The organism is Bradyrhizobium sp. BLXBL-03, assembly GCF_051853015.1.
GTDB classification, from domain to species: Bacteria; Pseudomonadota; Alphaproteobacteria; order Rhizobiales; family Xanthobacteraceae; genus Bradyrhizobium; species Bradyrhizobium manausense.
The window spans coordinates 1-57,671 of the sequence record NZ_CP182470.1 but is presented as its reverse complement, the minus strand read 5'-3'; the positions used below and the strand labels follow the sequence as shown (position 1 = coordinate 57,671).

Annotated in this window: 47 protein-coding genes and 1 pseudogene (1 of these 48 running past the window's edge); 8 read left to right on the top strand and 40 right to left on the bottom strand. The window is 65.1% G+C overall.

The window, feature by feature from the left end; translation table 11 throughout:
- The 3 genes and pseudogenes from ACNJX9_RS00240 to ACNJX9_RS00230 form a co-directional block, all read right to left on the bottom strand.
- Positions 1–115: pseudogene (locus ACNJX9_RS00240) on the bottom strand (glutathione S-transferase family protein) (its annotated part extends 12 nt beyond the left edge of the window); the annotation flags it as partial.
- Entirely contained in the window at positions 112–576 is a 465-nt protein-coding gene (locus tag ACNJX9_RS00235) for a GNAT family N-acetyltransferase (protein WP_439407479.1), read from the bottom strand. The pseudogene ACNJX9_RS00240 and the gene ACNJX9_RS00235, both read right to left, overlap by 4 nt.
- Positions 577–583: 7 nt before the next feature.
- Complete coding sequence (locus ACNJX9_RS00230) at positions 584–1,510, bottom strand: hydrogen peroxide-inducible genes activator (protein WP_057746977.1); 927 nt, start codon at positions 1,508–1,510, stop codon at positions 584–586.
- A 113-nt stretch (positions 1,511–1,623) separates the two neighbouring features.
- Between ACNJX9_RS00230 and katG the strand changes: the two genes are divergently transcribed.
- Positions 1,624–3,789, top strand: coding sequence for a catalase/peroxidase HPI (gene katG / locus ACNJX9_RS00225; protein WP_439407478.1), 2,166 nt, complete (start codon positions 1,624–1,626; stop codon positions 3,787–3,789).
- A 114-nt stretch (positions 3,790–3,903) separates the two neighbouring features.
- Here katG and pnp read toward each other — a convergent pair whose 3' ends face one another.
- From pnp to rimP, 8 genes are all read right to left on the bottom strand, one after another.
- Positions 3,904–6,066, bottom strand: coding sequence for a polyribonucleotide nucleotidyltransferase (gene pnp, locus ACNJX9_RS00220; RefSeq protein WP_439407477.1), 2,163 nt, complete (start codon positions 6,064–6,066; stop codon positions 3,904–3,906).
- Positions 6,067–6,441: 375 nt separating this feature from the next.
- Positions 6,442–6,711 (bottom strand): 30S ribosomal protein S15, encoded by a 270-nt coding sequence (gene rpsO, locus ACNJX9_RS00215; protein WP_008540131.1) that lies wholly within the window; start codon positions 6,709–6,711, stop codon positions 6,442–6,444.
- Between the two features lie 2 nt (positions 6,712–6,713).
- Complete coding sequence (gene truB, locus ACNJX9_RS00210; RefSeq protein ID WP_439407476.1) at positions 6,714–7,832, bottom strand: tRNA pseudouridine(55) synthase TruB; 1,119 nt, start codon at positions 7,830–7,832, stop codon at positions 6,714–6,716.
- Entirely contained in the window at positions 7,829–8,272 is a 444-nt protein-coding gene (rbfA, locus tag ACNJX9_RS00205) for a 30S ribosome-binding factor RbfA (RefSeq protein WP_057746969.1), read from the bottom strand. Before rbfA ends, truB begins: the two co-directional genes overlap by 4 nt.
- A gap of 155 nt (positions 8,273–8,427) precedes the next feature.
- Positions 8,428–11,115, bottom strand: a complete 2,688-nt coding sequence (gene infB, locus ACNJX9_RS00200; protein ID WP_057746966.1) for a translation initiation factor IF-2 — start codon at positions 11,113–11,115, stop codon at positions 8,428–8,430.
- 70 nt (positions 11,116–11,185) lie between these two features.
- A complete protein-coding gene (locus tag ACNJX9_RS00195) occupies positions 11,186–11,869 on the bottom strand; it encodes an RNA-binding protein (RefSeq protein WP_439407475.1) in 684 nt (227 codons plus the stop codon).
- A gap of 23 nt (positions 11,870–11,892) precedes the next feature.
- Positions 11,893–13,503, bottom strand: coding sequence for a transcription termination factor NusA (gene nusA, locus ACNJX9_RS00190; protein ID WP_439407474.1), 1,611 nt, complete (start codon positions 13,501–13,503; stop codon positions 11,893–11,895).
- Between the two features lie 2 nt (positions 13,504–13,505).
- Positions 13,506–14,261, bottom strand: coding sequence for a ribosome maturation factor RimP (gene rimP / locus ACNJX9_RS00185; RefSeq protein WP_439407473.1), 756 nt, complete (start codon positions 14,259–14,261; stop codon positions 13,506–13,508).
- 392 nt (positions 14,262–14,653) lie between these two features.
- Between rimP and ACNJX9_RS00180 the strand changes: the two genes are divergently transcribed.
- Positions 14,654–15,736 carry a DUF2336 domain-containing protein gene (locus ACNJX9_RS00180; protein WP_439407472.1) on the top strand — a complete coding sequence of 361 codons (1,083 nt, stop codon included), beginning with the start codon at positions 14,654–14,656 and terminating at the stop codon, positions 15,734–15,736.
- A gap of 98 nt (positions 15,737–15,834) precedes the next feature.
- Here the strand turns inward: ACNJX9_RS00180 and trmB are convergent, their stop codons facing one another.
- The 15 genes from trmB to murJ form a co-directional block, all read right to left on the bottom strand.
- Positions 15,835–16,545 (bottom strand): tRNA (guanosine(46)-N7)-methyltransferase TrmB, encoded by a 711-nt coding sequence (trmB, locus tag ACNJX9_RS00175; RefSeq protein ID WP_439407471.1) that lies wholly within the window; start codon positions 16,543–16,545, stop codon positions 15,835–15,837.
- Positions 16,542–17,699, bottom strand: a complete 1,158-nt coding sequence (locus ACNJX9_RS00170) for a M20 family metallopeptidase (protein ID WP_439407470.1) — start codon at positions 17,697–17,699, stop codon at positions 16,542–16,544. The genes trmB and ACNJX9_RS00170 overlap by 4 nt, the downstream gene beginning before the upstream one ends.
- An 86-nt stretch (positions 17,700–17,785) precedes the next feature.
- A complete protein-coding gene (locus tag ACNJX9_RS00165) occupies positions 17,786–18,199 on the bottom strand; it encodes a helix-turn-helix domain-containing protein (RefSeq protein ID WP_057746952.1) in 414 nt (137 codons plus the stop codon).
- Positions 18,200–18,427: 228 nt separating this feature from the next.
- A complete protein-coding gene (lnt, locus tag ACNJX9_RS00160; protein ID WP_439407469.1) occupies positions 18,428–20,041 on the bottom strand; it encodes an apolipoprotein N-acyltransferase in 1,614 nt (537 codons plus the stop codon).
- Positions 20,038–21,156 carry a hemolysin family protein gene (locus ACNJX9_RS00155; protein WP_057746948.1) on the bottom strand — a complete coding sequence of 373 codons (1,119 nt, stop codon included), beginning with the start codon at positions 21,154–21,156 and terminating at the stop codon, positions 20,038–20,040. The genes lnt and ACNJX9_RS00155 overlap by 4 nt, the downstream gene beginning before the upstream one ends.
- 1 nt (position 21,157) lies before the next feature.
- Complete coding sequence (gene ybeY / locus ACNJX9_RS00150; protein WP_439407468.1) at positions 21,158–21,667, bottom strand: rRNA maturation RNase YbeY; 510 nt, start codon at positions 21,665–21,667, stop codon at positions 21,158–21,160.
- A gap of 60 nt (positions 21,668–21,727) precedes the next feature.
- The gene (locus ACNJX9_RS00145) at positions 21,728–22,726 is read right to left on the bottom strand and encodes a PhoH family protein (protein ID WP_057746945.1); all 999 of its coding nucleotides are present in this window, start codon (positions 22,724–22,726) and stop codon (positions 21,728–21,730) included.
- Positions 22,727–22,790: 64 nt separating this feature from the next.
- Positions 22,791–24,188 (bottom strand): tRNA (N6-isopentenyl adenosine(37)-C2)-methylthiotransferase MiaB, encoded by a 1,398-nt coding sequence (miaB, locus tag ACNJX9_RS00140; protein ID WP_439407467.1) that lies wholly within the window; start codon positions 24,186–24,188, stop codon positions 22,791–22,793.
- Between the two features lie 190 nt (positions 24,189–24,378).
- A complete protein-coding gene (locus tag ACNJX9_RS00135) occupies positions 24,379–25,059 on the bottom strand; it encodes an HAD family hydrolase (RefSeq protein WP_439410228.1) in 681 nt (226 codons plus the stop codon).
- Between the two features lie 5 nt (positions 25,060–25,064).
- Positions 25,065–25,520: a Fur family transcriptional regulator gene (locus ACNJX9_RS00130; RefSeq protein WP_057746941.1), complete on the bottom strand. Its 456-nt coding sequence runs from the start codon at positions 25,518–25,520 to the stop codon at positions 25,065–25,067.
- A 38-nt stretch (positions 25,521–25,558) separates the two neighbouring features.
- The gene (gene rimI, locus ACNJX9_RS00125; protein WP_439407466.1) at positions 25,559–26,044 is read right to left on the bottom strand and encodes a ribosomal protein S18-alanine N-acetyltransferase; all 486 of its coding nucleotides are present in this window, start codon (positions 26,042–26,044) and stop codon (positions 25,559–25,561) included.
- The gene (tsaB, locus tag ACNJX9_RS00120; RefSeq protein WP_439407465.1) at positions 26,041–26,733 is read right to left on the bottom strand and encodes a tRNA (adenosine(37)-N6)-threonylcarbamoyltransferase complex dimerization subunit type 1 TsaB; all 693 of its coding nucleotides are present in this window, start codon (positions 26,731–26,733) and stop codon (positions 26,041–26,043) included. The genes rimI and tsaB overlap by 4 nt, the downstream gene beginning before the upstream one ends.
- 190 nt (positions 26,734–26,923) lie before the next feature.
- Complete coding sequence (locus tag ACNJX9_RS00115) at positions 26,924–27,493, bottom strand: NifU family protein (RefSeq protein ID WP_057746935.1); 570 nt, start codon at positions 27,491–27,493, stop codon at positions 26,924–26,926.
- 198 nt (positions 27,494–27,691) lie between these two features.
- The gene (gene trpS / locus ACNJX9_RS00110; RefSeq protein WP_057746933.1) at positions 27,692–28,744 is read right to left on the bottom strand and encodes a tryptophan--tRNA ligase; all 1,053 of its coding nucleotides are present in this window, start codon (positions 28,742–28,744) and stop codon (positions 27,692–27,694) included.
- 67 nt (positions 28,745–28,811) lie between these two features.
- A complete protein-coding gene (murJ, locus tag ACNJX9_RS00105; RefSeq protein ID WP_439407464.1) occupies positions 28,812–30,344 on the bottom strand; it encodes a murein biosynthesis integral membrane protein MurJ in 1,533 nt (510 codons plus the stop codon).
- Between the two features lie 126 nt (positions 30,345–30,470).
- Here murJ and ACNJX9_RS00100 point away from each other — a divergent pair, with 126 nt between their 5' ends.
- Positions 30,471–31,472: an adenosine kinase gene (locus ACNJX9_RS00100; protein WP_057746929.1), complete on the top strand. Its 1,002-nt coding sequence runs from the start codon at positions 30,471–30,473 to the stop codon at positions 31,470–31,472.
- A gap of 236 nt (positions 31,473–31,708) precedes the next feature.
- Here the strand turns inward: ACNJX9_RS00100 and ACNJX9_RS00095 are convergent, their stop codons facing one another.
- Complete coding sequence (locus tag ACNJX9_RS00095) at positions 31,709–32,902, bottom strand: serine hydrolase domain-containing protein (protein ID WP_057746927.1); 1,194 nt, start codon at positions 32,900–32,902, stop codon at positions 31,709–31,711.
- A 337-nt stretch (positions 32,903–33,239) separates the two neighbouring features.
- On the opposite strand from ACNJX9_RS00095, the gene ACNJX9_RS00090 reads away from it, so the two are divergent.
- A complete protein-coding gene (locus tag ACNJX9_RS00090; RefSeq protein ID WP_057746926.1) occupies positions 33,240–33,560 on the top strand; it encodes a hypothetical protein in 321 nt (106 codons plus the stop codon).
- A gap of 159 nt (positions 33,561–33,719) precedes the next feature.
- Complete coding sequence (locus ACNJX9_RS00085) at positions 33,720–35,213, top strand: NAD-dependent succinate-semialdehyde dehydrogenase (protein ID WP_439407463.1); 1,494 nt, start codon at positions 33,720–33,722, stop codon at positions 35,211–35,213.
- A gap of 190 nt (positions 35,214–35,403) precedes the next feature.
- On the opposite strand, the gene ACNJX9_RS00080 is transcribed toward ACNJX9_RS00085, so the two are convergent.
- The gene (locus tag ACNJX9_RS00080; protein WP_057746922.1) at positions 35,404–36,318 is read right to left on the bottom strand and encodes a phosphoribosylaminoimidazolesuccinocarboxamide synthase; all 915 of its coding nucleotides are present in this window, start codon (positions 36,316–36,318) and stop codon (positions 35,404–35,406) included.
- Positions 36,319–36,381: 63 nt separating this feature from the next.
- Entirely contained in the window at positions 36,382–37,299 is a 918-nt protein-coding gene (locus ACNJX9_RS00075) for a pirin family protein (RefSeq protein WP_057746920.1), read from the bottom strand.
- A 358-nt stretch (positions 37,300–37,657) separates the two neighbouring features.
- On the opposite strand from ACNJX9_RS00075, the gene ACNJX9_RS00070 reads away from it, so the two are divergent.
- Both ACNJX9_RS00070 and ACNJX9_RS00065 read left to right on the top strand, forming a co-directional pair.
- Positions 37,658–38,716, top strand: a complete 1,059-nt coding sequence (locus ACNJX9_RS00070) for a helix-turn-helix domain-containing protein (RefSeq protein WP_439407462.1) — start codon at positions 37,658–37,660, stop codon at positions 38,714–38,716.
- A 144-nt stretch (positions 38,717–38,860) separates the two neighbouring features.
- Positions 38,861–40,288 (top strand): serine hydrolase domain-containing protein, encoded by a 1,428-nt coding sequence (locus ACNJX9_RS00065; RefSeq protein ID WP_439407461.1) that lies wholly within the window; start codon positions 38,861–38,863, stop codon positions 40,286–40,288.
- A gap of 4 nt (positions 40,289–40,292) precedes the next feature.
- Here the strand turns inward: ACNJX9_RS00065 and ACNJX9_RS00060 are convergent, their stop codons facing one another.
- Positions 40,293–41,663 carry an MmgE/PrpD family protein gene (locus ACNJX9_RS00060; protein WP_439407460.1) on the bottom strand — a complete coding sequence of 457 codons (1,371 nt, stop codon included), beginning with the start codon at positions 41,661–41,663 and terminating at the stop codon, positions 40,293–40,295.
- 123 nt (positions 41,664–41,786) lie between these two features.
- Here ACNJX9_RS00060 and ACNJX9_RS00055 point away from each other — a divergent pair, with 123 nt between their 5' ends.
- The gene (locus tag ACNJX9_RS00055) at positions 41,787–42,902 is read left to right on the top strand and encodes an FUSC family protein (protein WP_439407459.1); all 1,116 of its coding nucleotides are present in this window, start codon (positions 41,787–41,789) and stop codon (positions 42,900–42,902) included.
- Between the two features lie 24 nt (positions 42,903–42,926).
- On the opposite strand, the gene ACNJX9_RS00050 is transcribed toward ACNJX9_RS00055, so the two are convergent.
- The 10 genes from ACNJX9_RS00050 to dnaA form a co-directional block, all read right to left on the bottom strand.
- Positions 42,927–43,415: a DUF2867 domain-containing protein gene (locus ACNJX9_RS00050; protein WP_057746912.1), complete on the bottom strand. Its 489-nt coding sequence runs from the start codon at positions 43,413–43,415 to the stop codon at positions 42,927–42,929.
- Positions 43,412–44,803, bottom strand: a complete 1,392-nt coding sequence (locus tag ACNJX9_RS00045; protein WP_439407458.1) for an MATE family efflux transporter — start codon at positions 44,801–44,803, stop codon at positions 43,412–43,414. The genes ACNJX9_RS00050 and ACNJX9_RS00045 overlap by 4 nt, the downstream gene beginning before the upstream one ends.
- 342 nt (positions 44,804–45,145) lie before the next feature.
- A complete protein-coding gene (murA, locus tag ACNJX9_RS00040) occupies positions 45,146–46,441 on the bottom strand; it encodes a UDP-N-acetylglucosamine 1-carboxyvinyltransferase (RefSeq protein WP_057754129.1) in 1,296 nt (431 codons plus the stop codon).
- Positions 46,442–46,578: 137 nt separating this feature from the next.
- Complete coding sequence (locus ACNJX9_RS00035) at positions 46,579–47,163, bottom strand: phospholipid scramblase-related protein (RefSeq protein WP_439410227.1); 585 nt, start codon at positions 47,161–47,163, stop codon at positions 46,579–46,581.
- 277 nt (positions 47,164–47,440) lie between these two features.
- Positions 47,441–49,876, bottom strand: a complete 2,436-nt coding sequence (gyrB, locus tag ACNJX9_RS00030) for a DNA topoisomerase (ATP-hydrolyzing) subunit B (RefSeq protein WP_057754041.1) — start codon at positions 49,874–49,876, stop codon at positions 47,441–47,443.
- A 280-nt stretch (positions 49,877–50,156) separates the two neighbouring features.
- On the bottom strand, positions 50,157–50,840 hold the full coding sequence (locus ACNJX9_RS00025) for a hypothetical protein (protein WP_057754039.1): 684 nt from the start codon (positions 50,838–50,840) through the stop codon (positions 50,157–50,159).
- 133 nt (positions 50,841–50,973) lie between these two features.
- Positions 50,974–53,139: a hypothetical protein gene (locus ACNJX9_RS00020; RefSeq protein WP_439407457.1), complete on the bottom strand. Its 2,166-nt coding sequence runs from the start codon at positions 53,137–53,139 to the stop codon at positions 50,974–50,976.
- Between the two features lie 313 nt (positions 53,140–53,452).
- Positions 53,453–54,589, bottom strand: a complete 1,137-nt coding sequence (gene recF / locus ACNJX9_RS00015) for a DNA replication/repair protein RecF (RefSeq protein ID WP_439407456.1) — start codon at positions 54,587–54,589, stop codon at positions 53,453–53,455.
- Positions 54,590–54,787: 198 nt separating this feature from the next.
- Positions 54,788–55,906: a DNA polymerase III subunit beta gene (gene dnaN / locus ACNJX9_RS00010; protein WP_439407455.1), complete on the bottom strand. Its 1,119-nt coding sequence runs from the start codon at positions 55,904–55,906 to the stop codon at positions 54,788–54,790.
- Between the two features lie 249 nt (positions 55,907–56,155).
- The gene (gene dnaA, locus ACNJX9_RS00005; protein WP_057754144.1) at positions 56,156–57,568 is read right to left on the bottom strand and encodes a chromosomal replication initiator protein DnaA; all 1,413 of its coding nucleotides are present in this window, start codon (positions 57,566–57,568) and stop codon (positions 56,156–56,158) included.
- Positions 57,569–57,671 lie beyond the last annotated feature (103 nt).

The following is a 57,671-nucleotide window of genomic DNA, read 5'->3' as shown; positions in this document are numbered from 1 at the left end:
CTGCGCGCCGGTCGAAATGTCGGTCAGCACCCGTTCATAGGGCAGCCCGCTCTCTTCCATCAGCCAGAGCGTCGAGAACGATCGCGAGCGGGGGTGACCAGTAGAGCTTGATCATGGCGAGCTCCCTTTGCGCTCCCAACGATAGTATTTCATCACGAACCCGTTCGACGGTTCGACCTCTTCCTTCTCGAACACAAAGCCTTCGCGCTCATACCAGCGCCAGGCCTTCTCGTTCTCGCGAACGCAGCGCAGGTCAATCTCGTCGGGCATTTGCGTGCGCGTGAAGGCGAGCAGCTTCCGGCCGAGCGATTGACCCTGATAGGCGGGCCCGACGAACAGCATGTCGAGATAGTGCTTTGGCAGATGCAGCGCCAGCATCGCGGCGATGGTGCCCTGATCATCAGCGACGAACAGGCTCCAGCCGTCCTCGATCTCGCGCCGGACGCGGGCGCGCAGGTTCGCCAGCAGGAAATCGCTGGCTTCGGCGAGTCCGGTCGAGACCCAGCTCTCCATCCAGACGCGAGCGATTTCGTCATATTCGTCGACCCGGGCGGGGCGGATGATCAGATCGGGCATAACCAACTCAGGCCTTCTGCCCACGCATGGTCTGCCGCGCGCGCACCTTGCCGGCCGACAGACACACCACCTCGGAAATCTGCAGCAGCTGGCGCGCCAGCGGGCTGGTCTTGCGCCAGACCATGCCGATGGTGCGCGACGGCTCGGGGTCGCGGAAGCGCGACAGCGAGACGGACGCCGATCGCGTCTCCACCGACACCGCCATCTCCGGAATCAAGGTAACGCCGATGCCGGCGCTGACCATCTGCACCAGCGTCGACAGCGAATTCGCATCCAGCATCTCGCGCGGCGGCGCCGACTGCATGTTGCAGAACGACAGCGCCTGGTCGCGGAAACAATGGCCTTCCTCGAGCAGCAGCAGCCGCATCTCGCGCATCATCTCGCGCGACGGCACCGGGGTGCCCGCATCCGTGCCCGGCCGCACCAGCAGGAATTTCTCCTCGAACAGGGCGACCTCGGTGAGCGAGGGCTCGGAGACCGGCAGGGCGACGATCGCGGTGTCGAGCCGCCCTTCGACCAGCTCCTGGATCAGCCGCGGTGTCATCGTCTCGCGCACGCGGATATCGAGCTCCGGATGCATGCGCGTCAGATTCTTGGTGATCTTGGGCAAAAGATAGGGCGCGATCGTCGGGATCATGCCGATGCGCAGGCGCCCGGCAAAACGGTTCTGCGAGGCACGGGCGAAATCGCCGAGCTCATCGACCGAGCGCAGGATGTCGCGGACGCGCTGGGCGAGCTCCTCGCCGAACCGGGTCAGCGCAACCTGGCGCGCGCTGCGCTCCAGCAGCAGCCCGCCGAGCGCCTCCTCCAGCTCCTTGATCTGCATCGACAGGGCCGGCTGCGAGATGGAACAGGCTTCCGCGGCGCGGCCGAAATGACCATGGCGGGCGAGCGCGTCGAAATAGCGCAGCTGGCGCAGCGTCAGATTGATCATCAGAAAAACCTATCGCAGCGATCATTAAAGTCAACTTCCCCTGATCGAAGGCGACGCTTAGAGTGCTTCGACCTGGTCAATGGCGCAGTCGGACGCCACCAGAGGAGGTATTCATGGACGACACTTCGAAGTGCCCGTTTTCGGGCGGCAAACGCGTGCCAGCGAACCGCGACTGGTGGCCCACCAATCTCAGCATTGACATGCTGCACAGGAATTCCAGCCTGTCCGATCCGATGGGCGAGGCGTTCGACTATGCCAAGGAATTCAAGACGCTCGACCTGAATGCGGTCATCAAGGACCTGACCGCCCTGATGACGGATTCGCAGGAATGGTGGCCCGCCGATTTCGGCCACTATGGCGGCCTCATGATCCGCATGGCCTGGCACAGCGCCGGCACCTACCGCATCACCGACGGCCGCGGCGGCGCCGGTGCCGGTCAGCAGCGTTTTGCTCCGCTCAACTCCTGGCCTGACAACGCCAACCTCGACAAGGCGCGCCGGCTGCTCTGGCCGATCAAGCAGAAATACGGTCGCAAGATTTCCTGGGCCGATCTGATGGTGCTCGCCGGCAACGTCGCGCTGGAGTCGATGGGCTTCAAGACGTTCGGCTTCGCCGGTGGTCGCGCCGATGTCTGGGAGCCGGAAGAGCTCTATTGGGGTCCGGAAGGCACCTGGCTGGGCGATGAGCGCTACAGCGGCGAACGCCAGCTCGCCGAGCCGCTCGGCGCGGTGCAGATGGGCCTGATCTACGTCAATCCGGAAGGCCCGAACGGCAAGCCGGATCCGGTCGCCGCGGCCAAGGACATCCGCGAGACCTTCTTCCGCATGGCGATGAACGACGAAGAAACCGTTGCGCTGATCGCCGGCGGCCACACCTTCGGCAAGACCCATGGCGCCGGCGATCCGTCGCTGGTTGGTGCCGAGCCGGAAGCGGGCGCGCTGGAAGATCAGGGCCTTGGCTGGAAGAGCAAGCACGCCACGGGCCTCGCCGGTGATACCATCACCAGCGGCCTCGAAGTGACCTGGACCACGACGCCGACGAAGTGGAGCAACAACTTCTTCGAGAACCTGTTCAAGTACGAATGGGAGCTGACGAAGAGCCCGGGCGGTGCGAACCAGTGGACGGCCAAGGGTGCCGACGCCATCATTCCCGATCCTTTCGACAAGTCGAAGAAGCATCGCCCGACGATGCTGACGACCGATCTCTCGCTGCGCTTCGATCCGGCCTATGAGAAGATCTCGCGTCGCTTCCTGGAAAACCCCGATCAGTTCGCGGACGCGTTTGCCCGCGCCTGGTTCAAGCTGACCCATCGCGACATGGGTCCGATCCAGCGCTATCTCGGCCCGTTGGTGCCGAAGGAGACGCTGATCTGGCAAGATCCGATTCCGGCCGTGAATCACGAGCTGGTCTCTGATCAGGACATCGCCGCGCTGAAGGCCAAGATCCTGGCTTCGGGCCTCTCGGTGTCCGAGCTGGTCTCGACCGCCTGGGCATCGGCCTCGACGTTCCGCGGTTCGGACAAGCGCGGCGGCGCCAACGGTGCGCGCATCCGTCTTGCCCCGCAGAAGGACTGGGAGGTCAACCAGCCGGCCCAGCTCTCCAAGGTGCTCGGCAAGCTCGAAGCGATCCAGAAGGACTTCAACGCGTCCTCAGGCGCCAAGAAGGTCTCGCTCGCCGATCTCATCGTCCTCGGCGGCACCGCCGCGGTCGAGAAGGCGGCGAAGGATGCCGGCGTCGACGTCAAGGTTGGCTTCACGCCGGGTCGCATGGATGCTTCGCAAGAGCAGACCGACGCGGCCTCCTTCGCGCCGCTGGAGCCGCGGGCCGATGGCTTCCGCAACTATGTCGGCAAGAAGCATCAGTTCATGCGGGAGGAAGAAGCGCTCGTCGATCGCGCGCAGCTTCTCAAGCTCACGGGGCCTGAGCTGACCGTGCTGGTCGGCGGCCTGCGCGTGCTCGGCGCCAACGCGAACGGGTCGAAGCACGGCGTCTTCACCGCCAAGGTGGGCACGCTGTCCAACGACTATTTCGTCAACCTGCTCGACATGAGCACGGCGTGGGCGCCGGTGGCCGACGGCTCCTATGAGGGCCGCGACCGCAAGACCAATGCGGTGAAGTGGACCGGCACGCGCGCCGATCTGATCTTCGGCTCGCACTCGCAGCTCCGCGCCTTCGCCGAAGTCTATGCGACCTCGGATTCGAAGGAGAAGTTCGTGGCCGACTTCGCCAAGGCCTGGACCAAGGTGATGAACCTCGACCGGTTCGACCTCGCGGCGTGAGTACTTCACCTCTCCCCGTTGGGGAGAGGTGAAGAACCAGGCGGATAGATCCGAGCATCAACAAAAAGGGCGGCCTTGCGGCCGCCCTTCGTGTTTCTGACGTGGCTTGAGCGATTACTCGCCGGCTGCTTCGCGCGGAGCCTTCTCGCCCTCGCCGCCCTTGTCCTTGCCTTCGAGGTCTTCGCCGGTGGCCTGGTCGACCACCTTCATCGACAGGCGGGTCTTGCCGCGATCGTCGAAGCCGAGCAGCTTGACCTTGACCTTGTCGCCTTCCTTGACGACGTCGGAGGTCTTCTGCACGCGGTTGGCGGCGAGCTGGCTGATGTGAACGAGGCCGTCCTTCGAACCGAAGAAGTTCACGAAGGCGCCGAACTCCATCACCTTGACGACGGTGCCGTCATAGATCTGGCCGACTTCCGGATCGGACGCGATCGACTTGATCCACTTGATCGCGGCCTTCATCGCCTCGCCGTCGCTGGATGCGACCTTCACGGTGCCGTCGTCCTCGATGTTGACCTTGGCGCCGGTCTTCTCGACGATCTCGCGGATCACCTTGCCGCCGGTGCCGATCACTTCGCGGATCTTGTCGGTGGCGATCTTGAAGGTCTCGATGCGCGGCGCGTATTCGCCGAGTTCGGCGCGGGCGTTGGTGAGCGCCTTCGCCATCTCGCCGAGGATGTGGATACGACCTTCCTTGGCCTGGCCGAGAGCGACCTTCATGATCTCCTCGGTGATGCCCTCGATCTTGATGTCCATCTGGAGCGAGGTGATGCCGGCTTCGGTACCGGCGACCTTGAAGTCCATGTCGCCGAGATGGTCTTCGTCGCCGAGGATGTCGGAGAGAACCGCGAAGCGCTTGTCTTCGAGGATCAGGCCCATCGCGATGCCCGCGGTCGGCCGCTTCAACGGCACGCCGGCGTCCATCAGCGCGAGCGAGGCGCCGCAGACCGAAGCCATCGACGAGGAGCCGTTGGATTCGGTGATCTCCGAGACGACGCGCACGGTGTAGGGGAACTCGTGATGCGGCGGCAGCACCGGGTGGATCGCGCGCCAGGCCAGCTTGCCGTGGCCGATCTCGCGGCGCTTGGTGCCGCCGAGGCGGCCGGTCTCGCCGACCGAGAAGGGCGGGAAGTTGTAGTGCAGCAGGAACGTCTCCTTGTACGTTCCCGACAGCGCGTCGATATACTGCTCGTCCTCGCCGGTGCCGAGCGTGGTCACGACCATCGCCTGGGTCTCGCCGCGGGTGAACAGCGCCGAGCCGTGGGCGCGGGGCAGCACGCCGACTTCGGCGACGATGTTGCGCACGGTCTTGACGTCACGGCCGTCGATGCGCTTGCCGGTGTCGAGGATGTTCCAGCGAACGATCTTCGCCTCGAGTTCCTTGAACACGGCGGCGACGCGCAGCTTGTCGTATTTCGGCTCCTGCCCTTCGGGGAAGTAGTGGGCGATCACCTTCTCCTTGACCTTGCCGACCGCGGCGTAGCGATCCTGCTTGACCGGAATGGCGTAGGCAGCGCGCAGCTCCTGCTCGACGAGGCCGAGCATTTCCTTCTCGAGCGCGGCGTTGTCGATCACGGTGACTTCGCGCGGCTCCTTGGCGGCCTTCTCGGCGAGCTCGATGATCGCGTTGATCACAGGCTGGAAGTGGCGGTGACCGAACATCACGGCGCCGAGCATGATGTCTTCGTTCAGCTCCTTGGCTTCCGATTCCACCATCAGCACGGCATCCGCGGTGCCGGCGACGACCAGGTCGAGCTGGGTGTCGACCATCTCGTCGAGCGTCGGGTTGAGGATGAACTCGTCATTGGCGAAGCCGACGCGGGCGGCGCCGATCGGGCCCTTGAACGGCGCGCCTGACAGCGTCAGCGCGGCCGAGGAGGCCACGAGAGCAACGATGTCAGGATCGTTCTCCATGTCGTGCGACAGCACGGTGGCGATCACCTGGGTCTCGTTGCGCCAGCCGTCGACGAACAGCGGACGGATCGGACGGTCGATCAGGCGGGAGACCAGCGTCTCCTTCTCGGTCGGACGGCCCTCGCGCTTGAAATAGCCGCCGGGAATGCGGCCAGCTGCGTAGGTCTTTTCCTGGTAGTCGACGGTCAGCGGCAGGAAATCGACGCCTTCACGCGGCGCTTTCGCCGCGACGACGGTGGCGAGCACCACGGTCTCGCCATAGGTGGCGATGACGGCGCCGTCGGCCTGGCGTGCGATCTTGCCGGTTTCGAGCTTGAGAGGGCGTCCGCCCCAGTCGATCTCGACTGAATGCTTATTGAACATAGAGGTCTTCTTTCATGGGTTCTCGAAAGAAGGGACGGCTCGAAAAACAAAAACCATGTCAAGATTGCAGGACGCTGATCGGAGCGGGCGATCAGCGTCCTGCGATCCTGCCATGGTTTTTGGATGTCGGATGGCGTCCATCCTTTCGGGTCATACGGGCACCTTGCCCGTTGCGCCCAGCCGCCGGATTGCTGCTGGACTGTCAGTCGGCACGTTCGCGAACACCGAACCTTTGGTCTTCGCTGTTCATGCCCCCGGATGCGAAACATCGCTCACACCGGACTTACGCGTGAGCCTCGATCAAAAACCCTGCAATAAGCGCTTTCGCTCGAAATCACGCGCAAAAACGCGCGCCAGTGGCGCGCGCAAGAACTCTTAGCGACGAATGTTGTGCTTCTCGAGCAGCGCCTTGTACCGCGCCTCGTCCTTCTTCTTCAGATAGTCGAGGAGAGAGCGGCGGGTCGAGACCAGCTTCAAGAGACCACGACGCGAATGGTTGTCCTTCACGTGGGTCTTGAAATGGTTGGTCAGGTTGTTGATGCGTTCCGACAGGATCGCGACCTGAACCTCGGGCGAACCGGTATCACCGGCCTTGGTGGCATTCGTCTTGATGACTTCCGCTTTGCGTTCTGCGGCAATCGACATCGTCAATTTCTCTCGTTGCGACCGGTTGAGGCAGTCAAGCCGGTCAGGTTGAACACACGCTTGGGGATGATTTCGCCATTGCCAACTTCAGCAAGCGCCAAAAGACGGCCTGCCACCGTGACATAGACTGTGCCGCTACTTGTGGGCGCATCCCGTCCGCGCAACAAAACGGCCTGGCCCCGATGGAGCCTTGCCGCATCAGCCCGAGTGACGGCCAGTGCCGGGATGTCGTCCAGCGCGGTCTCAACGGGCATCAGCGCGTCGGCGAGGCTTCCCTCGCCGGACGCGGCTCTATCGCACAAAGCCTCCAGCTGATCCAGCGGAATCATGTCATTTTCGCTGAATGGGCCGACCAGGGTCCGCCGCAGCGCGCAGATATGACCGAAAGTACCGAGAATCCGGCCCATATCGCGGGCGAGTGCCCGGACATAGGTCCCCTTGCCGCACTCGGCCTCGAACACGGCCCGGTCATTATCTGGTTGATCTACAAGGATTAAATGGTGAATCTCGACCGGGCGGGGGGCCAGCTCCACGACCTCGCCGTCGCGGGCGAGGTCATAGGCCCGCTCGCCCTGGACCTTGATCGCGGAATAGCGTGGTGGAACCTGCTCGATGACTCCCGTGAAACGGGGCAGCAGGGCTTCAATCGCCTCCCGGGTCGGGCGGTGGTCAGATGTGGCGGTGACCCGGCCTTCAATATCGTCGGTGTCGCGCTCCTCGCCCCAGCACACGGTGAAGCGGTAGCGCTTGCGGCCATCCATGACGAAGGGAACCGTCTTGGTGGCTTCACCCAGCGCGATCGGCAGTCCGCCGGAGGCGAGCGGATCGAGCGTGCCGGCATGGCCGGCGCGCTTGGCGTTGAACAGGCGCTTGAGCACGGCAACGGCCTGCGTCGAGGTCATGCCGATCGGCTTGTCGAGCACGACCCAGCCGTGCACGTCGCGACGATCGCGGCGCACCTGATTGCCCTTGTGCTTGTTCGCACGCGGATCGTTGTTGACGCGACGCGCCTCCCGATGCGGCTCTCCATTGCCGCCGATATCCGCAAAACCATTTTGCTGCGCCTCGCGCGCATCGACCTCATCGCTGCCGATCGCGCCGTGTGCGGGGTTCATCATCATTGTTCTTCTTCCCGATCCGAATCCGGGTTCTGATCCGGATTCTTGTCCAAGTCCTTCTGCACCGCAGGTGTTCGCAAAAGCTTCTCGATCCGTTCCGCTTCGTCGAATCGTTCGTCGACGCGGAAGCGAATGTCAGGTGCAAATTTCAGGTTAACGCGCCGCGCGACTTCGCCGCGCAGGAATTTCTTGTTGCGATCGAGCGCAGTGATGACGAGCTCGGTGTCGCGGCCACCGAGCGGCATCACGTAGATTGTCGCGAGCTTCAAATCGGGCGACATCCGCACCTCCGGCACGGTGATGATGTGGCCTTCGAGGTCCGCATCATGCACGCTGCCTTGCGCCAGAATATCGGCTATCGCGTGGCGAACCTGCTCCCCGACGCGCAGCTGACGCTGCGAGCCGCCGGGCGCGGAACCCTTCTTCTGATGATGCCGTGGCATGGTCGAAAATCACCTCAACGTGCCCGCGTTTGGGACACGAGCATTGTCATTTGTCCTGTTGAACGAATGGAGCGTGGATGGCCGGAAAAAATCCGGCCATCGCACTCCCGCAATTTCAGCTCAAAAAGATCCGGGCGCTTCGGTAAGATTTGGACTTACAGGGAGCGCTGGATCGTCTCCACCCGATAACACTCGATCACGTCACCGGCACGCATGTCGTGATAGTTCTCGAAGGCCATGCCGCATTCCTGGCCGGCCTGGACTTCCTTCACCTCGTCCTTGAAGCGCTTCAGCGTCGACAGCTTGCCTTCGTGCACGACGACGTTGTCGCGGATCAGGCGCACATTGGCGCCGCGTTCCACGGTGCCGTCGGTGACGCGGCAGCCGGCAACCTTGCCGACCTTGGAGATGTTGAAGATCTCCAGGATCTCGGCGTTGCCCAGCATGGTTTCGCGCAAGGTCGGCGCGAGCAGGCCGCTCATCGCCTTCTTCACGTCGTCCACGAGGTCGTAGATGATGTTGTAGTAGCGGATCTCGATGCCGTTGCGCTTGGCGGCGGCAGCGGCTTCCTTGTTCGCACGAACCGAGAAGCCGATGATCGCGGCGTTGAAGCCCTCCGCGAGCGTCACGTCGGATTCCGAGATGCCGCCGACGCCGGCATGCAGGATGCGGGCTGCGACTTCGTCGGTACCCAGCTTCTCCAGCGAGCCGAGGATCGCTTCCAGCGAGCCCTGCACGTCGGCCTTGACGATCAGCGGGAATTCCTTGCGGCCCGCCGTCTTCAACTGCGACATCATCTGCTCGAGCGAGCCGCGCATGCCTGAGATCGAGGCCGCCGCGTTCTCGCGCTTCTGGTGCGCACGGTAGCTGGTGATCTGGCGGGCGCGGGCTTCGTTCTCGACGACCGCCAGACGGTCGCCGGCTTCCGGCGGACCGTTGAAGCCGAGCACCTCGACCGGCACCGACGGGCCGGCCTCGTCCACGGTCTCGCCCTGATCCGAGATCAGCGCACGGACGCGGCCCATCTCGGCGCCGGCGACGATGATGTCACCGACACGCAGCGTGCCGCGCTGGACCAGCACGGTTGCAACCGGACCACGGCCGCGATCGAGCTTGGCCTCGATCACGGTGCCTTCGGCCGGACGCTCCGAATTGGTCTTCAGGTCGAGGATTTCGGCCTGGAGTGCGATCATCTCGAGCAGCTTGTCGAGATTGGTCTTGTTCTTGGCGGAGACTTCGACGTCGACGACTTCGCCGCCGAAGGATTCCACCTGCACCTCGTGCTGGAGCAGCTCGGTGCGGACGCGCTCGGGCTTGGCATCGGGCTTGTCGATCTTGTTGATGGCAACAATGATCGGCACGCGGGCCGCCTTGGCGTGATTGATGGCTTCGATCGTCTGCGGCATGACGCCGTCATCGGCCGCGACCACCAGCACGACGATGTCGGTGACCTTGGCGCCGCGGGCGCGCATCGCGGTGAACGCTGCGTGGCCGGGCGTGTCGATGAAGGTGATCTTCTTGCCGCTTTCGGGCGACAGCACCTGATAGGCGCCGATATGCTGGGTGATGCCGCCGGCTTCGCCCGACACCACGTTGGCATGGCGGAGCGCGTCGAGCAGCGAGGTCTTGCCGTGGTCGACGTGGCCCATCACGGTCACGACGGGCGAACGCGTCTCGGTATCGGTGGAATCGTCGACCTGGTCGAACAGACCCTCTTCAACGTCCGACGCGGCGACGCGCTTGACGGTGTGGCCGAGCTCTTCGGCGATCAGCTGCGCGGTGTCGGCGTCGATCACGTCGGTGATCTTGTGCATCGCGCCCTGCTTCATCAGCATGCGGATGACGTCGACCGCGCGTTCGGACATGCGGTTGGCGAGTTCCTGGATGGTGATCGCTTCCGGAATCGTCACTTCGCGAATGAGCTTTTCCTTCGGCTCGTTCGAGGCATGGCCCTTCAGGCGCTGGGTGCGGCGGCGGAACGAGGCGATCGAGCGCTCGCGCACGTCGTCCGCGTTGAGAGCGGTCACGACGGTCAGACGGCCGCGCTCCTTCTGCGGGCCGGGCTTGTGCGTGGCCTTCGGGGCCGCGGCAGGACGCGCGGCGCCGCCGGGCCCGCGGCGGATCTGGCGCGGACCATCGTCCTCGTCCGGACCGGCCGCAACCGCGGGCGTGCGACCGACGGGGCCGCCCGGCCGTGACGTGGTGGTTGCCGGGCGAGCGGTGGTCGTCGCTCCCGGACGCGTCGTGGTCGGCGCGGGGCGCGGGGCGGTGGCCGCCGGGGCCGAAGCTGCGGCGGCGGGACGCGCGCCGGCTGCCGGCTGCTCGCCTTCGCCGAAACGCTTCTTGGCTTCGGTCTCGGCCTTGCGCTTGGCTTCGTCCTCGTGACGGTGACGCTCTTCCTCGGCCTTGCGGCGGGATTCGGCGGCTTCGCGCTCGGCGCGTTCGGCGGCCTCGCGGACGGCGCGGCGCTGGGCCTCTTCCTCGGCCTGGCGGCGCTCTTCGATTTCGCGAACCTTGGCGTCAGCGAGCGCGCTGGCGCGAGCGGAACGTTCGTCCTCGGTCAAGGTACGCAGCACGACGCCGGAGCCGGCGTTGCGCGGTGGCACCGGGCGTGACGGGGCGGGCGTGGGCGCAGCCGGCGCCGGCTTTGCGACAACCGTGGGGGCCTGCGGCTCAGGGGTGCCGTCGATGCGGCGCTTGCCGCGCTTTTCGACCACGACCTGCTTGCTGCGGCCATGGCTGAAGCTCTGGCGCACAGTGCCCGTTTCGACGCGCGGCTTGAGCGATAGCGTCTTGCTCGGAACGCTCAGCTTCTTGTCGTCAGGGGTCTTGGTATCAACCATTCAGCAGTCCTAATCCTGATTTATTCAGTGTTGTGCGTTTCCGCACCGTCCAATCGGGTCGTCGTGTCTCTCAGAAATCCTGGCCGGGCTTTTCGGCAGTCTTGTCGGCGTCCGCCATCCGGTATCGGACCAGCATCTGGCTACGTGACAGGAATGACTTGCTCGCCGGGCCCGCGAGCAGGGCAGCATGTATCACATTTGACCGGGTCAGTGCCAAATCCAATTCTACCGATTTCAGGGCGGTGATGACGGGAATCTGCGGCTTGGCACCGCGATTTCCGGCATTTTGCCGTGCCAGCATGTCCAATTTGCGGATTCCGTCCGCGGCCCCGTCGCTGGCGTGGATCAGGACCTCGACCGTGCCTTCCCTGAGGGCGCTCTCGACCTTGCCGAATCCGGTGACGATCTGGCCCCCCTTGGCGGCAATCCCAAGGGCTTCGGTCACGCTCCGGACCAGGAGCGCCTCGATGTCGGCGGGAAGCGTCTGGGGAGTGCGCAGCTCGCGCTTGAAGGCTTTGCTAAATTGGTGACGCCGCACGGCTTCCGCAACCACCTGGCGCGAGGCGGTCACCCACATGCCGCGTCCAGGCAGCTTGCGCTTGAGATCGGGAACTATATCGCCGGCAGGCGATACGACAAAGCGGATCAGCTCATCGATCGGCCGGACCTCGCGGCTGACCGCGCACATGCGCATGGTCGCGGACCTTTCGGCCCGCGGTCCATGGTCAAGTTCGCTGTCAACGCTGGCAAGCATCCGGGCGACATTCTCCTTTGCCCTTAAGCCGGCTGATCTTCGGCCGCGTCAGCCTCTTCGGCCGGCTTGGCGAGGTCGGCCTCGGTGATCCAGCCGGCCTTGATGCGGGCCTGCATGATCATGGCTTCCGCCTCGTCACGCGAGATGCCGAGGCCGTCGAGCGCGCCGGCGAACTTGGTCTGCTCGCCGCCTTCCTTGCGCTCGGTCCAGCCGACCAGATCGTCGGTGGCGCAGCCGGCGAGGTCCTCGACTGTCTTGATGTCGTTCTCGCCGAACTTCACCAGCATCTTCGAGGTCACGCCGGGCACGTCCTTCACGGCGTCCTCGACGCCGAGCTCCTTGCGCCTGGCCTCGATCTCGGCTTCCTGCTGATCGAGATATTCACGGGCACGGCTCTGCAGCTCCTGCGCGGTTTCCTCGTCGAAGCCCTCGATGCTGGCGAGTTCCTTGAGGTCCACCATCGCGAGTTCCTCGACCGAGGTGAAGCCTTCGGACGCCAGCAGCTGGCCGACCACCTCGTCGACATTGAGCGATTCCATGAAGACGCGGGTGGAGTTCTCGAAGTCGGCCTGGCGGCGCTCCGATTCCTCCTGCTCGGTCAGGATGTCGATGTCCCAGCCGGTGAGCTGCGAGGCGAGGCGCACGTTCTGGCCGCGGCGGCCGATCGCCAGCGAGAGCTGGTTGTTGGTATCGGGCACCACGACCTCGATGCGCTCGCGGTCTTCGTCGATCACGACCTTGGACACTTCGGCCGGCGCCAGCGCGTTGACCACGAAGGTCGCGATGTCGGGTGACCACGGAATGATGTCGATCTTCTCGCCCTGCAATTCGTTCACCACGGCCTGCACGCGCGAGCCGCGCATGCCGACGCAGGCGCCGACCGGATCGACCGAGGAATCGCGGGAAATCACGCCGATTTTCGCGCGCGAGCCCGGATCGCGGGCGACCGCCTTGATCTCGACGATGCCGTCATAGATTTCAGGCACTTCCTGCGCGAACAGCTTCGCCATGAACTGCGGATGGGTGCGGGACAGGAAGATCTGCGGTCCGCGGGTCTCGCGACGGACGTCGAAGATATAGGCGCGGACGCGGTCGCCGTTGCGGAACACTTCGCGCGGCAGCATCTCGTCGCGGCGGATGATGGCTTCACCGCGGCCGAGATCGACGATCACGCTGCCATATTCGACGCGCTTGACGACGCCGTTGACGATGTCGCCGATGCGGTCCTTGAATTCCTGATATTGCCGGTCGCGCTCGGCCTCGCGCACCTTCTGCACGATCACCTGCTTGGCCGATTGCGCGGCGATGCGGCCATATTCCAGCGGCGGCAGCGTGTCTGCGATGGTGTCGCCGACCTGGGCGCCCGGATTGGCGCGCTGCGCGTCGATCAGCGAGATCTGGTTGGAGTGGTTTTCGACCTTGTCGACCACCAGCATGTGGCGCGACAGCCGCAGCTCGCCCTTCTTCGGGTCGATCTCGGCGTGAACGTCAGTCTCGCTGCCGTAACGGGCGCGCGCTGCCTTGGCGATGGCATCTTCCATCGCCGCGATGACGATGCCGCGATCGATCGATTTCTCGCGGGCGACGGCGTCGGCGATCTGGAGCAATTCAAGTCTGTTGGCGCTGACTGCCATGGCTAGTCTCCTTCGTCAGGCTCGATCTCGCCGCGCCACGCGCGTTCGGCGGCAAGGCGATGTTTCTTGGTATTGGTCGGTGCCGGCTTCTTTTTCGGCTTGGTGTTCTTGGTGATTTTCGCACTGATCCCGGCGTGGGGTGCCTGCGGCGGCTCCAGACCGAGATCGCGGCGCATCTTGCGCTCCTCGGCCTTGCCGCGGCGCATCGATTCGGCGATCAACTCATCGGTCAGCACCAGCCGTGCCTCACCGATATCTTCCATGGTCAGCAGCACGTCGGCATCGTCGCCCGCCTTGGCGTCGTCGCGACGCAGGTGCACGCGGTTGCCTTCGACGGCACCGAGAATGCCACGGAATCGCTTGCGGCCCTCATGGGCGACGGCCATCTCGACCTTCACCAGATGGCCGGAATAGCGCTCGAAATCGGAGCGGCGCACCAGCGGCCGATCGATCCCCGGCGAGGAGATCTCCAGCCGATAGGCGCGGTCGATGGGGTCGGCGACATCGAGCACGGGCGACAGCGCCCGCGAAATCGCCTCGCAATCCTCGAGCTGCATCGAACCATCAGGCCGTTCCGCCATGATCTGCACGGTGCAGCCGGCCTCGCCCGAAATACGGATCCGCACCAGGCGGTAGCCCATGCCTTCGAGCACCGGCGCCGCGACCGCAGACACCCGTGCCGCCACGCCCGGCTCGACCACGAGCCTCGGCTCGGCCAGCAACTCGGCATCGGTGGAACCAGTGGTCGGTCCGGTCATATCAGGGGTCAAGGCGCTCGATGGTTAACGCTTGGCTAAGAGGACAGAGCCCGCTTCGGAACTTTCCCGACAGCGTCGGGCCGCAATCTTCTACCGAGCCGCGTTCAGGTAATAAAAAAGAGCGGGTCCTTTCGGGCCCACTCTCACTACGCGGATCGTATGAGAAGATGAATTGGCGCTGATATAGCCCTTTCCGCTCCCCCGGACAAGGCCCATCGCAGGCGGATGTGGCTTTTTGCGTCCTTGGCCGTCGCCCCTTGGCGCCCCTGGGGAGTACCGACCAGCGCCCCTGGGAGCAACGCTTCTTTCACGAAGGGGGCCTAGATTCCGCAATTGTGGAGCGGCTTGAGCTATGGCGCGCCCACGGCGTGCCAGATTCGAGTTTGCGTTCCATGACCGTTGCCACGTCGCTCATTCCCGGACTGGACGATATCGTCAAACGCGGTGATCCCCGGCGTCGTGGCGAGATCGCGAGCGCTATCTCCGCGCTGTTCTTCCAGGACGCTTCAAATCTCCGTCCCGAGCTGGTCGATCTCTTTGACAATCTCCTGATCGACCTGGTCCCGCATGCCGAGCTTGCCGCGCGGGTCGATCTCGCTGAGCGCTTCTCGCGGCTGGACAATGCGCCGCCTCATCTGGTCGGCCAGCTTGCGCGTGAAAACGAGATCATGGTGGCGGGTCCTGTGCTGCGCCGCTCGCCCGTGCTCGATGAAGCCGCGCTTGTCGAGATCGCCCGGCTGAAAGGCCAGGGCCATCTGCTGGCGATAACGGAGCGGCCGACCTTGTCGACCGAGATCACCGACGTGCTGGTCCAGCGCGGCGATCGCGACGTGGTGCGTCGCGCCGCCGGCAACGCCGGCGCGCATTTCTCGCCGGGCGGCTATTCGGAGCTGATCAAGCGTGCGAGCCAGGACGGCGTGCTGACGCTCAAGATCGGCCAGCGCGAGGATCTTTCGGGCGAGCACCTCAAGGAGCTTCTGGACGGCACGCTCGACGTCATCAGACGTCGCCTTTCCACGGTGGTCAATCCGACGCGTCAGGTCGAGATCAAGCGCGCGATGGCGGCGATCGAGGAGGCTTCGCTGCCGCCCGGGCCGCGACGTGATTTCTCGGACGCGCAACGCACGGTGCTCGGTCTGCATCGCGGCGGCCATCTCGGCGAGAGCGCGCTGCTCGGCTTCGCCAAGGCGCACAAATACGAGGAATCGGTTGCCACGCTCTCGGCGATGTCAGGCGTCAGGCTGCCGATGCTCGATCGCCTGCTCGCGGGCGACCGCTACGATCCGATTCTGGTCGTCGGCCGTGTGCTGAATTTGGGCTGGCCGACGGTGCGCGCGCTGATCCTGATGTGGTACGGGCCGCATCGCACCCCCGGTGATGCCGATCTCGAGCAGGCGCGCCTGAACTTCGCCCGCCTGATGCCATCGACCGCCGAGCGCGTCGTGAATTTCTGGCGCAACCGGCAGACGATCTAGCTCCACCCTCCGTCATTGCGAGCGAAGCGAAGCAATCCAGAGGTTTCTCCGCAGAGGCAGTCTGGATTGCTTCGTCGCTTCGCTCCTCGCAATGACGACTAAGACCGCCTGAACCGCAAATACGCCGCCTTGCGGCCCTCGCGCGCGGCTTTTCGTCCATAGCGCGTCATGGTGTAGCCGGCCCAGGGCTGACGGAAATCATCGGCGCGCTCGGCCAGCCATGTGAAATCCGACGCGCGCGACAGATGCGACAGCGTCCAGGCGCAGTAATCGTCGATGTCGCAGACGAAGCGGAATTCACCGCCCGCCTTCAGCACGCGCGCCATCGCGGCGATGGTCCCGTCCTGCACGAAGCGTCGCTTCCAGTGCCGTCGTTTCGGCCAGGGATCCGGATGGATCAGGTCGATCCGCGACAGCGAGGCATCGGGCAGCCAGGCCAGCAGCTCGGCGGCATCGCCGGCGAACAGGCGGATGTTGCGGATGTTGGCCGCTTCGATCTGCGCGAGGATCTTGGCCATGCCGTTGACGTAAGGCTCGCAGCCGATGAAGCCGGTGGTCGGAAAGTTCAGCGCTTCCGCGGCGAGATGCTCGCCACCGCCGAAGCCGATCTCGAGCCGCACATCCTCGGCCGCGGGATCGAAGATCTCGTTCGCGTTCGCCGGTCTTTCCGCCGTGATGTCGAGCGACAGATGCGGCAGCAGATGATCGACCAGATCGGCCTGGTGCTGCCTGAGCTTGTGACCCTTGCGCCGTCCGAAGAAGGCGCGCTCGCCGCCGGCGCGATCGGGATCTGACTTGCGTTCGCTCATCGCAGCGTCTGGTACAGGCGATAGAGCAGGCGGGCGCGCGGTTCGAGCGAGGAGACGTAGAGCTGCTCATAATGGGTGTGCGCGCCCTTGCCGTCGACGCCGAGACCGTCGAGCGTGCCGGTGTGAGGCGCGGTGAAATTGCCGTCCGAGCCGCCGCCGGTGTGGGTGTCGACGAGCTCGAAACCAAGTTCGGCGGCCAGCGTCTTGGCGTGCTCATACAGCGAGGCGCCGGCATTGCCCTTCTCGTAAGGCGGACGGTTGAGCTCGCCGGTGACGGTCACGGTCACGCCTGGCGTCTGCGAGGTCAGTCCGAGGATCTTGCCGACGAACTCGTCCGCGTCGTTGGTACCAGGCACGCGCAGATCGACTTCGGCATAGGCTTCTTCCGGCGTGACGTTGGGGCGGGTGCCGCCGCGCACCACGCCGACATTGACGGTGACGCCGCGCGCCAGATCGTTCATCCCTTCCAGCGTCTGGATGACGTTGGCGAGCTCGCGCACCGCGCTGCGACCGTCTTCGGGCCGCGAGCCGGCATGCGCGGGCACGCCCTTGATGAACACCTGGAAGCGCCCGACGCCCTTGCGTCCGGTGACGATCTTGCCGCCGTCGCGCGCCGGCTCCGTCACCAGCACGTATTTGGCCTTGCGCCCCTCGTTCTCAATCAGCGCGCGCGAGGTCGGGCTGCCGATCTCCTCGTCGGAGGTGAACAGATGGGTGATGCCGAGCGGTGGACGGGTGGGTGCGGCGCACAGCTCGCGAAAGGCGTGATAGGCGATGTAGGCGCCGCCCTTCATGTCGTAGATGCCGGGACCGAACGCGCTGTCGCCTTCGACCTTGAACGGCAGCCGCGCGATGAAGCCCATGGGATGAACGGTATCGAGATGACTAAGCACCAGGATACCGGGTCGGTCCTGGCCCCAGGTCGAACGCACCGCAAGATGATCGCCGCAGCCATCGACACCGGCGATGCGTTCGAGCGTGACGGGCAGATCGCGATAATGATCGGCAACCATCGAGGTCAGCTTGTTGACCTGCTCGGGCACTTCCGTCGGCGTCTCGATCTCCACCCAGCGGCGGATACCGGCGAGGATAGTTTGGGAATCGAATGAATTGGAGCTCGCCATGGACCTATCTGTGCCTTTGAATCGCATCATTTGAGCGGAGGCAGCGCAAGGCGCGGTCCGCAAATGACGACATAGGCCAGATTTGGCGCAGTCTCAAATCGGAATGAAAAAGCGCCTCAGCGCTTGTCCGGGCCTTCGCGGGCGGCGATCTGCTCGACCAGATCGACGATCGAACGGCGCAGCTTCGAATCGGTGATTCGGGTGAACGCCTTGGTCAAAGCGAGCCCTTCCGATGTCGCGAGGAAGTCCGAGACATAAGAGGGCGATGCGCCTTCGGCGAAGCCGTCGGGGCCGGCGACGCCGCTCGGTCCGCCTTCGAACAGGAACGATACCGGCACCTGCAGAATCTCTGCAATTTGCTGGATGCGGCTCGCGCCGACCCTGTTGGTGCCCTTCTCGTATTTCTGGATCTGCTGGAACGTCAGGCCCAAAGCTTCACCGAGCTTTTCCTGACTCATGCCCAACATGATGCGGCGCATGCGCACGCGACTGCCGACATATTTGTCAACAGGGTTGGGCGCTTTCGACATTTCCTCAGCCCTCCAAACACCACCGTCGGCGCAATGAACGATCGCCTCAGGTGACAGCGACGTCAAAACTTCACTCTGATTGGGGAAACATTGCGGAGAAATTTAGCAATGCACCGCTGTCTTTTGCAGACGGTGCAGAATGGGGAGCCCTTGTGCAGTCTGTCAACCGTGGGACTACGGTTGTCAAAGGATTCCGGCCACCTCGCCGGACATCGCAAGCCGCGGTAATCAGGGGCGCCGTTTGGCAACGCGCCGCCGCACCGCCAAAATCACAGCCAGTGCGACGAGCATGGCTGCGGGGATGTCACCGACTCTCGCATAGATCGTGGGCGGGATTGCGGTCGGCAGATTTGCGTCCAAAATGCCTTCGATGCCGAGGCCGAGGCTGGCCACCGTCCGTCCCACCGGATCGATCACGGCCGAGATGCCGGTATTGGCCGAGCGGACCAGCGGCAGTCCAAGCTCGATGGCGCGCATCCGCGCCTGCTCCAGATGCTGGTACGGACCGGTCGAAATGCCGAACCAGCCGTCATTGGTGAGGTTCACCATCCAGCCCGGGCGCTCGTCGCGCGTGCGGATCTCGTCGGGGAAGATGGCCTCGTAGCAGATCAGTGGCAATGCGGGCGGTGCGCTCGGCACCGGTAGCATGTGCCGCACCGTACCGGGAATGAAGCCGCCGCGCATGCGCGTCAGTTGCTCGAAGCCGAGCTTCTCCATGATGCCCTGGTACGGAAGATATTCGCCGAACGGCACCAGGTGCAGCTTGTCGTAGACGGCGAGCACGCTGCCGTCGTGGTCGATCACATAGATTGAATTGTAGGCCCGCGTGATCGGCGTGCCCGGTGGCTGATCGGGCGCGCGGACCGAGCCGGTGATCAGCACCGTGCCCTTGGGCAGCAGGGCTGCGATCTCAGCCATCGCGTCGGCTTCGCGGGTCAGGAAGAACGGAAAGGCAGATTCCGGCCAGATCAGGATGGTGGCCGCGCTCACGCCGCTCGATTGCGGTCCGGAGGCGCGGTCCGACAGCGCCAGATATTTCTTCATCACCGCCGCCTTGGCGGAGTAGTTGAATTTCAGGTCCTGCTGCAGGTTCGGCTGCATCAGGCGCAGCTTGGCGCCCGCAACCATCGTGGTCGGATGCAGCGACAGGCGGATCGCGCCGAAAATGCCCATGACGACCAGCAGCGCGAGCGCCGCAGCCGGCACGCGCCATGCCGGATTGCGATCGCGCGTGCGGTCGATCAGCACCGCCGGGCTTGCGAAGATCGCGACCGTGAGGAAGGTCATGCCCCACTGGCCGATCAGCGAGGCAGTCTGTGCCAGCGCCAGCGGCTCCGACAGCGCATAGCCGAACGCGTTCCAGGGAAAACCCGTGAGCGCGTGCCCGCGCAGCCATTCGCCAATGGTGAGGCTGGCGGCGAGCGCGAGAATGCGGGTGGCATCCTTGGTCCAGAGCAGGCGGGCCAGCGCGAAGCCGATCGCCGTGAAGATGGAGAGATAGGCCGGCAATCCCAGCACGGCGAACGGCGTCAGCCAGGCGAACACGTCGGCGTCGACGAAGAAGGCGTAGCCGATCCAGTAGAGGCCAGGGACGAAATAGCCGAGCCCGAACCAATAGCCGGTCAGCGCCGCGGCGGGGACGCCGCCGTAACGTCCGGCACCCGCGCCGTCGATCAGCCAGACCATCACCGGGAAGGTGATGAACAGCACCGGAAAGACGTTGAACGGCGCCAGCGCCAGCACGGAGAACGCGCCGCACGCCATCGCGAGGAACGCGCGCTTCCATCCCCAGGTCAGGACGATGGCAAGCGCAATCTGCCGGAAACGCTGGAACGCGCTCACTGCGGGCCGGTCCCGTCGGCAGGCGGCGGGGTCGGGGTGTCACTGGCCGGCGGCTGGCCGCTGTCGGGTGCGGCCTCGCGGCGGCTTCGCTCGCGCTGGGTGCGCGGTGTGGGGCGTTCTTTCCGGGTCGAGATGCGCAGCCGCTTGACGCGGCGCGGATCGGCATCGAGCACCTCGACCTCGTAATGGCCGGGACCCGAGATCACCTCGCCGCGCACCGGCAGGCGCCCGACGAAGCTGACGAGATAGCCGCCCAGCGTCTCGACTTCCTCGCCGGCCTCGCCGGTGACGAAGTCCTCGCCGATGACGGTGCGCACATCCTTCAGGCTGGCGCGGGCGTCGGCGATGAAGGCGTTGTCGGGCAGCCGCACGATCGACGGCGGCTCGTCGCTGTCATGCTCGTCGTCGATCTCGCCGACGATCTGCTCGACAATGTCCTCGAGCGAAACCAGCCCGTCGCTGCCGCCATATTCGTCGACGACGAGCGCCAGGTGAATGCGCGTCGCCTGCATCTGCGCCAAAAGGTCGATCGCGCGCATCGACGGCGGCACGTAGAGCAGCTTGCGGATGATGCGCGCATCTTGCAGCGGCATCGCGAGGTCCACGGCCTTCAGGTCGAGCCCGGCCGGCAGCGGCTTCTTGCGTTTGGTCTTGGTGGCCTCCGAGACGCGCGCCCGCGCGGTCATGAAGGCGAGCAGATCGCGGATGTGGACGATGCCGACGGGATCGTCGAGCGTCTCGTTGTAGACGACGAGGCGCGAATGGCCCGCCCTCTCGAACCGATCCATCAATTCGCCGAGCGGAATGTCGCGCTTCACAGCGATGATGTCGGCACGATGCACCATGACGTCGGCGATGCGGCGCTCGTGCAGGCCGAGGATGTTGCGCAGCATGGTGCGCTCGACCGCGGAGAAGCCGGTGTCATCGGGCGTCGATGCGTCCAGCACCACCTGGAGATCGTCACGCACCGAGCCGGCTTTCCAGCCGAACAGCGTGCGGATGGCCCGCAAAAGCCAGCCCTCCGCGGTCGGGCGCATGACCTCGCCCGGCGTCACGACGGCCGGCAGATTGGCCGTGTTGCGCGGATTGTCGTGAATAGGCTCTGAGTCCGGCATTTCAGTGCGTCCCCGCGCGGTCTGCATAGGGATCGGGGATGCCGAGATGAGCCAGGATCTCGGTCTCGAGTGCTTCCATTTCTTCCGCGTCGTCGTCGTTCTCGTGATCGTAGCCGATCAGATGCAGGAAACCATGCACCGCGAGATGACTCAAATGATGGTCGAACGGCTTGTGTTCCTCGTCCGCCTCGCGCCGCATGGTCTCAAAGGCGATCGCGATGTCGCCGAGCATGCGCGGCGCATCGCCCGGCTTCCATTCGCCCTCGGGCTGCAGCGCGGGAAACGACAGCACGTTGGTCGGCTTGTCGATGCCGCGCCAGTTGCCGTTGAGCGTGCGGATGCCGGCATCATCGGTCAGCATCACGGCCACTTCCGCGTCCGCGAGGTCTTCGTCGACGGATTCGGCGGCTGCCGCAACGGCGCGCTGGATCACGGCTTCGGCATCGGGCTCGCTTTGCCAGCAATCGGCGACGACGAGGACCTCGGTGATGGGAAGGTTGGGATGTGACATGGCTTTGTTCGGAACGATAAGGCGTTGTGTCAACGCCCGCCTGGTCCCGCTGTTGTCTCGTCAGGATTTGTTGCCGGCGGGCGGCCGCTGCGCCGAACCTTCATAGGCGGCGACGATTCGTGCCACGAGTTCGTGGCGGATCACGTCCTCGGCCTTGAAATGAACTTGCGCGATGCCTTCGACGCCATCGAGCAGGCGCGTCGCCTCGGCGAGTCCCGAGGTCTGGCCGTTCGGCAGATCGATCTGCGAGGGATCGCCCGTGACGATCATGCGGCTGTTCTCGCCAAGACGCGTGAGGAACATCTTCATCTGCATCGACGTGGTGTTCTGGGCCTCGTCGAGGATGATCGCGGCATTGGTCAGCGTGCGACCGCGCATGAAGGCGAGCGGTGCGATCTCGATCTCGCCGGTCTGCAGCGCGCGCTCGACGATGCGCGCGTCCATCAGGTCGTAGAGGGCGTCGTAGATCGGGCGCAGATACGGATCGACCTTCTCGCGGAGATCGCCGGGCAAAAAGCCGAGCCGCTCGCCGGCTTCCACCGCCGGGCGCGACAGGATGATCTTGTCGACCTCCTTGCGCTCGAACAATTGCGCGGCATGGGCGACCGCGAGCCAGGTCTTGCCGGTGCCGGCGGGGCCGATGCCGAACACGAGTTCATGGCGCTTCAGCGCGCGGATGTAGGAGTCTTGCGCCGCGGTGCGCGCGCGCACCGGGCGCTTGCGCAAATTGATGCTGTCGAAGGTCGACTTGGCTGACTTGGCGTCGAACTCGAACAGGGACCCTTGCGCGATCACGGCGCGGATTGCGCCTTCGACTTCGCCCTGGTCGACGTCCTGCCCCTTCACCGCGTGGGCATAAAGAGTCTCCAGCACGCGGCGCGCCGCGTCGCAGCCGTCGCGGGTGCCGCTGATGGTGATGTGGTTGCCCTTGGAGTCCACGACGACGCCGAGCCGGCGCTCGATCTGCGCCAGGTTCTGGCCGTAGGGGCCAACCAGCGCGGATGCGGCGCGGTTGTCGTCGAAGTCGATGACGACCTGGGTCTCGGGCGGAACTTGCATGTCGCGGTCAAATTTGCGGCTGGGAGCGATAGCAGGCGAATCCGATGCGCTTTTTGGCAAGGGTTCAGGCTCCAGTGGCGATGGATGATAAAGCGGGCTCGCGCGCATGGCGTGGCGCGGCGAGCTCGCCGAGGAAACTGTAGCGCTCGAGGCTGTCGATCCTGACCGGCAGGATTTTTCCGATGATGTCGGGCGAGGCCATCACATGCGCGGGCTGGAGGAAGGCGGTGCGGCCGACGATCTGGCCGTCCTTGCGCGCCGGGCGTTCGAACAGCACGTCGACCGTTGAGCCAATCGCAGCCTTGTTGAAGGCCGATTGCTGGCTGTCGATCAAGTTCTGGAGCCGCTCCAATCGCTGGTCCATCTCGGCGGGGGACACCGTCTCCTGCATGTCCGCGGCCGGCGTTCCCGGCCGGGCGGAGTATTTGAACGAATACGCCGCAGCGTAGCCGATTTGCGTGACAAGCGCGAGGGTCGCGAGAAAATCTTGCTCAGTCTCGCCGGGAAAGCCGACGATGAAATCTGATGAAAAAGCAATGTCTTGGCGCGCGGTGCGGAAACGATCGACGACGCGCCGATAATCATCGGCGGTATGTTTCCGGTTCATGGCGGCAAGAATCCGGTCCGAGCCCGACTGCACCGGCAAATGCACGAACGGCATCAGGGCGTCGAGATCGCGATGGGCCGCAATCAAACTGTCGTCGACGTCGCGGGGATGGCTGGTCGAATAGCGCAGCCGCGCGATGCCGGGAATCGTCGCCAGATGTTCGAGTAGCCGGCCGAGCCCCCAGGTTTTTCCGTCAGGCCCCTCGCCGTGATAGGCGTTGACATTCTGCCCGATCAGCGTGAGCTCGCGCACGCCATTGTCGGCGAGCCGCTTCACGTCGTCGACGATCTTCGCCACCGGGCGCGAGACCTCCGAGCCCCGCGTGTAGGGCACGACGCAGAACGTGCAAAACTTGTCGCAGCCTTCCTGCACCGTGACGAAAGCGGAAATGCCGCGCGCGCGGATCGCATCGGGCTTGGGCTGGGCCAGGAAGCCGAACTTGTCGGCGGCGGGAAACTCGGTCTCGATCGCGCGGCCTTCATGGCCGGCGCGCTTCAGGAGGTCGGGCAGATGATGATAGCTCTGCGGTCCGACCACGACATCGACCACGGGCGCGCGGCGCACGATCTCTTCGCCTTCGGCCTGCGCGACGCAGCCGGCCACCGCGATCTGCATGGCGCGGCCCTCGCGCGCCGCTTCGTCCTTGGCGACGCGCAGGCGGCCGAGCTCGGAATAGACCTTTTCGGAGGCCTTCTCTCTGATATGGCAGGTGTTGAGGATGACGAGGTCGGCGTCCTCGGCGCTCGCGGTCTCCACGAATCCTTCCGGAGCCAGGGTGTCCACCATGCGCTGGGCATCGTAGACGTTCATCTGGCAGCCATATGATTTGATGTGCAGCTTGCGCGGCGGCGTCATGGAACCCGGAGGTGAGGTGGAGGACGGCCCTCAAATATAGGCTGAGGGACCGAAAATCCAGCGAATGAGCCTATTTGGGTCGTCATTCCGGGGCGCGCGCCAGCGCGAACCCGGAATCTCGCGCGAAAACCTCTGGATTCCGGGTTCACGCGCGTTGCGCGTGCCCCGGAATGACGGCAATAGGCCGAAATCAGCCCGTCAGGGCGTCCGCGGCGACGCGCCGGACCAAGTCCGGCAATTCATGCATATCGCCGAAGGTCAGGTCCGCGCCGGCCTGGCGCAGGGTCTCGGCATGGCCGTCGTCGCAATGGCTGCCCCCGTAAAAGCCGAACACCTTCATCCCGGCCGCCCGCGCGCCGGCAATGCCAGCCAGGCTGTCCTCGATCACGACGCAGCGCCCGGGCGGCACGCCCATCTGGCTGGCAGCGAACAGGAACAGGTCCGGCGCCGGCTTGCCGTTCGCCACTTGGGAGGACGAGAAGATATTCGGCGCGAGGCGTTCATAGAGCCCCGTGCTCCCGAGGCTCACCTGCATGCGCGGATGCGAGCCGCTCGAGGCCACGCAGACGCGTTGCGTCACGACATCGAGCACGTCGTGGATGCCGCGGATCGCCTCGAGGTCGGCTTCGAACGCGCGGAACAGCTCGTCCTGGAGATCGCCATGATAGGCCTCGGGCAGCCTGCGGCCGAGCTCGCTTTCGATCTCGAGATTGGCCTGTTTGGTCGAACGGCCGAGGAAACGCTCGGACACCTGTGCCGAGGTGATCGGATAGCCGTGCCGCGTGAGCACATCGGCATGCGCGCGACAGGAAATCACCTCGCTGTCCACGAGCACGCCGTCGCAATCGAAGATGATGAGGTCGATGGGCACGAGACTCAAGACGTCGGCTTGTCGTCGTCGAGCGGGACGCAATAGAGCTCGAGCCTGTGATCGACCAGCTTGTAGCCGAGCTTGCGGGCGATCTCCGCCTGCAGTTTCTCGATCTCTTCCGAGGTGAACTCGATCACCTTGCCGTCGCGCAGGTTGATGAGGTGGTCGTGATGGCTGTCGCGCATCGTCTCGTAGCGCGCGCGGCCCTCGCGAAAATCGTGGCGTTCGATGATGCCGGCGTCCTCGAACAGCTTGACGGTGCGATAGACGGTCGAGATCGAGATCTTGTCGTCGACGGCGACACAGCGCCGGTACAATTCCTCGACGTCGGGGTGATCGACCGCTTCCGCAAGCACGCGCGCGATTACGCGGCGCTGCTCGGTCATGCGCATGCCGGTGGCGGCACAGCGCGCCTCGATGCCGGTCGCCTTGGATGCCGAAGAAGGTTTAAGTCCGGTCATGGTGTGTCCGCCTGCGGGGGCGCTTTCTGCCATCAATGTTACGACAAGTCACGCCGCATCAGAAGCGCGTTCAATTGTTCCCCGTTCGGCTGCTTATAGTAGCGTTCGCGGCGCCCGACCACCACGAATCCGGCCCTCTCATAGAGGCGTCGTGCGGCCTGGTTGTTCTCCTCGACCTCCAGAAAGATTGTTCGCACGCCGCGTCCCGCAAGGTGACCGAGATGGGTCATCAGCAGCGTGCGGGAGAGGCCGCGGCCGCGGTGGGCCAGGTCGATCGCGACCGAGAGGATTTCGGCTTCGTCAGCGCCGATCCGCGACACCGCAAAGCCGATGATTTTGCGCCCCACGCGCAAGCGGTGCACCAGCGTGTTGCGCTCGCTGAGCATGGCCTCGAATTCGCTCTCGCCCCAGCCATGCGCAAAGGACGCGCCGTGCAATTGCGCCAGCCGTGCCGCGTCGCGCGCTGCTGCCGGCTCGACGGCGGCCGTGCCGCCGCGCCACCAGTCCGAAAACCATCTCATCATGAGCTTGCGGCTGGAGCGAGCGGCGGCAATGCGGCCGGCTTTGCGTCGGGCGCCTTCAGATAAAACGGCCGCGCCGGCGTCGTGTCGGGATTGGCCGCGGCACCGAGCCACGCGACCCAGCCGATGTCGGGTGCGGGCTGCGCGTCGACGGACACAGGTTGTGGCGCATCCTTGGGCCAGCGCTCGGCGATGATCTTCGCGGCGTTGCCGACCAGGTGTGGCGCGCCGAATCGCGCCGCTGCGATCGCCTCATCGATGGGGGCGATGCCTGGCTGCACCAGCTGGCTGCCGTCGCCGCCGACGATCTGGAAATAGACGTGGTCATGCCGCGCATCGATCGCAGAGATCACCGGCACCGAACCGCTCCGGCCAATGATGGGGGCCGCATAGGCCGACAAGGTCGTCAGCCCAACCGCCGGCCGCTTGGCTGCAAGCGCAAGACCGCGTGCCGCCGAAATGCCGACGCGCAAGCCGGTGAAGCTGCCGGGACCGACGGTCACAGCGATGCGGTCGAGTGCAGTGAAAGCAAGGTCCGCCGATTGCATGACGCGCGCGATCATCGGCATCAGCGCCTCGGCGTGACCGCGCTTCATCAGCATCTGCTCCTGCGCAAGGAGCTCGCCGGCGTCGGTATCGAGCACTGCGGCCGCGCACGCCTCCAGCGCGGTATCGATGGCAAGGATCAGCATGAAAAAGCGAATGGCTGATGGCGAATAGCGAATAGTCTAGCCGATAACGGTTCCATTCGCCATTCGCTGCTCACCATTCGCGCACCGGTTACAAGAACCGTCATTCCGGGGCGGTCCGTAGGACCGAACCCGGAATCTCGAGATTCCGGGTCTGGTGCTAACGCACCATCCCGGAATGACGACTTCGTCGTCACATCGGCCGGACTTCAACCACGTCGGGCACGAAATGCTTGAGCAAATTCTGGATGCCGTGCTGCAGCGTCGCGGTCGAGGAGGGGCAGCCGGAGCAGGCGCCCTTCATGTTGAGATAGACGATCCCGTCCTTGAAGCCGCGGAAGGTGATGTCGCCGCCGTCATTGGCGACCGCCGGCCGCACCCGCGTCTCGATCAGGTCCTTGATCATGTCGACCGTCTCGGCATCGGATTCGTCGAAGAATTCGTCCTCGTCGTCGAGATCGATATCGCCCTGCGCTTCGCCGCCGGCGAGCAGCGGCGCGCCGGACATGTAGTGCTCCATGATGGCGCCGAGGATCGCGGGCTTGAGCTGCTGCCATTCACCGTCCGCCTTGGTGACGGTGATGAAGTCCGATCCGTAGAACACGCCGGTGACGCCGGGCACGTCGAACAGCTTTTCCGCGAGCGGCGAACGGGTTGCGGCTTCGCGGCTCGAAAATTCCATCGGGCTGCCGTCGGACACGACGCGGCCGGGGATGAACTTCAGCGTGGCGGGATTGGGGGTGGCTTCGGTTTGAATGAACATGGGTTTCTCCAGACGTCGCCGGTTCAAGGCCGGCGCGTGGCCTCTTCCCTAGCAGATGGCGACGGAGAACGCACGATCAAGACCGTTTTGCAGATAAATCAGCAAGTTAGGACCCTATTTGCCGTGCTCGCGCGCTTCTGGTTCAGTTATTCCGGGTTCGCCCTACGGGCGTCCCGGAATGATTGTGACGATAAGCAATCACCGCCGGCGGATGAAGCCGACGATGTCCTTGGAGAGCTTCATGGTCTCCTCGGCGATGGCGCGGGCCCGGTCGGAACCCTCGTTCAGGATGGTGTCGATGTGGCCGGGGTCCGCAACCAGGCGCTTCATCTCGCCGGCGATCGGTGCGAGCTTGCTGACGCACAGCTCGGCCAGCGCGTTCTTGAAGCTGGAGAACTGGCCGCCGCCGAATTCGCGGAGCACGTCGGCCTTGGAGCGGTCGGAGAGGGCGGCGAAAATGCCGACCAGATTGTCGGCCTCGGGGCGCGCTTCCAGGCCTTTCTCTTCGCTCGGCAACGGCTCCGGGTCGGTCTTCGCCTTGCGGATCTTCTGCGCGATGGTGTCGGCGTCGTCGGTCAGGTTGATGCGCGAATTGTCCGACGCATCCGACTTCGACATCTTCTTGGTGCCATCGCGCAAGCTCATCACCCGCGTCGCCGGCCCCGTGATCAAGGGTTCCGGCAGCGGGAAGAACAGGCCGTCATTCGTGCCTTGCGCGCGGATCGAGTCGCCGAAATCGTTGTTGAACTTCTGCGCGATGTCGCGCGAGAGCTCGAGATGCTGCTTCTGGTCCTCGCCGACGGGAACATGGGTGGCGCGGTAGAGCAGGATGTCGGCGGCCATCAGCACGGGATAGTCGAACAGCCCGACCGAGGCGTTCTCGCGGTCCTTGCCGGCCTTCTCCTTGAACTGGGTCATGCGGCCGAGCCAGCCCATGCGCGCGACACAGTTGAAGATCCAGGCGAGCTCGGCGTGGCCGGAGACCTGGCTCTGGTTGAACACGATGTGCTTGTTCGGATCGATGCCGGCGGCGATGAACGCCGCGGTCACCTCGCGGGTGTTGCGCGCGAGCTCGACCGGTCCGCCCCAGACGTCCAGGCCTTGCGTGATCGCGTGCATGTCGACGACGCAATAGATGCAGTTGTGGGTCTGCTGCATCTTCACGAAGTTGACGATCGCGCCGAGGTAGTTGCCGAGGTGCAGATTGCCCGTCGGCTGGACGCCTGAAAAGACCCGTTCAACGAATGGCATGGTCAGCTTCCCATAGATATTTGGCCGTCGTTTCCAACAGCGAGGCTGCCCCGTCAAGGGCAATTCGCTAAGCGGGCCGCCTCAGTGCGGCAGCCGCCTCGCGCCAGGAGGCCGCGCCGAGGATTTGCAGGAGCAGGCCGTAGACGGCGATCCCGGCCGCGATCTGAAGGCCCAGCACCAGGACGCGAACCAGGCCATGGGCCTCTGATGGCATCAGATCCCTGGTCAGCCAGAGCAGGGCACCCATGGCAGCAGCGGCAAGCACGATCCGCGGCAGCCGCTTGCGGGCGGCGACGTCAAGCGAGAAGCCGAATTCGCTAGTGCCTTTTCGCAGCAAGGAGGCTGCGCTGCTCCAGGCTCCAGCGGCGATACTTGCGGCAATGCCACTTGCGCCGAAGAAATGCCCGAGCAGCACGGCGAGGGCGATCGCGACCACAAGGCCTTTGGCCGTTGCGAGCAGCGGCGTCATCGTGTCGCCGCGGGCAAAAAAGGCCGGCGACAGCGCCTTGATCAGCACATGCGCGGGCAGGCCCAGCGCCAGCCATATCAGCGCATGCGCGGTCGCCGCGCTGTCCTCACTGCCGAAGGCGCCATGTTCGAACAGCAGCCGCACGATCGGCTCCGCCAGCACGGCAAGGCCCAGCGTGGCCGGCAGCGCGAGCCCGCTCGCCAGTTCCAGCGCGCGCGATTCGGCATGCGCCACGGCGTCGCGGTCGCAGCTAGCGATCGCGCGAGTCAATTCCGGCACCAGCACCGTACCCATGGCGACGCCGACAATGCCGAGCGGCAGCTCGATCAGGCGGTTGGCGAAATAGAGCCAGGACACGGCCGATGGGATCGCGGAGGCGATGATCGCGCCCGCCACCATCAGCCATTGCGGACCCGAGCTTGCGATCATGCCGGGAATGGCCTTGGCGAAAAACCCGCGGATCTCCTTGTCGAAGCTTGCGCGCAACGGCGTCGCCAGGCGCGCGCTTCGCTGCGAGCCCAGCATCACCAGTTGCAGCAGGCCGGCAATGCCAACGGTCGCCGCCAGCATCCATGCAGAGCGAGCGGCATCGGCATGCCACAGCAGCAGCGCGGAGATGGCGGCAATCAGCGCAATGTTGAACAGCAGCGGCGAGAACGCCGTGAGCGCAAATCGCCCCTGCGCGTTCAATAGGCCCATCAGCACCGTCACCGGGCCGGCAAAGGCGAGATAAGGCAGCATCAGCCGCGCATTCTGGACGGCGAGATCGAGCGTGGGGCTGCCGACGAAGCCGGGCGCGATGATCATGATGATCAGCGGCATCAGAAGCGCAATCCCGATCGAGATCACGATCAGGGATGCGCTGACCGTGCCAAGCACGCGCCCCGCGAAGGCCGAGGCGGCGTGTTCGCCATCGCGCTCACGGACGCGCAGCCAGGCCGGGACCAGGGCTGCATTCAGCGCCCCCTCGCTGAGCAGCCGCCGCACCACGTTGACGAGCTGGAAGGCGGCCAGAAACGCATCCGCGACAGTGCCGGTGCCGAGCAGCGCCGCGATCAGGGAATCGCGGGCAAAGCCCAGCAGGCGCGAGGCCAGTGTTCCGGTGGAGACAGTCAGGAAGGAGCGGATCATCGGAGCCGTTATAATACCGTTGCTTGCCCGCGAAGGGCCGGTCGTGATAGGCCGCGAGCCAGGTTTCAGCTCGACAGGAAGCGGATTTCCTCGGGGTTCGCAATCCGGCAAACAGGATCAAAGTGAATGGCTGACGTGAAATATGACGTTCTCGGCATCGGCAATGCGCTGTTCGACGTGCTGGTCCGGACCGATGAGGCCTTTTTGGTCAAGCACGGCATGACCAAGGGCAGCATGTCGCTGATCGACGAGGCGCGGGCCGCGGCCATCTACAATGACATGGGGCCGGCGACGGAAGTCTCGGGGGGATCTGCCGCCAACACCATTGTCGGCATTGGCAGCCTGGGCGCGCGCGCTGCCTATGTCGGCAAGGTCAAGGACGACCAGATCGGCAAGCTCTATGTCCACGACATCCGCGCCGCCGGGGTCGCGTTCAATACACCGCCCGCGAAGGACGGTCCCGCCACCGGCTGCTCCTACATCCTGGTGACGGGTGATGGCGAGCGCACCATGAACACCTATCTCGGCGCGGCGCAGGATCTGTCCCCGGCCGATATCGATCCGGCCGAGATCGCCGCTGCCAAGATTGTCTATCTCGAAGGTTATCTCTGGGATCCGCCGGGCGCCAAGGAAGCTTTCCTGAAGGCCTCCAGGATCGCTCACGAGGCCGGCCGCAAGGTGGCGCTGACCCTGTCGGATTCCTTCTGCGTCGGCCGCTACCGCGACGAGTTTCTCGAACTGATGCGGGGCGGCACCGCCGACATCGTGTTCGCCAACGAGTCGGAGCTGCACTCGCTCTACGAGACCTCCGATTTCGACACCGCGCTCAGGCAGCTGCGCAGCGACGTCAAGCTCGGCGTGGTCACCCGCAGCGAGAAGGGCTGCGTCGTGGTGACGCCGACCGATGCGGTCGCAGCACCAGCCTCGCCGATCACGCAGCTGGTCGACACCACCGGCGCCGGCGATCTGTTCGCGGCGGGCTTCCTCTACGGCCTCTCGCGCGACCTCTCGCACAAGCAATGCGGCGAGCTCGGCGCGCTTGCCGCCGCCGAAGTCATCCAGCACATCGGCGCGCGCCCGCAGGTGTCGCTGAGGGAGCTGGCCCAGCAGCGCGGGCTGACGGTTTAGCGCTCTCTCTCACCCCGTCATTGCGAGCGAAGCGAAGCAATCCAGAGACTGTCCGCCGCGGCAGAATGGATTGCTTCGCTCCGCTCGCAATGACGATGTTGAGGCAGGTCGTCGCCAACCACTCAGTCGTCATGCCCGGGCTTGTCCCGGGCATCCACGTTCTTCGTGCGACGCGGTGAGGCGTGGATGGCCGGGACAGGCCCGGCCATGACGCGTAGCGTGAGAGCCGCAGTCCCTCACGCCGCCTTTTGCCCGCTGCCCGCGTCGAGCCCGGCATAGACGCCACGCTCGAAGCCCGCGAAGGCCTGCAGGCATTTCGCATCGGCAAATGGCAGCAGCTGCATCAGGATCACGCCGGTGACATCGCGCGCCGGGTCGATCCAGAAATAGGTGTTGGCGAGGCCCGCCCAGGCGAGGCTGCCGGCGCTGCGCCCCTCCGCGGTCCTGGCGGTGTTGATCATGAAGCTGAGGCCCCACTTCTTCACCTGATCCGGATAGAGATCGACGTCGTTGGTGTAAACAGGCGCTGCCGTCGTCATCTTGGTCATGTTGAGATCGCCCATCTGGTTTTGTCCCATCATGGCGACCGTCTCTGGCTTCAGCACCTGGTTGCCGTTGCCGCGGCCCTTGTTGAGGATCATCTGCGTAAATTTGATGTAGTCGCCCGCGGTCGAATAGAGGCCGCCGCCACCCATGTGGAATTCCGGGGTCTGCTCGAGCTCGAACGGCATCGCGGCAAGCGCGCCATCCTCGCCGCGGGCATGCATGCCGACGAGGCGCTTGCGCATGTCGTCGCTGATCTTGAAGCCGGTGTCGCTCATGCCGAGCGGCGCGAACAGATTGTCGTGCAAGTAGGCATCGAGCCGCTTGCCGCTGACGGCTTCCACGGCCTTGCCGACGAAATCGATATTGGTGCCGTATTCCCAGCGCGTGCCGGGGTCGGACACCACAGGCGTCTTCAGTGCCGCGTTCTGGCAGGTGATGATTCCGGGCGTGCCTGTTTTCTCCATGTAGCGCGCGAATTCGCCGTTCCACATGTCGTAGCAGAAGCCCGCCGTGTGGGTCATGAGCTGGCGCAGCGTGATCGCGCTTTTCGCCGGTCGCAGTTTCGGCTCGCCCTTGGCATCAAAGCCGTCCAGCACTTGCGGATTGGCGAGGTCGGGCAGCACCGATCCGATCGGCGCATCGAGCGACAGCTTGCCCTGCTCGACCAGCTGCATCGCGCCCGCTGCTGTCACCGCCTTCGTCATCGAGGCGATCCAGAAGACGCTATCACCAGTCATCGCATCGGGCTTGGACAGGTCGCGCTTGCCGAACGCGCCCTGATACAGAATGTCGCTGCCGCTGGCGGCGATCGCAACAACGCCGGGAATCTCCTTGGCATCGCTTGTCTTGCGCAGAATCTCGTCGATCTGGGCTTTGCTTTGCATCAGCGTTTCCTCCGGTTTGATGATTGTTGGAAGTGGTCGGATTGTCCTCCCGCGGGTCGCGTGCGGCAAGCATGGCGATATGCATCCTGCAGTCGCGATGTCGTGATTTGACGCTCTGTGCTCCGCGCGGGAGGACTGATTTGCAACACGTCTTCACAATCTGCGGTGGATGACCGCAACTGGCCGTGACCTTGGATAGGCCCGGGCATATGTTTTCCGGTGTTTGAAACACCTGAAACATTTTGTGCGTTGCGGCGTTCAGCTCGCGGCCCGATCAGCGGCCGACGTTAAGACTTGAAGCAAATTTGGCGGCCCACCGGCCGCGAGGGGGCATCAGATGATTTCGACCTGGAGCGAATGGAAGCGCTATCCCCGTCCCGGACGGGGCGAAAATCTGGAAGCGCCGATCTCGCCTGGCATTTACGAGGTGCGCATCGCCGGATCAGGCGCGCTCTATTCGTTCGGCGCAGTCGACAATCTGGCCCAGGCATTGGCGCTGCTGCCGGTCGGCTCAAAGTCCTGGTTCGGCCGCCGCGATACCTCCGACGCGCCCGATCTCGAATACCGGACGTGTGCGACCTCCTCGAAGGCCAGCGCCAAGGCCGCGGCCGAACGCATGATCGGCCGCCGCGAGACCTATATGAGCGGCGCAGCCTGATCATCTCAGCAATGGCGGTCCCACACCTCTCCCCGTCCGGGAGAGGTGAAGAGACTGCGCTGTTACGATAACTCCAAGCAGATGTGCGTTGCAGGGCGGTGCATCGCGCGCCGTCTCTCCTTATATTCCGGGCCAATCGATGACCCCAGGAGTAACGCCATGACCCCGACCGCCGCTGCACGCGCCCAGCACGCCACCGCCAACCTGCGTGACCGGTTGAAGGACCCCTCGCTGCTGAAGCAGGCCTGCTACATCGACGGCGCCTGGGTCGGCACGCCGGTGTTCGCCGTGAACAATCCCGCAACCGGGGTCGAAATCGCAAAAGTCCCGCAGCTTGGGGCCGACGACACCACCAAGGCCGTCGAAGCCGCCCAGCGCGCATTTCCGGCCTGGGCCAAGCACACCGCCAAGCAGCGCTCCAACATTTTGCGCAAATGGTTCGAGCTGATCACCGCCAATCGCGAGGATCTCGCGCTGATCCTGACCTCCGAGCAAGGCAAGCCGCTGTCGGAAGCGCTCGGCGAGGTCGATATCGGGGCCGCCTATATCGAGTTCTTCGCGGAGGAAGCCCGCCGCGTCTATGGCGAGACCATCCCTACGCAGCGGCCCGATGCGCGGCTGCTCGCGATCAAGCAGCCGATCGGCGTCTGCGGCGCCATCACGCCCTGGAATTTCCCGAACTCCATGATCACGCGCAAGGTCTCGCCGGCGCTGGCCGCGGGCTGCACCGTGGTGCTGAAGCCCGCCAACGAGACGCCGCTGTCGGCGCTGGCGCTGGCGGTGCTCGCCGAAAAGGCCGGCATTCCCAAGGGCGTGCTCAACATCATCACCGGTGATGCGCCGCCGATCGGCAAGGTGCTGTGCGAGCATCCGGCGGTGCGCTTCGTCGGCTTCACCGGCTCGACCGCGGTCGGCAAGATTCTCTACCAGCAGGCCTCGGTCGGCGTGAAGCGGCTCGGCCTCGAGCTCGGCGGCAATGCGCCATTCGTGGTGTTCGACGATGCCGATATCGACGCGGCGGTCGAAGGTGCGATCGTCTCGAAATACCGCAACATGGGCCAGACCTGTGTCTGCGCCAACCGCCTCTATGCCCAGGACAAGATCTATGACGAGTTCGTCAAGAAGCTGTCGGCGAAGGTCGCGGCGATGAAGATCGGCGACGGCACGGAAAGCGGCGTGACGCAGGGCCCGCTCATCAACATGAAGGCGGTCGACAAGGTCGAGCGGCACATCGCGGACGCCGTCAAGCGCGGCGCCAAGGTGGTGACCGGCGGCAAGCGCAGCGAGCTCGGGCGTTCCTTCTTCGAGCCGACCGTGCTCGCCGACGTGAAGCCGGACTCGCTGGTCTCCCAGGAGGAAACCTTCGGCCCGCTCGCGCCTGTCATCCGCTTCAAGGACGAGGCCGATGTGATCGCGATGTGCAACGCCTCGCCGTTCGGTCTTGCCTCCTATTTCTACTCCCGCGACATCGGCCGCGTCTGGCGCGTTGCCGAGGCGCTGGAGTCAGGCATGGTCGGCGTCAACACCGGCCTGATCACGACAGAGGTCGCGCCGTTCGGCGGCGTCAAGGAAAGCGGCCTCGGCCGCGAAGGCTCGCATCACGGCATGGAAGAATATGTCGAGATCAAATACGTGATGATGGCGGGGGTGTAGCCCCCGACTCCTCCACGTCATTGCGAGCCACCGGGTCCGCGCGAAGCGCGGCCCGATGACAGGCTCCGCGAAGCAATCCGGAATCCCTCTGCGGATTCAGTCTGGATTGCTTCGTCGCATCGGCGCAAAAATGCTTCGCAATTTTGTCGCGCGCTCCTCGCAATGACGGAACGAGACGAAATAGCGCGGCCTAAATCTTCAGCTCTTGCCCCGTCACTCGCCGATACGCTTCCAGGTATCGCTTGCTGGTTGCATCCACCACGCTCGCGGGCAGTGGCGGCGGCGGGGCGTCGCCGTTCCAGCGGCCGGCGCGGCGCTCGGTGTCGAGATAGTCGCGCAAGGGCTGCTTGTCGAAGCTCGCTTGCGGCTGGCCGGGCTTGTAAGCATCGACCGCCCAGAAGCGCGACGAGTCCGGCGTCATGACTTCGTCGATCAGGATGATGCGGCCGTTCTTGTCGCGGCCGAACTCGAACTTGGTGTCGGCGATGATGATGCCCTGCTCGCGCGCCAGCTCCTCGCCGAGCGTATAGATCGCGCGCGTCATGCTCTCGAGCGTGTAGGCGACCTCGTCGCCGACAACTTCGCGCATCTTGGCGATGGTGATGTTCTCGTCATGGCCGGTCTCGGCCTTGGTCGCCGGACTGAAGATCGCAGGCTCCAGCTTCTCGCTCTCGACGAGGCCGGCCTTGAGCTTCTCCCCTGCCAGCGTGCCGCTCGTCGCATACTCCTTCCAGGCCGAGCCGGAGAGATAGCCGCGGATCACGCATTCGATCGGAAACACGGTGGTGCGGCGGCATAGCATGGCGCGGCCGAGGATCTCGGCGCGATGCGGCTTCAACGCCGGTACGGCTGCGACGATCTCGTCGGCATCGGCGCTGATCATGTGATGCGGCACGATGCCTTCGAGCTTTCTGAACCAGTACGCGCTGATCTGCGTGAGGACCGCGCCTTTCATCGGAATGGTCTCGGCCATCACGACGTCGAAGGCGCTGATGCGGTCGGTGGTCAGCAGCAGCAGGCGGTCGTCATCGACGGCGTAGATATCGCGCACCTTGCCGCGGCCGATCTTGGTCAGGGGCAGGTCGCTGGAGAGCATGGTGGTCATCGGCACAGCCTTCGGAAGGGATATCCGGTCGCGCCCGATGGCGCGCCCGGAAACGGGATTAGCCTATTCCGGCAGTGGAATGAACTCATGTTCCTGCGGAACTGTGGCGAAGCGGCCGGTTTTCCAGTCCTGCTTGGCCTGCTCGATCCGCTCCTTGCTGGAGGAGACGAAATTCCACCAGATGTGGCGCGGGCCTTCCAGTGCATCGCCGCCGAGAAACATCATCCGCGTGGCCTTGAGCGCCTTCACGGTGATGCGGTCGCCGGGGCGGAAGATCAACAGCCGTGGCCCCTCGTAGCGCTCATTGGCGATCTCGACCTCGCCGTCGACGACGTAGATCGCGCGCTCCTCATGATCGGGGTCGAGCGGCACGCTCGCACCCGCCGCGGCCGTGACCTCGGTGTAGAACCAGGGCGAGACCATTTTCACCGGCGAGGTGATGCCGAAGGCGGAGCCTGCGATCACGCGCGCGGTAAAGTCGCGCTCGGAGATCATCGGCAGGTCACCCGCCGCATAATGCTGGAACGAAGGATCGATCTCCTCGGAGCCTTCAGGCAGCGCGATCCAGCTTTGCAGGCCGAGCATCTTCTGGCCCGAGGCGCGTTGCGCATCCGGCGTGCGCTCGGAATGGGCGATGCCGCGCCCCGCGGTCATCAGGTTCATCGCACCCGGTGCGATCTCCTGCACGTTGCCTTCGCTGTCGCGATGCATGATGGACCCGTCGAACAAATAGGTGACGGTGGCAAGCCCGATATGCGGATGCGGCCGCACGTCCATGCCCTTGCCGGAGACGAACTGCACCGGGCCGAAATGATCGAAGAAGATGAAGGGCCCGACCATTTGCCGCTTGCCATGCGGCAGCGCCCGCCGCACCTCGAATCCGTCGCCGAGATCGCGGGTGCGCGGCACGATGACGAGATCGAGCGCGTCGCACGTTTTGGGATCGCCGAGCACGGGATCGTTATCAGGCATCCAGCTCATGACGGGCTCCTTTTCTTGGCGGCAGGATTGTAGCAGGATTTCACATCGCCGTCGCGACAAAGCCGGAACCAGACGTCACAGATACAATAGCGCCGTACTCCGCTGTCGTGCGCGACGACGAGTTGCCGTAGGGTGGGCAAAGGCGCGTCAGCGCCGTGCCCACGTTCCTCCTCTAATCGAGAAGAAGCCGTGGGCACGCTTCCGTCTTCGCTCTTCGAGCTACGCCGGACAAGTCGCTTTGCCCACCCTACGATTTGTAAAACTGGGCGATGACGGTCGACGTGCGGATCGTCCTTGAAAAAAGCGCCGCAACGAACGATGTTCGACCGACCGCAACCGCGATCGATCGCATGATCCGATGACCCTTGCCACCCTCGACCTCGCCTTTCGCGCGGCCAGCGTCGCGCTGCTGCTGATGCTGGCGGCGTCGCTGTTACATGATTATCGCAATGTGCTGGCTGCACGCCTTGGCGCGGCCTTCGTGCTGGGCTCGGTCGCACATGCGGTGAGCTATTCGCTGGATGTCACGTCGCGGGTCCCGCTCTGGCATGCGCCGCTGATCGCAATATCGACCGCCACCATCGTGGTGTTCTGGCTGTTCACGCGCGCCCTGTTCGACGACGAGTTCCGCCTGCGCTGGTGGCATGGTTTGATCTGGGCGGCGGTCGCGGCCTACAGCTTCGCGGGCTGCGTCTGGATTGCACCCGGCGGCCATGTGCGGTTCTCGGTCACGGTGGTCAATCTGATCGTGCTCGGCTTCATCGCCCTTGCGGTCGGGCAGATGATCGCCTCCTGGCCGGCCGACCTGGTCGAGCGCCGCCGCAGCGCTCGCGTCTTCATCGTCTGCGCCATCGCGCTCTATGGCGGGCTGAACGCGGTGCTCCAGATCGCCGCTGCCGGCTACCATGTCGGCGCCGTCGCCGAAACCATCAGCGCTGGCGCGCTCACCTTGACCGTCGCGGCGATCGTCTATGCCATGATGCGCGTTGACGGGGCGGATCTGTTTCCGGCCGCCGTGGCGCCCGCAATCCCTGTTGCTTCCAGTCAGCCAGCGGCCGACGCCGCCGATCAAAAGCTCATCGACGCCCTGATGCGGCTGATGGCGGACGAGCGGATCTATCGCCAGGAGAACATCACCATCGGCGTGCTGGCGGGCCGGCTGAAGACTCCGGAATACCGGTTGCGCCGACTGATCAACCAGCGGCTCGGTTATCGCAACTTCAATGTGTTCCTGAACAGCCATCGCATCGAGGAGGCCAAGGCCGCGCTGGCCGATCCCACCCAGGTCGAGGTTCCCGTCATCACCATCGCGATGGACGCCGGCTTCCAGTCCCTCGGCCCGTTCAACCGCGCCTTCAAGGCGGTGACCGGCGTGACGCCGACCGAGTACCGCCGTCTCAAGGCCGACGCGGCCTAGATCTCAGACCCTTGAAATCACTTAAGGATTCCGAAATCAATCAGCCCCGATCAGTTTCGACGAGGCCGATTTCCAAATCCGGCGAGCGCCTATCGCCCACCCCCGGCTTGCTCTCCTGCAGTCCCCCCAAGCCGGAGAAAGCCCGTGACCCGTCGCCGCAAGATCATCCTCCTTACCACCACGATTGCCTGTGGCGCCCTCGCGCTCGGCGCGGCGCGGGCCCGCGACGTGCCGAAGGTTGCCACCGGCTTCATCGCCCACACGCTCTGCTCGGACGTTTTCGTCTCCGGCCTCGATGGCAGGCGCGACCTCGCTGACACCACCGATGCGATGCCCGGTGCGGGTCTTCTGACCTGGGCGATGGATCTTCAGGTCGATCGTGCGCGCAAGGATGTTACGGTGTCCCTGTTCGGCATCGGCCGCAGCCACGCCGTCTATCGCGAGGGGCTCGGTTGCACGCTGGAGCACGGGCAGGGGATCACCGCTGTCGCATTGCCGTCCGACGACCGGCAGCCCGCCTTGCTGCCCGAGATCGCCGGCCCGGGACTTGTAGTCCCGCAAAGCGAGGGCCTGGCAGCGGCGCTCGGCCGCGCCTTTGCCGAGCCCGCGCAGCCGCCTTATCGCCGCACCCGCGCGATCGTCGTCATGAAGGCCGGCCGCGTCATTGCCGAGCGCTACGCCGACGGGATCGGGCCGCAGACGCAGCTGCTGGGCTTCTCCATGACGAAGTCGGTGACCTCGGCGCTGACGGGCATCCTGGTGCGCCAGGGCAAGCTGAAGCTCGACGGGCCCGCGCCCGTCGCTGCCTGGCAAAATCCTGACGATCCGCGCCATGCCATCACCGTCGATCAATTGCTGCGTCACACCGCCGGCATCGCACTCGGAAGCTCGTTGGAGGCCAAGCTTGGCTCGGTACTCGAACCGGTCAACACGATGAAATATGCCGAGGACGATATGGCTGATTTTGCCGAGCGCGCGCCGCTCGCGGCCGCGCCGGGCACTTCGTGGAATTATCACGACGGCAACTTCCTCATCCTCGCGCAGTTGATCCGCAACGCCGCCGGCGGCAAGCCCACTGACGCGCTCGCCTTGGCGCGCCGCGAATTGTTCGCGCCGCTCGGCATGCACGACGTCACGCTGCAGCTCGACGCTTCAGGCACGATCGAGGGCTCCGGCGAGATGATGGCGTCCGCGCGCGACTGGGCCCGGTTCGGCCAGCTTTATCTCGACGACGGCGTCGTCGGCGGCAAGCGCATCCTGCCGGAGGGCTGGGTGAATTATTCGGTGTCCGCCACGCCGAACGCCTGGGTCGGCATCGGCGCGGGGTTCTGGACCAACCAGGGCAACAGTTTTGGCGCAAGATTTCGCGTCGATCACGGCTGGCCGCGCGATGCCTTCTTCGCCAAGGGCACGATCGGGCAGTACACGATCGTGATCCCCTCGGAGAAGCTCGTGATCGTGCGAATGGGCCGCTCGCCGAACTTTCCGCCGCAAGCCGACGGCGTATTCGATCTCGTCCGCGATGTCGTGGCTGTCACGCGCGAGAATGGGAAGCTGGCGGGCGTGAACTAGGCGGCTACTGCCGTCCCAGTTCCGTCGCTGTCGCGACGCGGTCGAACCGCTCCAGCGTCATGATCGCGTCGGCGAATTTGTCGGCCCGTGCCTTCAGCACGGGCCGTGCCAGCGTCAGAAACTTCTGCTGCATCGCCTGCGCATCAGGGAATGAGTTCGGCTCGCCTGAGGGATCGGCGTAGAGCCGCTCGTGCACGCCGTCTTCAGTGGTGATGCTGACGCGTGCGCCAAAAGGATGGGTGCGACCAACCTCTAACCGGTCGTCCTGCACGACCTCGAACTTGTCGGCGAGCGCGTCGATGGCGGCATCGCCCAGCCTGGCGTAATCGTCCCAGCCGAACGAGCCCTGGTCGAGCGCGAGCGCGCCGGTGAAGAACATCGAGAACTGGCCGCCGACAACAGAGGTCGGATGCCGCTTGGTGGCGGCGTCACCAGTCAGCGTGATGCCGTTGCGATGCAGGCCGATCTGGACGTGCTTGACCTGGTCCGGCGTCAGATTGTGCTCGCGCCGCATCGCGATCAGCGCGTCGATCGCGGCATGGGTGTAGCGGCAGCTCGGATAAGGCTTCACGCCGATCTTCATGGTCTCGTAGGTCTTGCCGAGCTCGGCGACCGCCTTGTCGGGATGCGCGTCGTCGGTGTAGCCGGCGAGCAGGCCGTGCTTGCCTTCGACCGATTCCGTCGCGCCGACGAAATCATTGCGCGCCAAGGTCGCTGCGATCACGCCGTTCATCGCGGCGGCGCCGACCTGGTAGCGCTTGTTCCAGGCGCCATTGACAAGGAATTGCAGCGAGCCCGCAGCCTGGCTGCCGGCGACGCCGAACGCGGCGATGATTTGTTGCTCGGACAGCCCGAACAGTTTCGCCGCCGCAGCTGCCGCGCCGTAGGTGCCCGCCGTCGCGGTCGGGTGGAAGCCGCGCGCATAATGCGAGGTCGGGTCGAGCGCGTTGCCGAGCCGGCAGCACACCTCATAGCCCGCGACGATCGCCGTCAGCACATCGCGGCCGGAAGCGCCGACCATCTCGCCGACGGCGAAAGCGGCCGGAACCACCGGTGCGCTCGGATGCAGCGAGGAATCCGCATGCGTATCGTCGAAATCGAGGGAATGGCCGAGCGCCCCGTTGAGCAGCGCCGCCACGGCCGGGGTCCAGGTCTTGGAATCGCCGAACACGGTGGCCTCGCCCCTGGCATCGAGCGACAGCGCTTCCAGCGTCTTCAGCAGCGACGGGGTGGATTCGGCCTCGCGCCGCGCCCGGATCGCGCTGCCCAGAAAGTCCAGCGTCAGCACCTTGGCGCGATCCAGCACCTCCGCCGGGATATCGGCGAATTTCAGCCTGGCGACATAGGCAGCGAGCGTTGCGGTTTCGTGGGCCATCGTGTTTCCTCGTTTTGGCCGGCAAGTTAGGCGGGCTGATTGGGCCTTTCAAGCAGCCTTGGGGCTGCGGGCATCAGCTATGCTTTTGGTTGGCGCGAGCGGATGGCGCAGGGGCGTTTGACGATGATGTCAGCAAGACAGCTGTTCGACCGGGTCTGGTCGCGCAGGACGCAATTGGGGCTGGCGGTCCGGGTCACCGTTGCGGCCGCCGGGGCCTATGCGCTCGCCACCGCGCTGCATCTCATGCTGCCGCTCTGGGCGGTGCTGACGTCGATCATCGTGACCCAGATGAGCGTCGGCCGCTCGCTGAAGGCGACGCGCGACTACATGCTCGGCACGATCGGCGGCGCCATCTATGGCGGCGCGATCGCCATCCTGATTCCCTATTCCAGTGAACTCGGCCTGCTGGGCTTGCTGGTGCTGGCCGTGGCGCCGCTTTCCTTTCTCGCCGCGATCTATCCGAATCTCAGCTCCGCGACCGTGACGGCGGTGATCGTGCTGGTGCTGCCGTCGATGCATCATGCCGATCCCATGGCCTCGGCGATCGACCGCGTCTGCGAGGTTGCGGTCGGGGCGGTGACGGGCCTCCTGGTCTCCTTCCTGGTGCTGCCCTCGCGCGCGGTGCGCCAGATTCGCCCCAGCGCAGCGAAACTGCTCGATCTGATCGCGGAGGCCTTCGGCGAATTGCTCGCGGGCCTGACCCGCGGCCGCGACAATGATGCGCTGCATCGGATCCAGGACGGCATCGGCACCGCCATGGTGGGCATGAACACCATCGGCGCTGAGGCCGAGCGCGAGCGTTCGGCGCGGCTGTCGAGCGGCCCCGATACCGGTCCCCTGCTGCGCACGATCCTGCGGCTGCGCCACGACGCCGTCATGATCGGCCGCGCCACCGTGGTGCCGCTGCCGGCCGAGGTGCAGGTCAGGCTCGCAGGTCCCCTGGCAGAGGTGAGCGCGGCGATCCTGCGCTTCCTCAAATCGGCGGCCGAAGCCCTGCGCGAAGGCAGCGGCGCGCCGCCGATCCATCCCGTGCACGTCGCGCTTCAGCATTATTCCGAGGCGGTGGCGGCCGTGCGCCAGGATGGATTGATCCGCGGCCACACCAGCGACACCGCCGAGCGCTTCTTCGCGCTCGGCTTCTCGCTGGAGCAGATGCACCAGAATCTCTGCGACCTCGACCGCGTCGTCGGCGAATGGTCGGAGGCGGCGGCGGATGGGCCGGTGAAGGTCGCGGAGTGAGCTAGCGACAGCAAAGGAGCAGCGTCATCGCGCGGGCTCCACGATGCTCCCCATCATGCTGCGGGCGACGAGCTTGTGGAACGGCGTGATGAGCGTGAGATAAGTCCGCCCGAGCAAATTGTTGGTTTTCACCAGCGTGGTCACGGTAACGTGGCGAAGCGTCGCTTCGCCGGCGACATCGACCACGATACGGAAATCGAGATGATAGTCGTTGAAGCCGGCGATCAGCCGCTCCGGTGTCTCGCTCACCACGGGAAACAGGCCGATCAGGCCGCCGGGCGCGTAGGCGCCTTCACCCGATTTTTTCAGGCCGAAGGGGGTCACCAGGATGTTGCGCAAGCGCGTCAGCATATCGATCCAGCGCGGCCCGTGCAGCACCATTCTTGTGCAGGCCTCGCGGGCGCTCAATTGCGTCGTGCCGACCTCCGCGCGAAACGCATCGATGAACTGCGCGCCTGCCAGCACCGCGCCGGCATCGACATCGGGGGTGATTTCGCGAACGGATCCTGTCATCCCGCCAGTTTGCGCGTCAGCATCCGGAATCGCAAGACCAGGAGTCCGGCATAAACGAATGATCCGATCGACAGCCCGGTCCAGACCCCGACCGCGCCGAGATCAGCGTGGAAGGCGAGCATCCAGGCGATCGGAAAGCCGACGCACCAATAGCCAATCGCTGCGAACGCCAGCGTCATCCTGGTGTCATTGATGCCGCGCAGGGCGCCGCCCATGATGGTCTGGAGCGCATCGGCGATGAAGAAGGTGGCGCCGACCAGCAGCAGTGTCGCGGTCAGCTCGATCGTCGGCGCGCTGGCCGCGTCGCTGCCGAAGAACAGCCGCCCCAGCTCGTAGCGGCCAAGGATGATGCCGACAGTCAGGGCCGCCACGAACGCAATGCCGAGCACCGCCGCGACGAGCCCCGCGCGCCGAACGCCGGCCGGATCGTCACGGCCAAAGGCGTGGCCGACCCGCACGGTCGCGGCCATGCCGATGCCGAGCGGAACCATGAACAGCACCGCGGTGACCTGCAGCGCGATCTGGTGCGCGGCAAGCGCCGTGGTCGAGATCAGGCCCATCAACAGCGCGGCCGAAGAGAACAGGCCGTATTCCAGCAGCAGCGAGAACGAGATCGGCGCGCCGATCGCGATCAGCTGGCGCGTCAGAGGCCAGTCGATTCGCCAGAGGCGCGTGAGCGGATGATAGTCGGCGAACGGCTTGCGCCATCCAGCGATGGCAAGCGCGGCGATGAAGGTGCCGAGATTGATCAGCGTGGTCGCAAGCCCCGCCCCGAACAGACCGAGCTCCGGCATCCCGAACAGGCCATGGATCAGGCAATAGACCAGCGCGAAATTCGCGGGGATCGCCGCGAGCGTGATCCACAGCGGCGCCTGCGGCCGGTTCACCGCGCTCATCATGCTGCGGATCGCGATGAAGCCGAGCGCGGGCGCGATGCCCCAGGCAAGGCCATTCAGATAGCGCTGCGCCAGCGCGGCCGAGTGCGGCGCCTGTCCGAGCGCGATCAGGATGTGCTCGCCATACAGCGGCGAGGCCATCATCGGCAGCGAGATCAGCAGTGCGACCCACAGGCCGACGCGCAAGGAGAGGCGGATGCGCCTGATGTCGCCGGCGCCGAACGCCTGGGCTGCCAGCGGCGATACCGCGGCCATCAGGCCGAGCCCGAACGTGAAGCTGACGAAATAGACGGTGTGCGCAAGTGCCGCAGCCGCGACCGCATCCTCACCGAGCCGCCCGATCAAGGCGAGGTCGCTGGTGATCATCGCAATCTGCCCGAGCTGCGTCAGCATCATCGGCACGGCCAGCCGCAACGTCTCGGCGAATTCCTGCGCGAGATGGCCTTGCACGCCTGTTTGCGGCGGCTGTTGTGGCTGGACGCTGTCGAGCATGGCGGCTGCGATAGCACGGCCGCACGTCGAAAACATGGCCCGGGCGAGGGACTCTATCCGCTAGCTCGGTATCGTAGGGTGGGCAAAGGCGCGCTTGCGCCGTGCCCACGACCTATCAATGATTGAGAGAAGGTGGGCACGCTTCCGCCTTCGCTCTACGAGCTACGGCGGACAAGTCGCTTTGCCCACCCTACGACACTGTCGTCGGGGAGAGAGTCTCGTAGGGTGGGCAAAGGCGCAGTTGCGCCGTGCCCACGTCCTATCAATGATCGAGAGAGATGGTGGGCACGCTCCGCTTTGCCCACCCTACCGAGACTACGACACTGTCGGGGGAGAGAGCCGTCACCCCTTCCGTTCCGGCACGCGCCGGATCTTCGCGCCCAGCGCATTCAGCCGCTCGTCGATGCGCTCATAGCCGCGCTCGATCTGGTCGGCGTTGTTGATGGTGGAGGTGCCCTCGGCGCAGACGGCGGCGAGCAGCATCGCCATGCCGGCGCGAATGTCGGGCGAACTCAGCGTCGCGCCGTGCAGCCGGCTGGGGCCGGCGATGATCGCGCGATGCGGATCGCACAGCACGATGCGCGCGCCCATCCCGATCAGCTTGTCGACGAAGAACATCCTGGACTCGAACATCTTCTCGAACATCAGGATCACGCCCTCGCATTGCGTGGCGGTGACGATCGCGATCGACATCAGATCGGCCGGGAAGGCCGGCCAGGGCTGGTCCTCCAGCTTCGGCACATGGCCGCCGAAATCGTCCTGGATCTTCAGGGTCTGGTTCGACGGCACGATCAGATCGTCGCCCTCGACGCGGCACACGATGCCGAGCCGCTCAAAGCCCATGCGGATCGAACGCAGATGCTCGACGCCTGATCGCACGATGCGCAAGGGCGAGCGCGTCACGGCGGCGAGCCCGATCAGCGAGCCGACCTCGATATGGTCGGGCTGGATCCGATAGGTCGCAGAACCCAGCGTCGCCGGGCCATGGATCACCATGGTGTTGGTGCCGACGCCCTCGATTCTGGCGCCGAGCGCGACCAGGAAGTTGGCGAGGTCCTGCACATGCGGCTCGGAGGCCGCGTTGCGCAAATAGGTGACGCCATCGGCCGCGACGGCGGCGACCAGCGCATTCTCGGTCGCCGTGACGCTCGGCTCGTCCAGGAACACGTCGGCGCCGGTGAGCTTGGGGCAGCGGAATTCCAGCCGGTCCGTCGCGGTGACTTTGGCCCCCAATTGTTCCAGCGCCAGCACATGGGTATCGAGCCGGCGCCGGCCGATCACGTCGCCGCCGGGCGGCGGCAGCATCACCTCGCCGCAGCGCGCGAGCAGGGGACCTGCCAGCAGGATCGAGGCGCGAATGCGGACGCAGAGCTCGGGGTCGAGATCGGCGGCGCGGATGCTCTTGGCGTGGATATGGAGCGTGTTGCGCTCGGTCCATTCCGCCGATGCGCCGACCGAGCGGACCAGCTCGACCAGCGTCTCGGTGTCGCGGATCCGCGGCACGTTCTGAAGCGTCACCGGATGCTCGGTCAGCAGCGCGGCGGCGATGATCGGCAGCGCCGAATTCTTGTTGCCGGCCGGCTCGATCGAGCCCGAGAGCCGGTGACCGCCCTCGACGATGTACTGAATGGGCGCCACTGGGATCTCTCCGTCCTGTTGCGGTGGGGCGGGCTGCTTTGGGGGCGGAAACTATAGGGAATTGAGCGCGGTAGCAATTGCGCTGGCAAGGTTCAGGGGGGCGGCCGCAAGCAGGAGAGGCCCGCAGCACCGGGCTTTCAATTGCGGAGCAAATTGATCACGCCGCCTTCGCCCTTGGCTTCGAAATACATGAGATCGATGTAGATCGCAGCTGCGAGAACCAGGGCTCGCTCATCTTCTGTCAGGCTGCGTTCCAGGTATTCCACCAGGAAATTGTCGCGGTCGGTGAACAGTTCGGAGCCGAGGCCAGACCATTTTTTCGCAACGCGCGCGCGCTCTTGCCCTCCGCGCATGAATGGAAAGGTCCAGACGCGCCAGAATGGCGATGTGACTTCGAGCACCACTCTTCCCTGCGCATCGTGCACCTGGAAACGCTTGGTGAGAATCGAAAACTGACGCTCGATGGTCCCGATGAGGCGGCCGTCGCGCGAGCGCAGCTCCAGACATTGAAAGAACCAGCGGAAGGGATGAACCCCGCGCATGACGGGCTGTCGCGAATTGTCGAAAAAATGCACCTCAAAGGAGCGCCAATGGCCAAATACCTGGCGTCCGAGGAAGCCGAGAAGTCCCTTTTGCTGCTCGGCCGCATAGAGCAGATCGCGGCCATTTTCATCGCGAATGCGGTACTTGTTGCGGGTTTCGAAACCGAACAGTTCGGCCATTTCGAAGACCTGCTGCACGTACATCCGGCTCTGTCCAGCTAGCGTCGGCAACATTCGTTCGAACCTATCCAGAGCCGCCTACGCCATTTCGTCGCGATTGGCTGGGGTGAGGTTCAGGCGACACCGTCGGCATCCGTCATGGCCGGGCGTAGCCGTCCGAAGGACGGCGTCGCTTCCGCTCGCCTATGTCCCGGCCATCCACGCCCTGCCACAAGGCACAAAGAACATGGATGCCCGGGACAAGCCCGGGCATGACGACTGTCCAAGGCCAACCGCGTCAAATATCGATCGTCGCGCTCAGCGAATGTTCCTGGATGAAGTCGCGGCGCGGTTCGACGACGTCGCCCATCAGCTTGGTGAAGATGTCGTCGGCCTCGTCGACCTCCTTGACCTTCACCTGCAGCAGCGAGCGCGCCTCGGTGTCGAGCGTGGTCTCCCAGAGCTGCTCGGGATTCATCTCGCCGAGGCCTTTGTAGCGCTGCAGCGCGATGCCCTTGCGGCCGGCTTCGGTCACCGCTTCGAACAGATCGGACGGACCGTGCACCACGTGCTCGGAGTCCTTGCGCCGCAGCTTGCCGGCGCGAGCGTAGACGTCCTGGAGCTTGGGCGTGTACTCGTCGAGCTTGCGCGCCTCGGCGGAGCCGAGCAGCGCGTCGTCGATCACGGCTGCTTCCTTGACGCCGCGCACGGTGCGCTCGAACAGGAAACCCTGGCCCTCGACGAATTGCCCGGTCCAGCCGCGCTCGACCTCCTCGGCCTGGCTGTCCAGCCGGGTCGCGATGTACTGCGCCGCAGCCGCGGCGGTCTCGGGATTGCCGTAGACCGACTTGTTCAGCACGCCGGTGATGGCGGCCTGCTCGACCACCTTGCGGTTATAGCGGCTGTGCAGGTTGCGCAGGATGCTGCGGACCACGCGGGCATCGTCGACCAGCTGGCGCAGGTCGCGGCCCGAGCGATCACCGCCGGTCCCCGGGATGTAGACGCAGTCGTCGAGGCCGGCGTCGATCAGATAATCTTCCAACGCCCGCTCGTCCTTCAGATACTGCTCGGACTTGCCGCGTGAAACCTTATAGAGCGGCGGCTGGGCGATGTAGAGATAGCCACCGTCGATGATGTCGCGCATCTGCCGGTAGAAGAAGGTCAGCAGCAGCGTGCGGATGTGGGCGCCGTCGACGTCGGCGTCCGTCATCACGATGATTTTGTGGTAGCGCAGCTTCTCGATCGAGAACTCGTCGCTGATGCCGGTGCCGAGCGCGGTGATCAGCGTGCCGATCTGCTCGGATGACAGCATCTTGTCGGGACGCACGCGTTCCACGTTGAGGATCTTGCCGCGCAGCGGCAAGACGGCCTGGAATTCGCGGTTGCGGCCCTGCTTGGCGCTGCCGCCGGCCGAGTCACCCTCGACGATGAACAGCTCCGATTTGGCCGGGTCCTTTTCCTGGCAGTCGGCGAGCTTGCCGGGCAGCGAGGACACCGAGAGCGGGCTCTTGCGGGTCAGCTCGCGCGCTTTTCGCGCGGCTTCGCGGGCGGCAGCGGCCTGGATCACCTTGCCGACGATCATCTTGGCCTCGGACGGATGCTCCTCGAACCAGGCCTGGAGCGCCTCGTTGAGGACGTTCTCGACCACGGGACGCACTTCCGAGGACACCAGCTTGTCCTTGGTCTGCGACGAAAACTTGGGGTCCGGCACCTTCACCGACAGAACCGCGGTCAGGCCTTCGCGGCAATCGTCGCCGGTCAGAGCGATCTTTTCCTTCTTGGCATTGGCCTCGGCATAACCGTTGACCTGGCGCGTCAGCGCGCCGCGGAAACCGGCGAGATGAGTGCCGCCGTCACGCTGCGGGATGTTGTTGGTGAAGCACAGCACGTTCTCATGGTAGCTGTCGTTCCACCACAAAGCGGCCTCGACGCCGATGCCGTTGGCTTCCGCACGTACCATGATCGGCGAGGGCACCAGGGCCTTCTTGTTGCGGTCGAGATATTTGACGAATTCCTCGACGCCGCCGGAATAATACATCTCCTCGCGCTTCTCGACCGCGTGACGCATGTCTGACAGCGCGATGTTGACGCCGGAATTGAGGAAGGCGAGCTCGCGCAGGCGATGCTCGAGCGTCGCGAAATCATATTCGATGTTCTTGAAGGTCTCGGTCGAGGCCAGGAACGTCACCTCGGTGCCGCGTTTGCCCGGCGCATCGCCGACGACCTTGAGCGGTGCCACCGCATCGCCATGGGCGAACTCGATGTAATGTTCCTTGTCATCGCGCCAGATGCGCAGGCCGAGCTTGCTCGACAGTGCGTTGACGACGGAGACGCCGACGCCGTGCAGGCCGCCGGAGACCTTGTAGGAGTTCTGGTCGAATTTTCCGCCGGCGTGCAGCTGGGTCATGATGACCTCGGCCGCCGAGATGCCTTCGCCCTTGTGGATGTCGACGGGAATGCCGCGGCCGTCGTCCCGGACGGTGACGGAATTGTCGGCATTGAGGATCACATCGACGCGCGTGGCGTGGCCCGCCAGCGCCTCGTCGATGGCGTTGTCGACAACTTCGTACACCATGTGATGCAGGCCCGAGCCGTCATCGGTGTCGCCGATATACATGCCGGGGCGCTTGCGGACGGCGTCGAGCCCCTTGAGCACGCGGATCGATTCCGCGCCGTATTCGCTCGCGGTGGAGGGCTCGTTTTCGGCAGCTTGCTGCCGAGCAGGTTCTGTCATGAGAGGCCTTCGAAATGTCGCCCGAATCAGCCGCGCAAAAGGCGCTGATCAGGATGCTCTTTGTGCCATGAAAGAGAGTTTGCGCCTAGCGCAAAGTATCTCCCGGCAACCCTTTGATCAGATAGGATTTTTGGGCCTGATTTCAAGCCGTTCGAAGGCCGATTCCAAGCTCCCTGAAAAGCCCGATTCGAGGCCCCGTTTTGGGTCTTCAAAGACGTGGATCTTGCGGGGGGACGGGCCTGTTCGGAGCCGCTGCAGCGGCCCGGAACAGGCCAGGGGTTCAGTAGATCTGGGACGGCTTCTTGTCGTCGCTGAGGGTCCAGGCCTCGCCTTTGGCCAGCGTGATCGTATCGGCGCGCACCCGAAGGCCCGACACAAGCAGCTCGTAGGGATACGTGCCCGGCGGCAGATCCAGCGTTTGTGGATGATTTTCGCCGCCTGCGATCTCAATGGTCTGAGCGTTGATCACGAGCGAAGCCACGTCGGGCCTGAGATAGCCGAATATCAGCCGCGCTTGTCCTGATGTCGGCAGGACATCGGCCTTGGCTGCGGCCTCCGGATTCCTCTGCGCCAGGCTGACCGTGGTTTCGCCCTTGGCGCGGCCGAGCTTCAGCACGGCCGGGCCTTTCGGGGAGATGAAGGCCAGCTGCACGCGATCGGCGGCGATGATTGCGTCATCCGGCAGCTCCCGCCAGCCGCGCTGCCCGAGCTCTCTGCGGTAGAAGGCCAGCACCTCGTTGAGCTCCGCCGGCACCCGCGCGTCGATCTCGGTCCGGAGCGGGGCCTCGGCGCCATGCGCCCGCGTGGTGCGGAATTGACTGAAGCTGCTTTGCTTCGGTGCCGGCATCTCGACGTTGGGATCTGCCGTCAGCTGTTCCTTCGAGCACCCCGCCAGAAGAATGAGGGCGCATAGCAGCAGCCGCCATCGTGCCGGGACGTTCGGCCCGCGTTTGACCATGGTCATGCTCATTCTCCAGGGACGCCGCGTCGTGATCTTCGTGCGATGCGAAGGCTGCGGCGATGCGCAGCCTCAGGACCACTAGTCGCCGCGCGAACCGCTCAGGTTCAAGCCGGCCGTGACTGGCAAAGGCTGCGGATCAATACATTTGCAGCGGCAGCACCTCGCCGGTCGGCCCCACCATCAGGCCCCAGGCATCGCCCGCGGCAAACTCGATCGTGCCGCTCCGGCCGCTCTGCCCTGCGATCTTCAGCGCGTACGGATACTTGCCCGGCGGCAGGTCGAGCATCGGCCCTTTCGGCGATTGAGGGCCACCGGCGCCAGCCGCGACCTTGACGGTTTGCTTGTTGATGGTGAGCATGGCTTCCTGGTTGCCCATATTGCCCAGCAGCAGCTTGGCCTGACCTGGTTTCGGCATGATGTCCGCCTTGGCCGCGGCTTCAGGATTCTTCTGCACGAGGTCGATCGACGTCTCGCCATTGGCGCGGCCGAGCTTCAGCATTGCTGGTCCCTGCGGCGAGGCGAAGGCGAGCTGGACGCGATCGGCGGTCGTGATCGCGCCTTCAGGCTTCTCCTGCCAGCCGAGTCTTTTCAGCTCGCTGCGGTAGAAGGCGAGCACGTCGCCGAGCTCGGCCGGCACGCTGGCTTCGAGCTCGCGGCGGAACGGCACCGCGATGCCCGGCAGCTTTGCCGTGCCCAGCGAGGTCGAGCTGTGCTGCTTCGGCACCGGCAGCGCAGAGTCCGGATCTGCTTCCAGCGGCGCGGATGCTCCGGGCTGCGTGGCAGCAGGATCGTTGCTCGCCGCCGGGCTGGTGACGGCAGGCTTGGCAGCGGCTGTCCTCAGGCCGGATCCGTTGGCGCTGACGTTCACCTTCGGGCCCATCTGCATCAAGGTCATCGAGATCGACTTGCCGGCCTTGGAAAATTCCAGCACCGCCATGTTGGGCTGGTTGATGACGGAGGGCTGCTCCTTCCAGCCGGCGGGCTTCAGGGAGGCGCGATAGAAGGCGGCCAGCGCCTTCACGCTCGAGGTCGAGTTGAACTCGAGCCGGCCGTCGCCGGACTCCACCTCCTGCGCGTTCTCAGGGACGGCCAGCGGCGCGTTGCTGCCTGCGAGCGCCTGCAACGGCGCATCGGACAGCGTTGCGGCCTCCGCCTTGCGACGTGCCGCGTCCTCGGCGAGGACCCGCTTCGTCATCGCCTCCGCGTCCTTCATGAACTGGTCATCGGCGTCTTGCTTCGCCTTGGCGCGGGCGGCGAGCACGCTCTCCTTCACCTGCGCGGTCAGATGGACCATCGTGAAATCGTATTTGCGGCCGAGATGCAGCACGCCGTTCTCCTCCGGCGAGGAGAATTTCAGCGCGACCTCGTCGCCCGGGGCGAGAGGTGCATTTCCCTCTTCCGTCCAGCCCCGCCTTGCAAATTCGCGATGGTAGAAGGCCTCCACAGTGGGCAGATCGGCGAGGGCGGCAACGATCAGCTCGCGCGTTGATGTTCGGGCGTTGCCTCGGCCCGAGGACGATTTGTATGGCTTCGGCTCCGGCAGGCCGGCCGTATCGCCGCGCTCAAGATCGGTGGGCAGCGCGAACGGCGCGATCCTGATGTCGACATTGGTGCGGCCGTCGTCGCGGCGGGTCAGCGTCAGCATCACCGGCTTCTGCTTGTAGAACTGCGTCGAGTCGCCCTCGGGATGGTCGTAATAGGCGCGCACGCCGTTCGGGATGACCGCAGAGAGGTCCGCGTTCGGCCAGCTTGCGGCCGTCTCGGGCGTCAGCTTGCGCCAGCCGATCGCGGCCATTTCCTTCGCATAGAAATCCTGTACCGCCTCGAGCGTGGCCGGCGCGATGCAGCCGAGATAGGGCCGGGTCTCGTCGAACACGAGGTCAACAGCGCCCTCGGGGAACGGCACGTTCGAATAGATCCGGCTCGGGGAGTAGGTGACCGCGGATTGGTCCGGTCGGCCGAGGCCCTGCGTGAAGGAGACGGACAGGCCCTGCCGTCCCTTCTTGAAGGCGAGACTGGTGTTGGCCTCGTCGAGCGGGCGGACATAGGGCACCCAACCCTCGGCGACGAGCATCTTCCTGACGGCCGCCGATGTCACCGCGACCACGGTCGGCACGCCATATTGCACCCGGGAGGGATCGGAGGTGTCCTCGACCGCGCCTGGCAGCCTCGGCAGCGTGTGGGGATCAACATAGCCGGCGTCGAATTGCGCCGCGCGTGCGGTGCTCGCCACCAGCAGAAGGCCAAAGGCGAGCAGCAGCCCACGTGCCGGGACCCGCATCCCGCGCTTGATCATCGACATCGGCAGCACTCCAGGATTTCTCGCTCTTTGCGTCATGTGCGGGCTGCGACGTCATCGCGCGGCCCAGACAGCTAGTCGTGGATGGAACCGGGCAGGTTCAAAAGCGGTATCCCGGCCTGCCGGGCAGAGCGAGGCCGCACACGAACAGCCGCCATCGTGCCGGGACTTTCATCCCGCGCCTTACCGTCGTCATGGTCTTTCTCTCCAGGGATCTCGCGCCTGTCGATCGCGCGATTGCAACGGCTGCGACACCGCCAGCTGCGGCCTCACAGTCTTAGTCGCGATCCGAATAGGCCGGGTTCAACACATCAGGCTAGCGCCGGGCGGAAACGCGTCCGCTCTCGACGTCAAAGACTTCGCCGCCCGCGCCGATCTCGGCAAAGGCGGCCGGGTCCGCACCGGTCAGCCACACCTGCGCGCCGAGCTTGCGCAGCTCGTCGAACAGCGCGGCGCGCCTGTTGGGATCGAGATGGGCGACGACCTCGTCGAGCAGCAAAAGCGGCACGATGCCGGTCATCTCGGCGACCAGCGTCGCATGCGCCAGCACGAGGCCGATCAAGAGCGCCTTCTGCTCGCCGGTGGAGGCATCGCGCGCCGGCATGCCTTTCGGCGCGTAGATCACCTGCAGATCGGTCAGATGCGGACCTTCAGTGGTGCGGCCGGCGATGGCATCGCGCGGGCGGTTGTCGCGCAGGATCTGGCGATAGCGGTCCTCGACCGAGGTCGCCGTTTCCGTCAGCAGCGCGTTCTCCATCCAGCCGTCGAGCGCGATTTGCGCGGAAGGAAAAGCCGAGGCTTGCGCGCGCGCGTTGAGCATGCCGGTCAGGCGCGCCGCGGTCTGGCCGCGTGTTGCGGCGACCGCGACGGCAAGCTCGGCCGTCTCGCGCTCGATCGCGTCACACCAATGGTCGTCGTAATTGCGCGTCTCGAGCAGGCGGTTGCGCGAACGCAGCGAGCGTTCCAGCGCGTTGATGCGGCTGGAATGCTCGCTGTCGATCGCCAGCACCAGGCGGTCGAAGAAGCGCCGGCGCTCGGACGCGGCGCCCATGAACAGCCCATCCATCGCCGGCGTCAGCCACACCATGCGGATGTGATCGCCGAAGCTGGCCGCCGAGTTCACCGGCTCGCGGTCGATGCGGCAGCGCCTGATCACCGGGCTATCTGCGCGCGGCGGCTCGATGCCGGTGCCGAGCGTGGCGAGGCCCAGCGCGCCCTCGACCTGCGCGGAGACGGCCCAGGAGCCGTCGCCCTGGTTATCGGCGACATCCTCCAGCGTGGCGCGGCGCAGGCCGCGGCCCGGCGACAGGAACGAGATCGCCTCGATGCAATTGGTCTTGCCCGCCCCGTTCGGCCCGACCAGCGCCACCATGTCAGCCGCCGTCTCGAGCCCCGCCGCCCGATAGTTCCGAAAATGCGTCAGCGTCAGGCGATGGATGCGGGAGGTGGTCATGGTCATTCGTTATGGGCGCGCGCGCTCCCCTTGAGAGCATGCCGTAGGGTGGGCAAAAGGCGCGCTCTGCGCGCCGTGCCCACGTCTCGCGGCGATTCGTGCTGCTCGATGGTGGGCACGCTTTCACCTTCGCTCTTCGAGCTACGGCGCAGGCTTTGCCCACCCTACGGTTCCGATGGATGGTCGAGAGAACCCCCCTCACACCCGCATCGGCATCAGCACGTACAGCGCGCTCTTGTCGTCCTTGTCCTGCACCAGGGTCGGCGAGCCGGGGTCGGCCAACCTCAGCACCGCGACGTCGCCTTCGATCTGGGCGGCGATGTCGAGGAGGTAGCGGGAGTTGAAGCCGATATCGAGCGCGTCGGAGGCGTATTCGACCTCGAGCTCTTCGGTCGCGCTCCCCGAGTCCGGATTGGTCACCGACAGCACCAGCTTGCCCGCCGACAGCGACAGTTTGACCGCGCGGCCGCGTTCGCTCGAAATCGTCGAAACGCGGTCGACCGCGTTCTCGAAATCCTTCTTGTCGACCACGAGCTCCTTGTCATTGCCTTGCGGAATGACGCGGCCGTAGTCGGGGAAGGTGCCGTCGATCAGCTTAGAGGTCAGCACGACATTGCCGATGGTGAAGCGGATCTTGGCCTGCGACAGCTCGATCGTCATCTCGGCTTCGGTGTCCTCGATCAGGCGCTGCACCTCGCCGACGGTCTTGCGCGGCACGATGACGCCGGGCATGCCCTCGGCGCCCTTGGGCTGGACGAGATCGAGCTGGGCGAGGCGGTGGCCGTCGGTGGCGACGCCGCGCAAGGTCGCGGCGGTCGCGGTGCCGGCGGCGTGCAGATAGATGCCGTTGAGGTAATAGCGCGTCTCTTCGGTCGAGATCGCGAACTGGGTGCGGTCGATCAGCCGCTTGACGTCCTTGGCGGCGAGATTGAACGAATGCGAGAGGTCGCCGGCGGCAAGGTCCGGGAAATCGTTCTCCGGCAGGGTCTGCAGCGTGAAGCGCGAGCGGCCGGCGCGGATCGCCAGCACCGCGCGGTCGCCGTCGGCCTCCAGCACGATCTGCGAACCATCCGGCAGCTTGCGCACGATGTCGTAGAACATGTGCGCCGGCACGGTGGTCGAGCCGGCGGTTGCGGTTTGCGCCGGCAGCGTCTCGGTCACCTCGAGGTCGAGGTCCGTCGCCTTCAGCGACAATTTCGCGTTCTCGGCGCGCACCAGCACGTTGCCCAGGATCGGAATCGTGTTGCGGCGCTCGACCACGCGATGGACATGGCCCAGTGATTTCAGGAGTTGCGCGCGTTCGACCGTAACCTTCATTGCACTACTCGCCCGATCCCCAAAGATGGAAAAAGCCGGGCGAAGGACAGCGCGCCGCGGCACCGAAGACCCTGGGAAGGCCGGGTCATCGAGCCGATATGACCAAAGCCGTCAGGGTCGCGCAAGGTGGCGCGGATGGCCCCGGGATTCAAGGGATCGGGAGCCAGTTCCCCACGATTTACCCGCCAAAACAACGACCGCCGCCCAGGCATGGCCGGGCGGCGGGAGCATGTCAGGAGGCTTAGGCGTTTATTCCTGCAGCTGGCGCTTGAGCGACTCGACCTCCTCGGACAGCGCATTGTCCTTGGAGACCAGCGCCTCGATCTTGCGCACGGCGTGCAGCACCGTGGTGTGGTCGCGGCCGCCGAATCTGCGGCCGATTTCGGGGAGGGAGCGCAGGGTCAGCGTCTTGGCGAGGTACATCGCCACCTGGCGCGGACGCACCACATTGGCGGTGCGGCGCGAGGACAGCAGGTCGGAGCGGCTGACATTATACTGCCGCGCCACCACGCGCTGGATGTCCTCGATCTTGATCCGCTTCGGCTCCGAGGGGCGGATCAGATCGCGCACCTCGCGCTCCGCCATCTCCAGCGTCACCGGCTGGTTGTTGAGTTTCGAGTGAGCAAGAAGCCGGTTGATCGCGCCTTCGAGGTCGCGGCCGTTATGGGTGATGGCGCGGGCCAGATAATGCAGCACCTCTTCCGGCACGTCGAAGGTCGCGTGATGGGTGCGGGCGGCTGCGACGCGCGACTTGAGGATGCCATGGCGCAACTCCTCGCCGAGCGAGCCCATCTCGACCACGAGCCCGCCGGCGAGGCGCGAGCGGACGCGATCGTCGAGGCTCTCGAGATCCGACGGCGGACGGTCGGCCGCGATCACGACCTGGCGGCCGGCATCGATCAGCGCATTCAGCGTGTGACAGAATTCGGCCTGGGTCGACTTGCCCTGCAGGAACTGGAGATCGTCGATGACGAGCACGTCGATGCCGCGCAGCGCTTCCTTGAAGGCGAGCGCCGTCTGCGTCTTCAGCGCGGCGACGAAGCCGTACATGAATTTTTCCGCGGTGAGATAAAGCACCTTGCGCTCATTGCCGGAATTGCCGGCCCAGGTCACCGCCTGGAGCAGATGCGTCTTGCCGAGCCCAACGCCGGCATGGATGTAGAGCGGGTTGAACATCACGGCGTCGCCGCGGCGGCCTTCGGCGACCTGACGCGCGGCCGCATGGGCCAGCGTGTTGGAGCGGCCGACGACGAAGCTTGCAAAGGTCAGGCGCGGATCGAGCGGCGAGCCGCCGAGCGCGTCATGATTGGCGGAAACGGGCGCGGTCGCGGTCGAGCGCAGCTCCGGCGCGGGGGCGCGGCGCGCCTCGACCGGCGCGGGCGCTTCCTTCGGCTGCACCACGGGACGCACCGCGGAACGGACGGTGAGATCGATGCGATGCACTTCCGGCATCTCGGCCTGCCAGCACGACAGCACGCGCTCGGCATAATGGGCCTGGATCCAGCTTTTCAGGAACCGCGTCGGCACCGACAGTCGCACGCTTTCGTCCTGCACGCCTTCCAGATCCATGCGCGCGAACCAGCTCGTATAGACGTCTTCGCCGACGTTCGAGCGCAGGCGATTCTTCACGCGCGACCAGCGATCCTGTTCCGAGTTCGTCATCATTTGAAAACTTTTCTTGAGAGATAAGGTTGCGTGGTGAGCGCCATGCAGAGTTCCTGCCATGCAGGGCGCGACCTCAAGCGAGTCCATCATTCGGGCATAG

Coding starts and splice junctions, on each gene's coding strand:
- ACNJX9_RS00145 (WP_057746945.1), bottom strand. CDS start 22,726: ATGCAAGTTCCGCCCGAGACCCAGGTCGTCATCGACTTCGACGACAAC.
- ACNJX9_RS00095 (WP_057746927.1), bottom strand. CDS start 32,902: ATGCAAAGCAAAGCCCAGATCGACGAGATTCTGCGCAAGACAAGCGAT.
- gyrB (WP_057754041.1), bottom strand. CDS start 49,876: ATGACAGAACCTGCTCGGCAGCAAGCTGCCGAAAACGAGCCCTCCACC.
- ACNJX9_RS00020 (WP_439407457.1), bottom strand. CDS start 53,139: ATGTCGATGATCAAGCGCGGGATGCGGGTCCCGGCACGTGGGCTGCTG.
- ACNJX9_RS00100 (WP_057746929.1), top strand. CDS start 30,471: ATGGCTGACGTGAAATATGACGTTCTCGGCATCGGCAATGCGCTGTTC.
- miaB (WP_439407467.1), bottom strand. CDS start 24,188: ATGACGCCGCCGCGCAAGCTGCACATCAAATCATATGGCTGCCAGATG.
- ACNJX9_RS00060 (WP_439407460.1), bottom strand. CDS start 41,663: ATGGCCCACGAAACCGCAACGCTCGCTGCCTATGTCGCCAGGCTGAAA.
- dnaA (WP_057754144.1), bottom strand. CDS start 57,568: ATGACGAACTCGGAACAGGATCGCTGGTCGCGCGTGAAGAATCGCCTG.
- ACNJX9_RS00235 (WP_439407479.1), bottom strand. CDS start 576: ATGCCCGATCTGATCATCCGCCCCGCCCGGGTCGACGAATATGACGAA.
- truB (WP_439407476.1), bottom strand. CDS start 7,832: ATGATGATGAACCCCGCACACGGCGCGATCGGCAGCGATGAGGTCGAT.
- ACNJX9_RS00035 (WP_439410227.1), bottom strand. CDS start 47,163: ATGGCCGAACTGTTCGGTTTCGAAACCCGCAACAAGTACCGCATTCGC.
- pnp (WP_439407477.1), bottom strand. CDS start 6,066: ATGTTCAATAAGCATTCAGTCGAGATCGACTGGGGCGGACGCCCTCTC.
- rbfA (WP_057746969.1), bottom strand. CDS start 8,272: ATGCCACGGCATCATCAGAAGAAGGGTTCCGCGCCCGGCGGCTCGCAG.
- rpsO (WP_008540131.1), bottom strand. CDS start 6,711: ATGTCGATTGCCGCAGAACGCAAAGCGGAAGTCATCAAGACGAATGCC.
- ACNJX9_RS00085 (WP_439407463.1), top strand. CDS start 33,720: ATGACCCCGACCGCCGCTGCACGCGCCCAGCACGCCACCGCCAACCTG.
- dnaN (WP_439407455.1), bottom strand. CDS start 55,906: ATGAAGGTTACGGTCGAACGCGCGCAACTCCTGAAATCACTGGGCCAT.
- ACNJX9_RS00130 (WP_057746941.1), bottom strand. CDS start 25,520: ATGACCGGACTTAAACCTTCTTCGGCATCCAAGGCGACCGGCATCGAG.
- ACNJX9_RS00050 (WP_057746912.1), bottom strand. CDS start 43,415: ATGACAGGATCCGTTCGCGAAATCACCCCCGATGTCGATGCCGGCGCG.
- recF (WP_439407456.1), bottom strand. CDS start 54,589: ATGACCACCTCCCGCATCCATCGCCTGACGCTGACGCATTTTCGGAAC.
- ACNJX9_RS00180 (WP_439407472.1), top strand. CDS start 14,654: ATGACCGTTGCCACGTCGCTCATTCCCGGACTGGACGATATCGTCAAA.
- ACNJX9_RS00170 (WP_439407470.1), bottom strand. CDS start 17,699: ATGATGCGATTCAAAGGCACAGATAGGTCCATGGCGAGCTCCAATTCA.
- rimI (WP_439407466.1), bottom strand. CDS start 26,044: ATGATGAGATGGTTTTCGGACTGGTGGCGCGGCGGCACGGCCGCCGTC.
- ACNJX9_RS00115 (WP_057746935.1), bottom strand. CDS start 27,493: ATGTTCATTCAAACCGAAGCCACCCCCAATCCCGCCACGCTGAAGTTC.
- ACNJX9_RS00230 (WP_057746977.1), bottom strand. CDS start 1,510: ATGATCAATCTGACGCTGCGCCAGCTGCGCTATTTCGACGCGCTCGCC.
- ACNJX9_RS00155 (WP_057746948.1), bottom strand. CDS start 21,156: ATGCCGGACTCAGAGCCTATTCACGACAATCCGCGCAACACGGCCAAT.
- katG (WP_439407478.1), top strand. CDS start 1,624: ATGGACGACACTTCGAAGTGCCCGTTTTCGGGCGGCAAACGCGTGCCA.
- ACNJX9_RS00045 (WP_439407458.1), bottom strand. CDS start 44,803: ATGCTCGACAGCGTCCAGCCACAACAGCCGCCGCAAACAGGCGTGCAA.
- ybeY (WP_439407468.1), bottom strand. CDS start 21,667: ATGTCACATCCCAACCTTCCCATCACCGAGGTCCTCGTCGTCGCCGAT.
- tsaB (WP_439407465.1), bottom strand. CDS start 26,733: ATGCTGATCCTTGCCATCGATACCGCGCTGGAGGCGTGCGCGGCCGCA.
- ACNJX9_RS00165 (WP_057746952.1), bottom strand. CDS start 18,199: ATGTCGAAAGCGCCCAACCCTGTTGACAAATATGTCGGCAGTCGCGTG.
- trmB (WP_439407471.1), bottom strand. CDS start 16,545: ATGAGCGAACGCAAGTCAGATCCCGATCGCGCCGGCGGCGAGCGCGCC.
- infB (WP_057746966.1), bottom strand. CDS start 11,115: ATGGTTGATACCAAGACCCCTGACGACAAGAAGCTGAGCGTTCCGAGC.
- murJ (WP_439407464.1), bottom strand. CDS start 30,344: ATGATCCGCTCCTTCCTGACTGTCTCCACCGGAACACTGGCCTCGCGC.
- ACNJX9_RS00090 (WP_057746926.1), top strand. CDS start 33,240: ATGATTTCGACCTGGAGCGAATGGAAGCGCTATCCCCGTCCCGGACGG.
- rimP (WP_439407473.1), bottom strand. CDS start 14,261: ATGACCGGACCGACCACTGGTTCCACCGATGCCGAGTTGCTGGCCGAG.
- nusA (WP_439407474.1), bottom strand. CDS start 13,503: ATGGCAGTCAGCGCCAACAGACTTGAATTGCTCCAGATCGCCGACGCC.
- ACNJX9_RS00080 (WP_057746922.1), bottom strand. CDS start 36,318: ATGACCACCATGCTCTCCAGCGACCTGCCCCTGACCAAGATCGGCCGC.
- ACNJX9_RS00025 (WP_057754039.1), bottom strand. CDS start 50,840: ATGACCATGGTCAAACGCGGGCCGAACGTCCCGGCACGATGGCGGCTG.
- ACNJX9_RS00075 (WP_057746920.1), bottom strand. CDS start 37,299: ATGAGCTGGATGCCTGATAACGATCCCGTGCTCGGCGATCCCAAAACG.
- ACNJX9_RS00055 (WP_439407459.1), top strand. CDS start 41,787: ATGATGTCAGCAAGACAGCTGTTCGACCGGGTCTGGTCGCGCAGGACG.
- ACNJX9_RS00070 (WP_439407462.1), top strand. CDS start 37,658: ATGACCCTTGCCACCCTCGACCTCGCCTTTCGCGCGGCCAGCGTCGCG.
- ACNJX9_RS00195 (WP_439407475.1), bottom strand. CDS start 11,869: ATGCTTGCCAGCGTTGACAGCGAACTTGACCATGGACCGCGGGCCGAA.
- trpS (WP_057746933.1), bottom strand. CDS start 28,744: ATGCCATTCGTTGAACGGGTCTTTTCAGGCGTCCAGCCGACGGGCAAT.